Raw genomic sequence first — 42937 nt, 5'->3', positions numbered from 1 at the left:
TGCGGATTGCCCGTGTGAAAGTAGGTAATCGTCAGGCTCCCCAGCAGCAACAGAAACCCCACCCCACAAAGGTGGGGTTTCTGCGTTTACCGCCCCCCAAAAAGCCCGCCACCGACCCGCCATCTGGCCGCTCCCGCTGACCCACCCGCCCGCCATCCGGCCGCTCCCGCAGACTGCGTATTCCACGTGCGCAGACTGCCCGCGTTCAATTTATTCACCTTCCGATTTCATAGGTGGAGCAAATGTCTGGCATTGACGTGATCGCCTTACCGTCTGCGAATGGCCTTCCATTTTTGAGCTCATAGTCAGCGCCATTCAACCTTGGCAATTGTCTTGAGTCGCAGCGCCATCCTTACCCGCGCAATCCTTGGGACCCAAAAAAGTGCCCGTTCGCGATAGCGAAATCCCATGTACGATACTGTATATCCATACAGTTATTTCGTCATTCGATGACATCCGCTGTTTCCGTTCCTGAGGCCATTCATCCGTCGCTCTGGCGTGCGTCGCAGCTCGCGCGCGTGCGCGGCGGCATGCTGGATACGGGTTACGCGGCCTTGTCAGCGGAGTTGCCGGGAGGCGGCTGGCCACTTGGCGCGCTTGTCGATCTGCTGGTCGAGCAGGCCGGGGTGGGGGAGATACGGTTGTTGCGGCCCGCGCTGAGCGCTCTGGGCAACCGACCGATCGTGCTGATGCAACCGCCTCATATCCCTAACGGCTTGGGGCTGGAGTACATCGGGCTTCCCCTGAAGCAGTTGATGCGGATTCGGGCAGCAAAAATCACTGATGCGCTGTGGTCGGCAGAACAGATCCTGCGTGCGGGAAGTTGCGGCGCGCTGCTGTTCTGGGCACAGCACGTCAAGACGTCTTCATTGCGGCGCCTGCATCTGGCGGCGCAGTCGTCGGAAACATTATTCCTTATGGTCCGGCCCCTGGCTGCAGCCCAGGACGCCTCTCCGGCTGTATTGAGGTTGGCCCTACGGCCAGCCGGAGACGGTCTGACCGTCGACATCGTGAAGCGACGAGGTCCAACACGCGCGGAACCCCTGTCCATTCCCCTGCAACCCACGCCCGTTTTGTTTTCCCGTCATGCGCGTCTTTCTCGCCGTCCAGTTATACCGGTTGCAACTCGAGGTCTTTCGGCCGAGGTGGTGGTCTGATGGACGCCAGGAGCAGGCGCATGGCTGTGTCGTGCTGGAGAAGGACAAGGTGCTCATTGCCGATGGCGTGGCAAAAGCGGCGGGTGTACGTGCGGGCATGAAGCGCGGCGGTGTGTTGACGCTCCTGCCCGAGACGGCGATGTTCGAACGCGATCCGGCGCGCGAGCAGGCCGCGCAGGAGGAGGTCGCTGTCGCTTTGATGAAGTTCTCACCCGACGTGACGTTGTGCGAAGAAGCCATTGTCTTGATCGACGTTGGCGCAAGTTTGAGGCTATTCGGAGGCGTGTTGCGTCTGTGCCGGGACGTCAGGGCCGTGCTCGCCACACTGGGTTTCAGCGCAAGGATGAGCGCTGCGCCAACGGGGCAAGGCGCATGGCTGCTGGTGAAATACGGAAACCGGCGCATTCTCAAGTTTCACTCGCTCGAGCGCCAGCTGGCGACGTTGCCGCTGCTGTCGGTGGCGGAAATCCGTCCGTTTGCCGACTGGTTCACGGGCCTCGGTTGCGAAACGATCGCCGACGTAAGGCGTCTGCCGCGCGCCGGGCTGCAGCGTCGTTGCGGCGAGCATCTGCTTGATTCGCTCGATCGCGCGTTCGGTACAGCGCCGGAACTGTTCGACTGGTTCGAATTGCCGCCCACGTTCTCCGCGCGTATCGAGATGTCGGACCGCATCGAGCACGCGGACGGCGCGCTGTTTGCAGCCCACCGGCTTATCGTTCAACTGTGCGGCTGGCTGTGCGCAAAGCAGCTCGCGCTGACTGCGGCCACGCTCTCACTCGAACACGAACGTGGACGGCAGGCGATTCCTCCCACTGTCATCGACATCGCGCTCGGCGAGCCGACCTGGCAGGAAGAACATCTGATCCGCCTCATCAAGGAGCGGTTGGGTCGCATCGAACTGGATGCACCGGTTATCGCGCTGCGGCTCGATGCGTCGAATGTCCAGGCTGCCGAGCCGGCGTCTGACACGCTGTTCCCAGAACCCGGCGGCTCCCCGGAAGATCACGCGCGTCTCATCGAGCTGCTGGTCGCGCGGCTCGGCGTCGAAAACGTGTTGCAGGCCGCACCGACTGCCGACTACCGGCCGGAAGTCGCCAATCGCTGGACGCCGATCGGCCAGGCATCGAAGCGCGCGTTGCTGCCCGCCGGATTACCGCGGCCAACCTGGCTGCTCGAAACGCCCGTGCTTCTGCTGATGAAAAAGCATCGGCCGTTCTACGGCTCGCCGCTCAGGATGGTGTCGCCGGGCGAACGCATCGAAGCGGGCTGGTTCGACGGCGAACTCGTGACACGTGATTACTTCGTCGCGCAGGCCGAAGACCAGAGCTGTTACTGGATCTATCGCGAGCGCATCAGCAGCCGCGACGCGGAGGACCCGCGCTGGTTCCTTCATGGCCTCTTTGGATGACACGCCATGGATCTCTCATTCACCCCGCTGCCGGACTATGCCGAACTGTTCTGCTTTTCGAACTTCACGTTCCTGCACGGCGCATCGCATGCAGAGGAACTGGCCACGCGCGCCGCGCAACTCGGCTACGCAGGACTTGCGATCACCGATGAATGCTCGCTCGCGGGCGTCGTGCGCGCACACGTCGCGGCGAAGGAAGCGAAGCTGCCGCTCGTCATCGGTGCTTACTTCAGGCTGGTGAATGCGGACGGAACGCCTGCCTTCGGCCTGATTCTGCTGGCGCAGAACCGGGAGGGCTACGGCAATCTATCTGAGCTGATCACGCTTGCCCGGATGCGCGCGCCGAAAGGCGAATACCGGCTGACGCCGCAGGACCTGTCCCGTCCAGATGCGGAATACGCGCATCTACGCGGCGTGCCGGACTGTCTTGCGATTCTCGTGCCAGATTTTCCTGCGCAGGAAGACGCGCTGAATGTGCAACTGGAGTGGTTTGACCAGACGTTTTCCGGCCGGGCATGGTGCGGTCTTGTTCTGCATCAGCGGGCCATGGACGACATTCATCGCGGCGCCATCGAATACGTCGCGCAGCATCACGGCGTGCCGGTAGTCGCGCTCGGCAACGTCGTGATGCACGTGCGCTCGCGCAAACCGCTGCAGGACACGATGACGGCGATCCGCGTCGGGCGACCGGTCAACGAGTGCGGGTACGACCTGTCGCCCAATGCCGAGCAGCATCTGCGCTCGCGTCTGCGGCTCGCCAACCTGTATCCGGAGTACGTGCTCAGCGAGACGATGAATATCCTAGCGCACTGCACGTTTTCGCTCGATGAACTGAAATACGAGTATCCCGACGAGCTCGTGCCTGAAGGCTTCACGCCGACCGAATATCTGCGGAAGGAGACGTATATCGGCGCGCACCGGCGCTTTTCGTCCGGCATTCCGCACGACGTGCAGGCGCAGATCGAATACGAACTCGAACTCATTGCCGATCTGAAATACGAGCCGTATTTTCTGACGGTCTACGACATCGTTCGCTATGCGCGAAGCCAGCACATTCTGTGTCAGGGACGCGGTTCGGCGGCCAATTCGGCGGTCTGCTATTGCCTCGGTGTCACCGAAGTCGATCCGGCACGCGGCAACATGCTGTTCGAGCGTTTCATCAGCAAGGAGCGCGGCGAGCCGCCGGATATCGATGTGGACTTCGAGCATCAGCGGCGCGAAGAAGTCATCCAGTACATCTATCGCAAGTACGGGCGTCATCGGGCGGCGATTGCGGCGGCCGTGTCGACGTATCGCGCGCGCGGCACGTTGCGGGAAACCGGCAAGGCGCTTGGCGTCGATCCGCAGATTGTGGATGCGGTCGCGAAGTCGCATCAGTGGTTCGACAGCGGTGCCGATCTGCTCAAGCGTTTCGCAGAATCCGGGCTGAATCCGGAGACGCCGATCATCCGCGCGTGGGCATCGCTCGCGGCGCAACTGCTTGGGTTTCCACGGCATCTGTCGCAGCATTCCGGCGGTTTTGTGATCAGTCGCGGCAAGCTCAGCCGCCTTGTCCCGATCGAGAATGCCGCGATGCCGGATCGTAGCGTCATCCAGTGGGACAAGGACGATCTTGAATCGCTGGGTCTGCTCAAGGTCGACGTGCTCGCGCTTGGCATGCTGTCGGCGATCCGCCGTACGCTCGATCTGGTCTCGGAGCAGCGCGGCGAGCGCTTCGACATGCAGGACATTCCGTCGGAAGATAAAAAGACCTACGACATGATTTCGCGCGCCGATACCGTCGGCGTGTTCCAGATCGAATCGCGCGCGCAGATGAGCATGCTGCCGCGTCTGAAACCAAAAACGTTCTACGACCTCGTGATCGAAGTCGCGATCGTCCGGCCCGGGCCGATTCAGGGTGGCGCTGTGCATCCGTACCTTCAGCGGCGACAGGGCTTCGAGCGGGTCAGCTATCCTAGGGAGGATCTGAAAGTCGCGCTTGAACGCACGCTTGGTGTGCCGATTTTCCAGGAGCAGGTGATGCAGATTGCGATCATCGCGGCCGGTTTCACGGCGGGTGAAGCGGATCAGTTGCGTCGTGCGATGGCGGCATGGAAGCGCAAGGGCGGTCTGCAGAAATATTACGACCGGATCGTCAACGGCATGCGCGAGCGCGGTTATGAGCAGGGTTTTGCCGAGGCGATTTTCGAACAGATCAAGGGCTTCGGCGAATACGGCTTTCCGGAGAGTCATGCGGCCAGTTTCGCGTTGCTCGTCTATGTGAGCAGCTGGCTGAAATGCCATGAACCGGAGGCGTTTCTTGCTGCCATGCTCAACAGTCAGCCGATGGGTTTTTATTCGCCATCGCAACTGGTTCAGGATGCGAAGCGGCACGGCGTCGTGGTGCTACCGGTCGATGTGACGGTCAGTGGCTGGGATTCGTCGCTCGAACCGGTGGGCGCTGAGCGGCCCGCGGTGCGGCTCGGGCTGTCGCTGTTGCTCGGCATGCGTGATGGCGCGGCTGAACGCATCGAGATCACGCGGGCGGTGCGGCCGTTCGGGACCGTCAAGGATCTGGCGCGCCGCGCGCAACTCGATCGGCACGACCTTCAGGTGCTGGCCGCGGCCAACGCGCTGTCGTCGCTGGCGGGGAACCGGCGCGAGGCGTTGTGGCAGTCGGTCGCCGCGGTGCCGGATCGCGACATGCTGGCGGCCGCCGCCGTCGAGGACGGGACGCCGATGCTCGGTGCGCCTTCCGAAGGCGACGATATCGTGAGCGATTACCGGTCGATGGGTCTGACGCTCGGGCGACATCCGCTGGAACTGCTCAGGCCGCAACTGCTTGCCAACCGGCTGCTGCCGGCGAAAACGCTGAATACCTATCGGAACGGCCGGCTCGCGCGGGGCTGCGGCATCGTCACCGTGCGGCAGCGGCCCGATACCGCAAAGGGCGTCATCTTTCTCACGATCGAGGATGAGACCGGCAACGTGAACGTCATCATCTGGCCTTCTCTTCTAGAGAAGCAGCGCAAGGAGGTGCTCGGCGCTTCGTTGCTCGGCGTGCTGGGCGTATGGCAATGCGAAGGCGAAGTGCGCCATCTGGTGGCGCACACGCTTCTGGATATGTCTCATCTGCTGGGCAATCTGCCGTCTGTGAGCCGGAACTTTCATTGAAGGCGGGGGGCCCTTTATTGTATTGAGCCGGCGGGCTTCTTCGTGCGCTTGGTTTGCGTCTCAAGTCGGGCGGCCGTCATCGAGCCATGGAAACTTCGTCAGCACCTGGCGGATGGCAATGTCGAATGGCGTCCGGCGACCGATGCCCAATGCTTCGAGGCGGCTCGAATCCAGATGGCAGTTGTGCGGACGCGGCGTCGCGTCGGTTGGCGTATGTTGCGGCGTGAGTTGCGCGTCGAACCGCAATGCGTCGGCCAGATGGCGCGCGATATCGTGCTTCGTCATCGGTTCGTCGGCGGACCACTGCACGATGCCGCTCACGGCTTTGTCATGCATGTGACGTTCGAGCAACTGCCTGATGACGACCGCGACGTCCGGCGTGAAAGTCGGATAGCGGATCGCCCACGCGTCCATGACGGCAGGTTGCGCGCCCACTGAGGCACGCGCCGATGCAGCGATCGCCGGCACGAGGCTCGTGACCGCCGATTCCCGCCAGTCGACGATCGGCCCGTACAGCAGCGGCAGACGCAGCACGCAACCGCGCTCCGCCGTGTCGAGCAATGCCTGTTCGCCCTCAAGCTTGCTGCGACCATAGGCGTTAAGCGGTGCAGGCGGATCGTCGTGCCGATAGGGCGGGCGGCTGCCGTCGAATACGTAGTCGGTAGAAATCGACAGCACCCAGGCACCGTGCCGGTTGGCCGCGGACGCAAGCGTGCGCACCGCGTCGACATTCAGCGCGCGGGCAAGCGCAGGATCGTTCTCGCAGATATCCGGCCGCCGCTCGGCAGCCGCGACGACGAGCGCATCCGGCTTTTCGCGCGCGACGAACGCGTCGACAGCCAGCGTGTCGCGGACGTCAAGTACATCCATACGCGGGCCGGGCCGCCGGAAAGCCGTCGAAACGATCTGCCAGCCGGCCTGCTGGCCAAGTTCATCGACAATTGCGCGACCGAGCAACCCCGACGCGCCGATGACGGCAACCTTGAACATGCGCCGTCCCTCAGCTGCCACTGACTGGCGCGCCGATGACCGTGTAACCCGCTTCGTCGATCGCGGCTCGCAGGATCTCCGCTGGCCGGCCAGATTCGACCGACACCCGCCCCGCAGCCAGATCGACCTGCACCTGCGCCGATGCGTCCTGCTCACGGATGGCCTGTGTAACGGCTGCGACGCAATGCTGGCAGCTCATGCCCTCTACCTTGAATTCGATCATTGATGCGTTTCCTTCTAACAATGCGGATGTTGAAACAGTTGAATTATGCCTGCCGTGTCGATATGTATCGGGATGGTAGACCTTCCCATAATGGGAAGGTGTAGCATCGAATCAGATTGCGGAGGTTGAACATGAATATTGGTGAAGCGTCGCGGGCGTCTGGCGTCACGGCAAAGATGATTCGTTATTACGAGAGCGTGGGTCTATTGCAGGCGAAAGCACGCACGAGCGCCGGATACCGCGTGTACGGAGTTGAGGAAGTGCACTCGCTGCGATTCATTCGTCAGGCGCGGCGACTGGGTTTTCTGGTCGAAGATATTCGCCGGTTGCTGGCGCTGTGGCACGACCGTTCACGCGCGAGCGCTGAGGTGAAGTCAATCGCGCTCGAACATGTCGCGGATCTCGACCGGCGGATCCAGGAGTTGACGGATATGCGGGACACGCTGGCGCATCTGGCGGCGAATTGTCACGGAGATCATCGCCCTGACTGTCCAATTATCGAGCGGCTGGCGGACCCCGAAGCGACTTCAGCGGCGCATTATCATGCGGAGTAAGGGTTGCGTTGCAACCGTTTGATGGACTCCGGTTGCGCCGCCTTCATTTGTTGCGCTATTTTGGTGCATTTCCGGGTCCAGCATCTGACCATGCAGCGGAAATTTGCTCGCATCTCCCGGTAAATCAGTTATTTAACGTCGAAAAAAACATGCACCATTCCAAAACGGAATGCCCAGTATTCGACCATTTCACTAGCAAGCTTGCACCAGAAGGCTATAATCGGGTTAACCCTGTTAAGGGAAATCCCTGATGCCAACTTCCACCAGGGACTCAATCTGATCCTTGGAGAAACATCATGTTTGCATACCTCGTCGCAACACTGAGCAACTGGTTTGAAACCGCTGAACGCGACCGCCGCGAAGCGTACCTCGCCTCGTCGTCCGATATCGTTCAGCTCGAGCAACGTATTCGTTCGCTCGAAGCCAACGGCTACTCGCTGTAAGTAAGTCTGGCTGGCGGCGGATGTGCCGCGCAGCTGATGTAGCAAGTGGAAAGCCCCGTATTGACGGGGCTTTGTCACATCTACGGCGCGGCAATGGCGCGAAGCCATGACGACCGACTAGCCGGAACGATGCAGTCACGGTAAGGTAAAGTGTTCCTGCCGCGCGCCGATGGGTCCGCTGGCGGCCCAAAAACTAACCAGAACCAGAACAGACCATGCCCCTGCGCCGATCGATTCGTCTCATCTTCATGAGTGTTGCTGCGACGCTGCTGACGTCGGCTGCTTTCGCCGCGTCCGGTGGTCAGCCGCTGATTCTGGATACGCAACGCGGCATCAGTGACGGTCAGAGTGGGACCGTCCTGCAGAACGCGCCGCTATCGCACGCACCGATCGTGCAGGCGCAGCCGATTGCTGCACCGACTGAGCTTCCCACGAATTCGTCGACGCCGATCATCGTCGCACCGTATGTCGATCTTCGGGCCGGCGGAGGCGGATCGCCTTATCCTCGTCCGCAACCTCAGCCGCAGCCCCGTCCACGCCCGCGCCCGGTGCCGCCGCCGCAATAAGGCTGCGTTCCTCGCTTCGAATCCAGCCTGACGCAGGTCCGCACCATTGGGGTTTCGGCGCATGGCGTAGGGAAGGCCGCGCAACGACAATCGTTGCCGCGGCCTTTGTCCTTTGGGCGTCGTCGCTTAAACAAATCGAATAGACCGGATTAGGAGACAACGAATGTCTAACCGCTGGATGCAGCACGCGGCCTGCGTGTGCATTGCACTGCTCGCGCTCACCACGATGCCAGCCGTAGCGAAAGATGCTCCCGAGAAACCGGTGTTGACGATGGCCGTCGGCGGCCTGCCTGGTCTTTACTATCTGCCTGTGCTTGTCGCGAGTCAGCTCGGCTACTTCAAGGACGAAGGGCTTGACGTCACGCTCGAGGATTTCGCGGGCGGGTCGAAGGCGCTGGAAGCCGTTGTCGGCGGGAGCGCGGACGTCGGCGCGGGCGCCTTCGAGCACACGCTCTTCATGCAGGCGAAGGGCCAGCACTATCGGGCCTTCGTACTGATGGGGCGGGCGCCCCAGATCGTCGTGGCTGTGACGAAGTCGAAAGCCGGCTCGATCAAGTCTCTGGCCGATTTCAGGGGTGCGAAAGTCGGTGTCAGTGCACCGGGTTCGTCGACCGATCTCGTACTGACCGTCGCGCTACGCAAGGCCGGCGTGCAGCGCAGCGAGATCTCGGCGATCGGCGTCGGCAGCGGCGCGACCGTTCTGGCGGCCGTGAGCAACGGGCAGATCGACGCGCTTTCGAACGTCGACCCGATGATGACGAAACTGCAGCGCGCTGGCGAGATTACGGTGCTCGTCGATACGCGGACCGTCAAGGGCACGCAGGACGTGTTCGGCGGCACAATGCCGGCCGCGACGCTGTATGCGCCAGAGTCGTTCATCCAGAAAAATCCGAAGACGACGCAGGCACTTGCCAATGCGATCGTCCGCGCGGATCACTGGCTCCAGAAGGCAAGCGATGCCGATCTGGTGAAGATGGTACCGGAGGCGTACCTGCTCAACGACAAGGCACTCTATGTCGACGCGTTTCACAACGTTCGAGACGCGTACTCGCCTGACGGCCTGATGCCCGCCGACGGGCCGGCGACCGCGCTGCGCGCGCTGTCGTCGTTCGATCCCCGGCTCGACCCGACGAAGATCGATCTGAACGCGACCTACACCAATGACTTCGCGCGCAAGGCGGCGACGCTCGTCAAGTGATCAGCCGCGTTGACGGCAGGGTGCGCTGCGCCTTAGCGCTCCATGCTCCGGTGGCGAGTGAGCTAATCGCCGCGATATTCGATCTTGAACTGCGCCGCCTTGTCCTGTCCGAGCACATCGACGAGCCAGGGCAGCGCTTCCTTCAACATCGCCGGCAGCGTGTAGGGTGGATTCAGGATGAACATGCCGCTGCCGAAGAGCCCAAAGCCGTCCGTCGGCGGATTGCTGACCGTCAGCGAGACATGCAGCCAGTTTTTGTCCTGCAGGCGCTTCAACTGATCGGGAAAGCGCTGCGATTCCGGACGCGTGACCTGTGGATACCAGACCACATAAGTGCCAGTCGCAAAGCGCGTCAGGCTCTCTTCGACACACTTGAGCGTACGCGTGTAATCGCGTTTGTCCTCGTAGGACGGATCGATCAGCACGAGTGCGCGGCGCGGCGGCGGCGGCAGCAGTGCCTTGATGCCATCGAAACCGTCGCCTGCATAAAGCATCGCACGCCGGCCCGCGTCGCGAAAGTTATGGCGCAAAACGTCGATTTCGGTGGTGTGCAGTTCGAAGAGACGCATACGGTCCTGCTCGCGCATCAGTCGCCACGCGAGATAGGGCGAACCGGGGTAAAAGCGCAGTTCACCGTCGGCGTTCAGCGCCGACACTTCGTCGACGTATTCAGCCAGCATCGCGGGCAGGTCGTTCCGGGCCCACAGCTTGCCAATGCCGCTGTCGAACTCGCCGGTTTTGGTCGCATAGCCTTCCTTCAACGAATAGACGCCAGCGCCTGCGTGCGTATCGATGTACCAGTAGGCCTTGTCCTTCTGGGCGAGATAGCGCAGCAACTGGATGACGACGGCGTGTTTCAGGACGTCGGCGTGATTGCCTGCGTGAAAGGCGTGGCGGTAACTGAGCATGACGAAGCCGGGCTGGAAAAGGTGCTGGAAAGAGTGGCGCGAGGTTACGCGAGATGCGATTGCTACCGGGTTTCCCTGCAAACGCGAAACCCGAACGTGCCGCGCTGGATGAACGGCCGGCATGTGCCAGGCGTGCCGCAAACGCGGGCCGCACATTGTACGCGACGCCGCGCCGCGGCTAGCCTCGCGGCCGGATGCGTCAACCACCGCACGCGGCCCCTGACGCGACCGTCAGTGACTCACTGATACGCGTCGCCAACGATTTCTTCGATCTTCTGCTTCACTTCGGGTGTGATCCTGCCGACAACTTCCTGCGCCTTCATGTTCTCGGCAATCTGTTCGACGCGTGATGCGCCGGTGATGACCGTGCTCACGTTTGGGTTCGTCAGGATCCACGCGATGGCAAGCTGACCGACGGTACAGCCGAGTTCATCCGCCACACCACCCAGCTTTCCAACGATACTGTTCTTGCCGGAGTCCGTCACCTGCTTGCGCAGCCAGTCGTAGCCCTGCAGTTGCGCGCGGCTGTCGGACGGCACGCCGTCGCGATACTTGCCGGTCAGAAGACCAGAAGCGAGCGGGCTCCACGTCGTGAGGCCAAGACCGATGTCTTCGTACAGGCGCGCATATTCCTGCTCGACCCGCTTGCGATGAAACAGGTTGTACTGCGGCTGTTCCATGACAGGTTTGTGAAGATGATGCCGCTCGGCAATTTCATACGCGGCGCGGATCTCGTCGGCGCTCCACTCGGATGTGCCCCAGTACAGCGCCTTGCCGCGCGTGATCATGTCGCTCATCGCCCAGACCGTTTCCTCGACCGGTGTGTCCGGATCCGGACGATGACAGAACACGAGATCGACATAATCGAGCTGCAGTCTGTGCAGCGATGCATCGATCGCGTTCAGCAGGTACTTGCGGTTGAGTGTGTGGTATTGATTCGGCGCTTCGTGCAGACCCCAGAAGAATTTCGTCGACACCACGTAGCTGACCCGTGGCCACGCCAGTTCTTTCAGCGCCTGCCCCATGATTTCTTCCGACTGCCCGGCCGCGTAGACCTCGGCGTTGTCGAAAAAATTGACTCCAGCATCCCGCGCGGCCGCCAGCGATTCGCGTGCGGCCCGGCGATCGACCTGATTGCCGTACGTCACCCATGAGCCGATAGACAGTTCGCTGACCTGCAGCCCGGAACGTCCGAGTCGTCGATAGTTCATGCATTCCTCCTTCGAGAGTGGTTCAGCCGCAACCGGGCCCGGGAAGAAACCGGGACCGGAGCCAGAACTGCACAGCTTAAACCGATCCGCATTTGTGCGTCAGACCGGTTGATTCATGCACAATAGCGGAGTTGGTCGCAGTGCAGCATTCGGCCGAAAGGCATATGCCTTTCGGCCAGCTTTCCGCTGCCTGCGCGCTATGGTGTCATTGCTCATCAACTGCATGGAGGTTCTTGATGTCGTCATCGAATACGAGTCTGAATGGGAAGGTCGCGGTCGTCACGGGTGCGGCGAGCGGCATCGGAAAACAGATTGCCTTGACGCTGTCGGCAGCGGGCGCGGCAATCGCCATTGCGGATCTGAATCAGGACGGCGCGAACGCCGTTGCCGAGGAAATCAACAAGGCGGGCGGCAAGGCGATCGGCGTGGCGATGGATGTCACGAACGAAGACGCGGTCAATCAGGGCATCGACAAGGTGGCGGCGGAACTGGGCTCGGTCGACATCCTCATTTCGAATGCCGGCATCCAGATCGTCAATCCGATCGAGAACTACGCGTTCTCCGACTGGAAAAAGATGCAGGCCATTCACGTCGATGGTGCGTTCCTGACTACGAAGGCCGCGCTCAAACACATGTACAAGGACGACCGCGGCGGTATCGTGATTTACATGGGTTCAGTGCACTCGCATGAAGCCTCGCCCCTCAAGTCGGCATACGTCACGGCGAAGCATGCGTTGCTCGGTCTCTCGCGCGTCCTTGCCAAGGAAGGCGCGAAACATAACGTCCGTTCGCACGTCGTGTGTCCGGGCTTCGTGCGCACGCCGCTCGTCGACAAGCAGATTCCGGAGCAGGCAAAGGAACTTGGCATCAGCGAAGAAGACGTGATCAAGCGCGTGATGCTGGGCGGCACGGTCGACGGTGTGTTCACCACGGTTGAGGATGTCGCGCAGACCGTGCTGTTCCTGTCGTCGTTCCCGACCGCTGCGCTAACGGGCCAGTCGTTCATCGTCAGTCACGGCTGGTACATGCAATAAGGGGCTTCGTATGGCGCAACGCAATGTGAAGCAGGCTCGCGCCGGTGCCGCGGAAGATGTGGGCGGAGGGCGGGCCGGTTCGGCCGCCGACGCCCGCGTCGGCCAGCGTATCCAGCTGCCGCAATATGAGACGGTCGCCCTCATGCTGCAGGGCGGCGGGGCGCTCGGCGCCTATCAGGCCGGCGTGTATCAGGGGCTCGACGAGGCCGGCATTCATCCGAACTGGGTCGCCGGCATTTCGATCGGAGCACTGAATACGGCGATCATCGCTGGCAATGCGCCAGAGAATCGAGTGGCACGTCTGCTCGAATTCTGGGAGACCATTTGTCGGCCCGCTTTCGGCCCTCCGCTGCCGGCCTTCATCGAGCACGCGTTCTTCAACTCAAGTGATGCAGTGCGCAAGGCGTTCACGGCCATGCAGGCGGTCGGTGCGATGGTGGAAGGGCAGAAGGGCTTTTTCGTACCGCGCTTTCCGCCGCCCATGCCCACCATTTCGGGTGCACCGCAGCAGGCGAGCTACTACGACACCGCGCCGTTGAAGGCCACGCTGGAACGGCTGTGCGATTTCGACCGGATCAACTCGCGCGAGATGCGCGTGTCCGTAGGCGCGGTGAATGTCGGCACGGGCAATTTTGCGTACTTTGACAATACGCATACGAAGCTGCGTCCTGAGCATTTCATTGCGTCGGGTGCGTTGCCACCGGGCTTTGCGGCGGTCGAGATCGATGGCGAGTATTACTGGGACGGCGGATTGATGTCGAACACGCCGCTCCACGAGGTCCTTCAGACCACGCCTCGTCAGGACACGCTCGCGTTTCAGGTCGACTTGTGGAGCGCGCGCGGGCCGGTGCCCGATAGCATCACCGACGTCCAGGGCCGCATGAAGGACATCCAGTATTCAAGCCGTACACGGCTCGTCACCGACATGCTTCAGCGTTCCCAGCGATTCCGGCATGTGCTGCGCGAAGTGCTTGACCGCGTGGCGCCCGAGTATCGGGATGACGCCTGGTGCAAGCTTGCCGAAGACCTGTCCTGCTCGAAGCGCTACAACGTGTTCCATCTGATCTACCGGCATAAGGAGTACGAAGGCCACTACAAGGACTATCAGTTTGGTCTGTCGACGATGCGTGAACACTGGGAGAGCGGGTTAGTCGATATTCGCGGTTCGCTGGCACAACCGGACTGGCTGGCAATGCCCGATAACGACGCCGGCTTCATCACGCACGATATCCATCGCGATACGCGGTGAGATCGGCGGTTGGGTTTCGCGATCGTAGTGATCGTAGCGATCGAAGTGGTTGATCCGATCGATGCGTCTGTCGAAGGCGTAACAAACGCGCAGAGAGCACGTTTGGGGCCGCATCGTCGACGGTTGACGGCCGCATCAAGAGCACGCAGCAGCCGCAAAAAAAGCGCCCCAGAGACACATGGGGCGCTTTTCAAACCATCCGCAATGATGTTAACGCGTCGGCGGCATGCAAACAGTCACACCGCTCGCGCGCATCGACCGCCTTACTTCAAAACATGCGCAACTGCGTTCGCGACCACGTCGAGGTTGCGTGTGTTGAGCGCAGCAACGCAAATTCGGCCGGTGCTCACGGCATAAATGCCGAATTCTTCGCGCAGACGATCCACTTGCGGCGCGGTGAGACCCGAGTACGAGAACATGCCGCGTTGCGCGTTCACAAAGCTGAAATCGCGTGCGACGCCCGCTGCCTGCAGACGTTCGACGAGGCCGTTACGCATCGCGCGAATACGGTCACGCATTTCGCCGAGTTCCGCTTCCCACGTCGCGCGCAGTTCCGGCGAACCGAGCACAGCTGCGACGACGGAACCACCGTGCGTCGGCGGGTTCGAGTAGTTCGTGCGGATCACGCGCTTCAGTTGCGACAGCACGCGGGAGGCTTCTTCCTTGCTCGCCGTGATGATCGACAGCGCGCCGACGCGCTCGCCATACAGCGAGAACGACTTCGAGAACGACGACGACACGAACACGTTCACTTCCAACAGCGCGAAGAGACGCACAGCCGCTGCGTCGGATTCGATGTCGTCGCCAAAGCCTTGATAGGCGATATCGAGGAACGGCACCAGGTTGCGCGCCTTCACCACTTCGACGATCTGCAGCCACTGGGCGGACGTCAGGTCGACGCCAGTCGGGTTGTGGCAGCACGCGTGCAGCACGACGACCGTGCCGGCGGCATAGCTGTTGAGCGCCGTCAGCATGCCTTCGAAGTTCACGCCTTGCGTCGCCGCGTCGTAGTACGGATACGAGACCACCTCGAAGCCCGCGCTTTCGAACAGTGCGCGATGGTTTTCCCAGCTCGGGTCGCTGATCGCGACCTTCGCGTTCGGGTTCACGCGCTTCAGGAAGTCCGCGCCGATTTTCAGTGCACCCGTACCGCCCAGAGCCTGCGCAGTGACAACGCGGCCGGCTGCGATCAGCGGCGAGTCGTTGCCGAGCAGCAGCTTTTGCACGGCTGCGTCATAGGCGGCAATCCCTTCGATCGGCAGGTAGCCGCGCGGCAGGGCTGCTTCGATACGTGCTTTTTCTGCCTCGCGGACGGCCCGCAGCAGCGGAATCTTGCCTTCTTCGTTCGTGTAGACGCCCACGCCCAGATTCACCCTGGTCGTGCGGGTGTCGGCGTTGAAGGCTTCGTTCAGGCCCAGGATCGGGTCGCGGGGAGCAAGTTCGACAGCGGAAAAAAGAGACATGATGGTTCGGCAGTAGTGAAAGGAGGGGCGGGCTTCCAGCCTGGCCGGTCGGAGACACATCGCAGACAGAGGCGGCGGGCGCGCAACTTGCCATTGTATCGAATCCCAAGCCGTTTTTCGGCCCGCGATACGGGTTTCACCCGCATATTTGCCATCGGCGACGCGCAGAACGGCGGGGAAAAGGCCGCAGAAAGGCCACGCGAAGGTCACCCGGAAGGCGTACGAAGACACATGAAGACACATGAAGGACGCACACCCGCTGTTCCGGCAACGCATTCAACCGCTGGACATGCCGATCCCGCTGTCATCGCAGCGCTTCTGCTGTCGCCGCGGGGAATAGCGCCGGAAGCCGCGCCTGATGCCGTCCTGAAGCAGCCCCCGGTCCGCAAATCGACAAGGGGCTAAAATAGTCCTTTGCTTCCGGCTGAGGATGCCGCTCCCATGTCCGAACACCATCTGCGCGAAGTCGATCACACCCTCGACGAATCGAAATTCGTCACGTTCGAGGGTTCACCGTTCCAGCTTTACCAGCCATTCCCGCCCGCCGGCGACCAGCCGACCGCGATCGAAACCCTAGTCGAAGGCGTCAACGACGGCCTGTCGTTCCAGACGCTGCTCGGCGTCACCGGCTCTGGCAAGACATTCACGATGGCGAACACGATCGCGCGGCTTGGCCGTCCGGCTATCGTTTTTGCGCCGAACAAGACGCTTGCGGCCCAGCTTTACTCGGAGTTTCGCGAGTTTTTCCCGCGTAACGCGGTCGAGTACTTCGTCTCGTACTACGACTATTACCAGCCGGAAGCGTACGTGCCGCAGCGCGACCTGTTCATCGAAAAGGACTCGTCGATCAACGAACATATCGAGCAGATGCGTCTGTCGGCGACGAAAAGCCTGATGGAGCGGCGCGATGTGGTGATCGTCGGGACGGTGTCTGCGATCTACGGTATCGGCAATCCGTCCGAATATCACAAGATGATCCTGACGCTGCGCACGGGCGACAAGCTCGGCCAGCGCGACGTCATCGCGCGCCTGATCGCAATGCAGTACAGCCGCAATGAAGCCGACTTCCAGCGCGGCTCGTTCCGTGTGCGTGGCGACACGATCGATATTTTCCCGGCTGAGCATGCCGAGATGGCGGTGCGCGTCGAACTGTTCGACGACGAAGTCGAGACGCTGCAACTGTTCGATCCGCTGACGGGCCGCGTGAAACAGAAGATTCCGCGTTTCACCGTCTATCCGTCGTCGCACTACGTGACGCCGCGCGAGACCGTGATGCGCGCCGTCGAAACGATCAAGACCGAACTGCGTGACCGGCTGGAGTTTTTCTACAAGGACGGCAAGCTTGTCGAAGCGCAGCGGCTCGAACAGCGCACGCGGTTCGACCTGGAAATGCTGCAGGAACTGGGCTTCTGCAAAGGCATCGAGAACTACTCGCGGCACTTTTCGGGCGCCGCGCCCGGCGAGCCGCCGCCGACGCTCGTCGATTACCTGCCCACCGATGCGCTGATGTTGCTCGACGAATCACACGTGCTGATCGGCCAGCTGAACGGCATGTACAACGGCGACCGCGCGCGCAAGGAGAACCTGGTCGACTACGGCTTCCGCCTGCCTTCGGCGCTGGATAACCGGCCGCTCAAGTTCAACGAGTTTGAACGCAAGATGCGTCAGGTGGTGTTCGTCTCGGCGACGCCCGCCGATTACGAGAACCGGACAGCGGGGCAGGTCGCCGAACAGCTGGTGCGTCCGACGGGCCTCGTCGATCCGGAGATCGAAGTGCGTCCGGCGACGAGCCAGGTGGATGACATCCTCGGCGAGATCAACGAACGTGTGAAGTCGGGCGACCGCGTGCTCGTCACGGTGCTGACGAAGCGTATGGCTGAGCAGCTCACTGAGTTCCTGTCGGATCATGGCGTGAAGGTGCGTTATCTGCACAGCGATATCGACACGGTCGAACGCGTCGAAATCATCCGTGATCTGCGGCTCGGCACGTTCGATGTGCTGGTCGGGATCAACCTGCTGCGTGAAGGGCTGGACATCCCGGAAGTGTCGCTGGTCGCGATTCTCGATGCCGACAAGGAAGGCTTCCTGCGCGCCGAGCGCTCGCTGATCCAGACGATCGGTCGCGCGGCGCGGAACGTGAACGGCAAGGCGATTCTGTACGCAGACCGCATCACCGATTCGATGCGTCGCGCGATCGATGAAACCGAGCGGCGGCGCGCGAAGCAGATCGCCTTCAACGAGAAGATGGGCATCGTGCCGCGCGGCGTCGTGAAGCGGATCAAGGACATCATCGACGGCGTCTACAACGTCGACGAAGCGCGCGCCGAACTGAAGGAAATGCAAACGCGCGCGAAGTTCGAGGACATGTCCGAGAAGCAGCTGTCGAAGGAGATCAAGCGGCTCGAGAAGCAGATGATGGAGCACGCGAAGAATCTCGAATTCGAAAAGGCCGCGCAGGCGCGGGACCAGCTTTCGCTTCTGCGTCAACGCGTGTTCGGTGCGAACGTCGGCGATCATCTGACCGGCACGAACTGACGCGGATCGCCGGCGCAAACCGATGCCGTGCGGCGCCATGCCGCACGGCATCGCCCTGTGCGGCTGGCGTTCGCGGTCACAGTGTGCGGCTTCCGGGCCCCATTCCGGAAGGCAGCCGCCAATGCCGGTGCGGCATGGCTTACGCCTGACAGCTGGAACGTCTGTCCCCCGTCCGCAAAACCCGGCTTAAAACCCTGCGCCCATAAGGCTTTCGGCGCGTCGGCATTTGTCGTCCAGATCGAAGGGTGATAAACTCCGCATGTATTGAGAATGGTTCGCATTAGCGTTCTTTATTGGCGTCGTGAGGACGTCTGTGGACAGAAGGCAGATCTTCGCCAGTGCGGCTCTATTCTCGATCCCAGCTCATAAAAACAAAGGAGTTTTAATGCGGATTTCTTCTTTCGTGCGCGGCAGCGCCGCGGTTGTGACGGCTGTGGCCGCGTTGTCGGTGTCAGCCGCCGAGTACCCGATCGGCAAGCAGCACATCGAGGGCGGCATGGAAGTCGGCGCGGTCTACCTGCAGCCGATCACCATGGAACCGGAAGGCATGATGCGCAAGGCATCGGATTCTGACGTCCACCTCGAAGCGGACATCCACGCCGTCAAGAACAACCCGACCGGTTTCGCCGAAGGCGACTGGATGCCGTATCTGCAGGTCAAATACGAGTTGTCGAAAGTGGGCTCGTCCCAGTCGGTGAAGGGCGACATGATGCCGATGGTCGCAAGCGACGGCCCGCACTACGGCGACAACGTCAAGATGTTCGGTCCGGGCAAATACCACCTGAAGCTGATCGTCGAACCGCCGATGCAGATGGCCCATATGTCGTTCGGCCGTCACGTCGACAAGGAAACCGGCGTGGGCCCGTGGTTCAAGCCGTTCTCGATCGAGTACGATTTCACCTTCGCCGGCATCGGCAAGAAGGGCGGCTACTGATCAGCCGCGCATCGCCTGACATGAAACGCGGCCTGAGTGCCGCGTTTCCGTGAAGGTCACGGAAGCCCGAAAGGCCTCAAAAGGGCGCCAGAAGGGCCCGGAAGGCGCAGAAAAGCGCAGGAAAGCGCAGGAAGGCTCAATGAGAATCAACAGGAAGATCGCGATCCTGGCCATGACGACGTCGCTCGTCGGCGTTGCGCATGCCGCGGATCTGCCGACGTTCAAGCTCGAAATGAACGACGGCAAGCTGAATCCGGCGCGCATCGAAGTGCCGGCCGGACAGCGCATCAAGATCGAAGTGCACAACGTGGGCAAGGGCGCTGCGGAATTCGAGAGTGTGCAGTTGCGCAAGGAAAAGGTGCTCGCGCCGGGTGCCGATTCATTCGTCGTGATCGCGCCGCTGTCGCCGGGCGAGTACAAGTTTTTTGACGATTTTCACCAGGAAGCACAGGGCGTAATCGTCGCGAAGTAAGCATGCTTCGATGCGGGCGCGGGGCGACAGCGCAGCGCTGTCGTCCGCTCCATTCGCAAACGGGCGGGAGAATTTCGATGGGTCAGGTGTTGTTCATCGTTTGGCGGGAAAGTGTCGAGGCGCTGCTGGTCGTCGGCATTCTGTATGCGTGGCTGAAGAACGGCGACGAAAGCGCGCGGCGCGGGTTGCCGTATCTGTGGGCGGGTGTCGCGGCCGGCGTGCTGGCGGCGATTGCGCTCGGTGCGGCGCTGGTCGGTTTCACTGAAGTGCTGTCGGGCGACGCGCAGGATTATTTCCAGACGGCGATGGTGCTGATCGCCTGCGTGCTGATCGTGCAGATGGTGCTATGGATGAAGCAGCACGGCCGCACGCTCAAGCGCGACATGGAAAAGTCGCTGCAAAAGAGTACGCAGGACGCGAACTGGTGGGGCGTTGCCGTGCTCGTCGCGCTGGCGATCGCGCGTGAGGGCAGCGAGACGGTCATCTTCCTGTATGGCCTGGGTTTTGGTCAGTCGGGTCATGTCGACGCAAGCCAGTATCTGGCCGTCGTGATCGGCCTCGCGCTGGCGTTTCTCACGTTCTGGCTGCTGCAGATTGGCGGCAGGATCTTTTCGTGGCGGCTCTTTTTCCGCGTCACGGAAATCATGCTGCTGTTTCTCGGCGCGGGTCTGTTCCAGACGGGCATCGACAAGCTGATCGACAAGGAAATCCTGCCGACGCTGCTCGACCAGGTGTGGAATACGTCGGCGATTCTCGATGATTCGAGCACGTTCGGCTCGCTGGTCGCGACGCTCACGGGTTATCGCGCGCATCCGGCGTTGATGAACCTGGTCGCCTACGCGCTGTACTGGGCAGTCGTCTGGCTGCTGGTGCGACGGGCCAGTCGCGGTCCGGCGCAACGGACGGCAGGACGCACGGCATGAGTAGCATCGCGTCCGGTCGCGCTGGCCTGCTCGCGGAAGCCGGACAATGGATGCAGCGCCACGGCGCTGTCGTCCGCGGCATCCAGTGGGTCGTCGTTGCGGTCTACGCGTTTCTGATCCTCGTGCCTGCAGTGATGCCGCTGCCGGGCGACACGGCGCATCTGTGGAACAACCTGACGCTTGCTGCACAGTTCGTGTTCTGGGGCATCTGGTGGCCGTTCGTGCTGCTGTCGATGGTGATGCTCGGGCGCGTGTGGTGCGGCGTGCTGTGCCCCGAAGGCGCACTCGCTGAGTTCGCCAGCAAATACGGACGAGGCCGGGCCATTCCCCGCTGGATGCGATGGGGCGGCTGGCCCTTCGTCGCGTTCGGGCTCACGACGATCTACGGCCAGATGGTCAGCGTCTATCAGTATCCGAAGGCCGTGCTGCTGGTGCTCGGCGGCTCGACGTTCGCCGCAATCATCATCGGCTTGCTGTACGGGCGCGAGAAACGCGTCTGGTGTAAATATCTCTGCCCCGTCAACGGGGTTTTTGCGCTTCTGGCGAGACTCGCGCCGTTCCACTTCAAGGTCGACGAAGAAGCGTGGCGCCGTTCGTATAAGGAAGGCGAGCACGGTCATCGGGTGATTCCGATCAACTGCGCGCCGCTCCTGCCGTTGCGCAACATGAAGGGCGCCGCGGCGTGCCATATGTGCGGCCGTTGCAGCGGACACCGCGACGCGATTGCACTGACGTGGCGCTCGCCGTCGACGGAAGTGGTCGATCTCGGCGACAGGCAGGCGAGCGGGTGGGACACCGCATTGATCCTGTACGGTCTGCTCGGCATCGCGATCGGCGCGTTCCACTGGACCGGATCACCGTGGTTCGTCGACCTGAAGACGTTCCTCGCGACGTGGCTCATCGATCGGGACATCACGTGGCCGCTCGAGACCGACGCACCCTGGTTCCTCTTCACGCACTATCCGGAGCAGAACGACGTCTTCTCGTGGCTCGACGGGTCGATGGTGATCGGCTACATCGTCGCGACCGGCCTCGTGTACGGTACCGCGCTGCTGGCGCTCCTGATGATCGGCACGCGCATGCTTGGCCGCTTCAGCTGGGTGCGGCTGCATCACTTCACGCAAGGGCTGATTCCCATCGCGGGCACCGGTGTGTTCCTCGGCCTCTCCGCGACCACGCTTTCGCTGCTGCGCGCGGAACACGTGCCGCTGTGGTGGGCCTCGGAAGTGCGGATCGGGATTCTCGTCATTGCCAACGCCGGGAGCGCGTGGCTCGCGTGGCTCGTGACGCGTCGCTACAGCGCGCGGCTTTTCCAGCGCGGCCTTGCGATGGTATGGTTCATGGCCGCGCTAGCGGTCGTCGACAGTGCGTGGTGGCTGATGTTCTGGGGCTGGACGCGCTGACGGCATTTTCAGTCAAGAACGAGGCCCGACCGTGAGAACCAAACCCGCATTAACCGATGAAGACGTCAGGAAAATGGCCGCCGCAGCCGAAGCGCATGCGGCCGCCAATCAATGGAATGTGACCGTCGCGATTTTCGACGACGGCGGTCATCTGCTCTATCTCCACCGCGGCGACAACGTCGCGCCCAGCACGGTCGAAATGGCGATCGGCAAGGGCCGCACAGCCGTTCTCGGCCGGCGCGAAACGAAAGTCTACGAAGAGATCATCAAGCAGGGCCGCACGGCCTTCCTGAGCGCGCCGCTGGTCGCGATGGTGGAGGGCGGCGTGCCGATCGTCGTGGAGGGCGAAGTGGTCGGCTCGTTTGGCGTGTCCGGCGTCAAGTCGGAGCAGGATGCGGCGATTGCGCGTGCCGGGATTGCAGCGCTCGGACTCGGCTGAGGGGTCTTTTCCGGCGTCGGCTTCGGCTTCGGCCCGACGAGTCGATCGACGCAACCCGCAGAGACGCTTGCCAGAAGCATAAGAAAAAGCCGTATGGATGTTCATCCATACGGCTTTTTCAACTTCCTTCAGTCGCGATGCGCGCGCTCGTTGCGCATGCGCACTGCAGTGAGAACCAAAAAAAGCGGCCTGGCTGGCTGCGACGGCTGGCCTGGTGTCTGCACGAAGGGGTCTAGATCTCGCGTGCAAGCCGTCGATGGCTGGCTACTGCCCAACACCTCCCGGAGAGGTGGTCCCCACAATACCCGGTACGTACTGCCTGATCTGCCTGTTTGATCGCGTTACTTCGTCAGGATCAGCTTGCCGAGGCGCGTGGCCCGAAGCTGATATGTTTCGCCGTTATACGTGATGCTGACGTGACTGCGTCCCTGCAGCAGTGAATCGCTCGACACGGTGCGCTCGACTGATTCCGGCTGGCTCTGGGCTGGGCCCTCGCTCCGGCTGCGGCTCCTGCTGCCGTCGAGGTCGCGCGCCGGCATGGCGGGCTTCGGACGGCTGGTCAGCGCGGCGGTCGGCGAACGGCGCAGGCTGAGCGTGGAAGAGCGCGTGAAGTCTGTCATTCGTGGCATCGGTTGGTTGATTCGATGGATTTATTCTAAATGATAACAATTCCCATTTACAAGGTTGAGTAATTCATCGGAATTGCGTTTCGATAGGGATGATCGTTGAATGCAGCTGGAGCGTTGCGGAAGGAGGAAGAGCGGAACAACGCGACGGCGCAACCACGCCGTCACGCGCATACACGTCAACACTGATTTAGTGCAACTGTGCCGGAACCTGACCGCCGCCCTGCACAAACTGGCGGATGAGCCGCACCGTATCGATGTCCGACTCGCGATACGCCGATTTCACGATCTCGCTTGTCGTGCGCTCGTCTTCGGAGTCGGCGGTCGGCAGGGTGGTTTCGTATTTGAAGCGCAGAAACAGTTGCAGCTCATCAGGCTGCTCGATCGTCATCGTCAGCGATCCGCCGACGTACGACTCCGTCGCGAGGATGTCATAGCGCACGCTCTCACTGGCGAGCAGCGTAACGCGGTCGCGCACGGTGGCCTGTCCGTAATGCAGTTCACGCTCGAGTGTGCTGTCGGTACGCGACAGGATCGTGCAGCTGTCGAGACCCAGCACGAACAGCTGTGGCTGCTCGGCACGCAAGACGAGACCTTCCCACAACTGCTCGCGAGTCATGGTTTCGACGAACGGATTCAACGGATCGTTGATCTGGATCAGATGTTCGAAATTCAAGACGACAACTTCCTCTTAAGACGCTGCGCGAACGGCATCGATGGCACGGGCGCCGGTCGCGCATGCTGTATCAGGCCGCGGTAAGCCCGGTGCGGACCGAGATCGGATTCGTCAGGATCTTGTGCACCGGACATGCATTGGCAATCTGCAAAAGTCGTTCCCGCTGCTCGTCGGACAGGTCGCCTTCGAGCGTGACCTTGCGATCGATCGTCGTGCCTGCGTCGCCGGTTTCGATCGACAGCATCACGCGCACGTCCGCGAGCGGCCAGCCTTTGCGCTGCGCGTACATTTTCAGCGTGATCGACGTGCATGCGCCGAGGCCCGATAGCAGTAGTGAAACGGGTCCAGGACCGCGATCGCCGCCGCCTAGCGATTCGGGCTCGTCGGCGAGCCACGTGTGCGCGCCGTCGTCCAGCAGAACCTGGAAATTCGTCGAACCGATGTGGGCGATGACTGCGGGCTCTACCATGCGATCTCCTGCGAGGGAACGGGCGGAGCCGCGCGCTGCGAATGCGGCGCGCGGCATGAGCCGATATTGTGAACGAATTTGCGAAGCTTCGGGCCGCGCTGCCTCAGCACGCTGTCGAACGGCGCCGGGGGCGGCGCGCAGGAGCGCGAAACGTGAGCGATGCCGCGGAGATCAGTGCGTGATCTGTCCCATCCGGCCGGCCTGGTAATCGATGACTGCCTGACGGATCTCGTCCTCGGTGTTCATCACGAACGGACCATAACGCACGACGGGTTCATTGAGCGGTACGCCGCCGAGGAGCAGTACGTCGAGTGGTGTGTCGCCGGCGGCGAGCGTCACGGTGTCGCCGTCGTCGCTGAAGACGACCATCGTCCGCGCGTCGACCTCGCGGCGATCCTCGCCGTAAAAGCCCTTGCCCGACAGTCCGTACGCGAACACGCGAAACTCGCGCGGCACCGGATGCACGACGCGCGCGCCCGGTTGCAGCGTGAAATGCTGATACAGGATGGGCGTGCGGGTTTCGATCGGCGCCTTCACGCCGAGCGCTTCGCCGGCGATCACTTTCACGCGCACCTTGCCGTCCGCCGATGTCGCGACCGGAATGCCCGCCGACGGCATCTCCTGATAACGCGGCGCGATCATCTTGTCGCGGCGCGGCAGGTTCACCCAAAGCTGCAGGCCGTGCACGCGGCCGCCCGTCGCGACGAACGACGGATCCGGCATCTCGCTGTGCACGACGCCGGCGCCCGCCGTCATCCATTGCACGTCGCCTTGCCGCAATGTGCCCGAGTGGCCCGCCGAATCCTTGTGACCGAATTCGCCTTCGAGCACATAGGTGACCGTCTCGAAGCCGCGATGCGGATGATCCGGCGCGCCTTTTGCCTCGCCGGGCGCGTAGTCGACAGGACCCATCTCGTCGAGCAGCAGGAACGGATCGAAATCCATCAGCATGCGCGTCGGAAACGGCCGGTGGACGGTGAAGCCGCCGCCCTCGGTCGTGCGAAGTGCGGGATACGTGCGCTCGATCGTGCGTGTCGTGCTCATCAAAGTCACCTCGGAAAATGGGGAATAGCATCATTTTTGGAACATAGCGCTATTATAGGGACGCATTTTCGTGGTGCCAGCCGCTATCTAGCAATGGATTGTTCTATGAGTGGAACGATGAAATGAAGATCGATTCGCATAACCTGAACGACCTGATGTACTTTTCGCAGGTTGTCGAGCACGGCGGTTTCTCGGCGGCGGAGCGGGTGCTCGGCATTTCAAAGTCGCGCCTGTCGCGGCGCCTGACCGAACTCGAAGCGTCGCTCGGCGTGCGTCTCTTGCAGCGCTCCACGCGCAAGCTCGCGTTGACGGAAGCCGGCCAGCTTTTTTACCAGCACTGTCAGGCGATGCTTTCGGAGGCGCAGGCGGCTGTCAACGTGGTGCAGCAGTTGCGCTCGTCGCCGCGCGGCACGGTTCGCGTGAGCGTGCCGGTCACGATCTCGCAGACGATCCTGTCGGAGATCATGCCGGAGTTCATGCATCGCTATCCGGAAGTGCGGGTTGTATTTCGTGTGACGAACCGCGTTGTCGATCTGTACGAAGACTCCATCGATGTCGCGTTGCGTGTGCGCTCGGAGCCTCCGCAAAGCGCCAACATCGTTGTGCGGCCGCTGTGGCGCACGCAGCAGATGCTGGTCGGCGCGCCGAGCCTCCTGAACCAGAATGCGCCTCCGCTGGAACCAGCCGACCTCGCGCGCTTCGAAACGCTCGACACGCCGACCACCGACGGACGTCACGTGTTCACCCTGATCGCGCCCGATGGCACGCGTCATCTGCATGAGCACGAGCCGCGTCTCGTGACCGCCGATCTGATGATGGTGCTCGAAGCAGTGATGGCGGGCGTCGGCATCGCTGCATTGCCGGAGATGATGTACGGCGCCGCGTTGCGTTCAGGAAAACTGTCGCCGGTCATGCCGGGATGGACGCTGCCGACGCCGCAACTCTATGCGGTGTTCGTCTCGCGCCAGGGCATGGTGCCGGCCGTGCGGGCGTTCGTCGATTACCTGGTCGAGATGCTCGACGAGCAGAGCGGCACGTATGTCACGAAAGAATGCCCCGATAGTCGCCCAGAGACGCGCGCGTTGAAAAAAACAGACGAGCGGAAAACGGCCGACATCGCTTTTGGCATTTAAGCGCGGGCAGTGATCGGTACTTTCAATGGCTGTTTTCTTGAATGCGCGCGCTGCCGGGCGTATATTGAAATCCCTTCGCTAAGGAGTTCTCTTATGCGAAAACTCATGGCCGCTATCATAGCGAGCCTGACAGGGCTGAGCGCGCTGTCCGTGTCGACCACGGCTGTCGCATGCGGTGACTCCGGCTACTCCAATGGCAAGTGATCCCGCCGCCCGAAGGCGCCGAGTGCGCACAAAAAAAGGCCTTCATCTGACGATGAGGGCCTTTTACTTTGTCCGCCGCGTTTAGCCTGCAAATACAGGGGCTTTCTGCTTTTAAAGACCGCAACGCAGCAGCGTATTACTTCTTCGGTTCAGTGACGAAACCGATCTTCGTCAGACCACCGGCCTGCGCTGCGGACATCACTTCGGCGACCTTTTCATACGCGACCTTGCGGTCCGCGTTCAGATGCAGCTCAGGTTGCGGATTCGCCTGCGCGGCTTCCGCGATCTTCACGCGCAATACATCGTCGGTGACGGGCCTGTTGTCCCACAGAACGGTGCCGTCGGCCTGCACGTTGACGGTGACCTGCGCGGGCTTCGTCTCTTCTTTCTGGCTGCTCGCATGCGGCAGATCGATTTTCACCGCGTGGCGGATCACCGGAATCGTGACCATGAAAACGATCAGGAGAACCAGCATGACGTCGACGAGCGGCGTCATGTTGATTTCGTTCATCAGACCGTCGTCATCGTCGCCGGCAAAGGGGCTCATTGCCATTGGAGTGCCTCGCTCAGTGAGTACGCGTTGCGAGGCGCAGGCCGTCGCCGCGCTTGCTTGACGACAGGCGCGCGCCGGTCACGAAGAACGCGTGCAGGCCGTGCGCGAAGCGGCTCAGCTTGCTGACGACTGCCTTGTTCGCGCGCGTCAGCGCGTTGTAGCCGAGCACCGCCGGAATGGCGACGAAGAGGCCGAACGCGGTCATGATCAGCGCTTCACCCACCGGGCCCGCAACCTGATCGATCGACGACTGGCCGGCCGCGCCGATTGCGAGCAGCGCGTGATAAATGCCCCACACCGTGCCGAAAAGGCCCACGAACGGCGCCGTGCTGCCGATCGAGGCGAGCACCGCAAGGCCGCTTTGCATGCGCGCGACGCTTTCGTCCATCGTGTCCTTCAGGCAGCGCGTGACCCAGTCCGACACGTCCATGCGATCGTGCAGATGCGGTTGCGTCTGGTGATGGTGATCGGCGGCTTCCTGGCCCGACAGCGCGAGCGCGAGGAACGGATTGTCGAGCGGTGTCGACGCATGCGCGCCGAGCTTCTTCACGCCGTCAGCGAGGTCGTCGGAATGCCAGAATGCCTGCTCGGCGTTCTTCGTCAGACGCTTGAGGCGCATGACGTTCCAGCTCTTCACGACGATCACCGTCCACGACAGCACCGACATGATCACGAGCGTGAGCGCGATGCCGCGCGTCACAAAATCCCCTTGCGCCCATACGTGGGCGATACCGTAGTTTTGCATTGCAATTCCTTTGTGAAAATCGGGATCAGTCAGTCAGGCTGAAAGAGAAAGGCTGGGTATAGGTCGCGCGGATCGCTTCGCCATTCTCGATGTACGGCTTGCACGAACTGCTGTGCATCGCAGAGACGGCGGCGTCGTCGAGCCGGCTGAAGCCGCTGCTCTTCTTCAACTCGATGCTTTCGATCTTGCCGGTCAGCCCGACGACGAACTTCACCATCGCCGTGCCGCTTTCATTGCGGCGTTTTGACAGCACGGGGTAATCCGGCTGCGCAATGCTGCAGTCGAGATGGGCGACGTTCTTCGGTGCAAAGAGCGCCATCGTCGGCTTGCCGATCGCGGGCGCGGCTGCTTCAGCAGGTGCGGGTGCCGGCGCAGCAGGCGCGGGGGGCGCCGGCGGCGCGGGTTGTGGCGCGGCGATTTCGTGCTGCGACGGTGCAGCGGCTTCTGGAAGCGGCGTCGGCGTCGGTCTGGACACCGGACGCGGCTGCACCTTCGGCTTCACTTGCGGCACAGGCGGCGTGGGTTTGGGAGGCGTCGGCGTCGACTGGATCGCGACGGGCGCGGCCACGGGGGCGGGGCTCAGCAGTTCGGCCGTGATCGTGCGCGACTCGATGACGCGCGACACCGGTTCGTCGCGTGCGAGCAGGACGGCCGCGAGCAGCACGGCATGCAGCCCGACGACCGCAGCGATGGCCGTGACGACGCGAGGATTGAAGCGGGCGGACTGCGCCGGAGAGAAGCGGGCGGGGACGGTATTCGAAGCCTGCATGTTAGCGGAGCCGGACGGCAGCAGACGTGCCGCCGATGCAATGCTTCAGGCGACACAGCGTCATTTTCGGAAGATCAGCAATGAGATGCACAGGGTAGTCAGAAAACCGATCAGCAATTCCATCTCGAACTCCTTTTAAAGGATGAGCGGTAGCTGGCTGGTGACAGGACTGGCTTGCTGACGGCGGGTGGATCGAAACAGCGGATAACAGTGGGGCGCGGCGAGAATCAGCCCGGCAACGATGCCAGCAGCGAGGCCAAAAAACGCGGCCTGGAGGACGCCCCCGGGATCAGGCAGATCAGGCGGCCTTGCGCTCGTAGAACGTCAGCGGCACCGGTTGCGCATGATGTTCGACACCGCAGCGGCTTGCGCAGACGCCGCTTTGCGCCATCACATCGCGCACGGCTTCTTCGCATTTGCCGCAGCAGCTCGCGACGCCCAGCTCGAACTGAAGCTCATCAAACGAATCGATGCCTTCCGCGATGGACGCGCGGATCTTCCGGTCGGAAACAGACTTGCATACGCAGACGATCATGGTGTGGTGCGATAGCTAACGTTAATGCGAATTATTATCATTATGTTTCGGACGTTTGGCAAGCGGGATATCCGGATTTTTGTAACAAAACCAGCCTGTTGGGAGGGTTTCCCGGGACGGCGCTGGGGTGTGAGCGGGCGGGAAGGGCGCAGGCGGCGCGGAGAAGACCGACATCGGGCGGGCCGTGGGAAGACGTTGGGCGGCGCTTTTTGGCCCGCTCGCCGCCGCTGCCGGCACGGAATTGCCGCTTCAGAGGCCTGGAAGCGCCTTGTGCAGCGCCCGGAGGCACTTCAGAGCCAGCGCGGCGGCAGAAAGAGCAGGCTCAGGCGACCTGAGCGTCGGGCTCGGCGGTACGGCGGGACGGAATGTGGACGCGTTCAACCGGCGCGGCGAGCTTGAGGAGCGTTTCTGCGAGCTGCTGCAGATGCGCGCCGTCGCTGGTCGAGAAAAAACGGGGAGGAGCAGTGGCTTCGGGGCCGCCAGCGGCGCGCAGACCGTGCTGGTCGAGCACGCGCTCCAGTTGCCGCGCGATTGCGACGCTGGTATCGATCAAGGTCAGCCGGTCACCGACAAGATCGCGGATCGCCGCGTCGAGAAACGGGTAGTGGGTGCAGCCGAGCACCAGCGTATCGGCGCTGGCATCGAGCATCGGCTGCAGATAGCTTTGCAGCAGGGCGCGCAGTTCGGCCGAACCGACGTCGCAGCGCTCCACGGCCTGCACCAGCCCGTGGCCCGGCTGGCACAGAAAGCGGCAGTCGGCCGCATAGCGTTGCAGCAGATCCTGGAAACGGGCGCTGCGCAGCGTCACCTGCGTCGCGAGCACGCCCGCAACGCGCGTCTTCGATTGCAGCGCCGCCGGCTTCACGCCCGGCTCGACGCCGATGAGCGGAATCGACAGCCGCTCCCGAACCAGCGCGATCGATTGCGCCGTCGCCGTATTGCAGGCGACGACAAGTACCTTCGCGCCCTGTTTGACGAGCCATTGTCCGATCGCGAGCGTGCGGTCGGCGATGAAATCGTCGTCGCGCTCGCCGTACGGCGCGTACAGCGAATCCGCCACGTAGACGAGCGATTCGTCTGGCAATTGCGCGCGCACCGCGCGCAGCACGGAAAGGCCGCCTAGTCCCGAGTCGAAGATGCCAATGGGCGAGCGTGCCGAAGACAACAGCGTCGAAGTGTCGGAAGAAGCGGAAACAGTACGCGAACCGGATGTCGTGCCGTTGATCGCCGGATCGGCGGTCATGCGCGAAGAAGCGTCCTGCGGTGCGGTCATATGCGAGCGGAAGAAACGGGCGAAGGGCAGAGGGGACGCCGTTCGCGCCGGTGCGAGTGCATGTCGCGCGAACGGATTTCCGTCACTCTATCAGGACTCGATCGAGCCCATGCCGGACTGCTGGTAGTTCTGGATACCGACCTTGTCGATGAGATCCAGTTGCGTTTCCAGCCAGTCGATATGTTCTTCGGTGTCGTCGAGAATCTTCGTGAAGATTTCACGCGAAATGAAATCGCGAACCGATTCGCAATACACAATGGCTTCCTTGCACGTGCCCTGCGAAATCTGTTCGAGCTTCAGATCGCATTCGAGAATCTCTTTTGTTTCCTCGCCGATCAGCAGCTTGTGCAGGTCCTGCAGATTCGGCAGGCCATCGAGCATGAAAATACGTTCGATCAGCAGATCGGCATGCTTCATTTCGCCGATCGACTCGTCGTATTCATGCTTGCCGAGCTTGTCGAGACCCCAATGCTTGTACATCCGTGCGTGCAGGAAGTACTGGTTGATCGCGGTCAGCTCATTCTTTAGCTGCGAATTCAGATATTCGATGACCTTCTTGTCGCCTTGCATGATTTTTTCCTTTTGGGGCTCGGGATTCTGATTCTTTCAACAATAAGCGCCATGGCCGAAAAAGCCAAGAGCGCACATATTCGCGCAGTTCTCTCAAGCCGCTATGAGCGCTTCGTCGAATGAAAAAGCCGGGGTGCAGTTCACAGGACCCCGGCCTTGATCAACGCATCATGACGCTTAAACCGTGGCGACCGGAATCTTGCCGATTTTCGCCTGCCATTCCTTCGGGCCGGTCTGGTGCACCGACGTACCCGACGAATCGACCGCGACCGTCACCGGCATGTCCTGCACGTCGAACTCGTAGATGGCTTCCATGCCGAGGTCTTCGAATGCGAGCACCTTCGCGCTGCGAATGGCCTTCGATACGAGGTAAGCCGCGCCACCGACAGCCATCAGATACGCTGCCTTGTGCTTCCTGATCGCCTCGATTGCAACCGGGCCGCGCTCGGCCTTGCCGATCATCGAAATGAGGCCTGTTTGCGACAGCATCGTCTCGGTGAACTTGTCCATGCGCGTGGCGGTCGTCGGGCCAGCCGGGCCGACTGCTTCGTCGCGTACCGGATCGACCGGGCCGACGTAGTAAATCACGCGGTTCGTGAAGTCCACCGGCAGCTTTTCGCCCTTCGCGAGCATGTCGGCGATGCGCTTGTGCGCCGCGTCGCGGCCCGTCAACATCTTGCCCGACAAGAGGAGCGTCTGGCCCGGCTTCCACGAAGCGACTTCTGCCGGCGTCAGCGTGTTCAGGTCGACGCGCTGGCTCTTCTCCGTGTCCGGTTCCCACTGAACTTTCGGCCATGCATCGAGCGAGGGTGCTTCGAGCTTCGCGACGCCCGAGCCATCCAGCGTGAAGTGTGCGTGACGCGTGGCCGCGCAGTTCGGGATGATCGCGACCGGCTTGCTCGCAGCGTGCGTCGGTGCAGTCATGATCTTCACGTCGAGCACGGTGGCGAGACCGCCAAGACCCTGCGCACCGATGCCGAGCGCGTTGACCTTCTCGTGCAGTTCGATACGCAGTTCTTCGATCCAGTCCTTCGGGCCGCGCGCGATGATGTCCTGGATGTCGATCGGATCCATCAGCGATTCCTTCGCCATCACCATCGCTTTCTCAGCGGTGCCGCCGATGCCGATGCCGAGCATGCCCGGCGGGCACCAGCCGGCGCCCATCGTCGGCACGGTCTTCAGGATCCAGTCGACAATCGAGTCCGACGGATTCAGCATCGCGAACTTCGACTTGTTCTCCGAGCCGCCGCCCTTGGCTGCAACCTGCACGTCGACCTTGTCGCCCGGGACGATCTCGTAGTGGATCACGGCCGGCGTGTTGTCCTTCGTGTTCTTGCGCGCGCCTTCCGGCGGGCTCACGATCGACGCACGCAGCACGTTGTCCGGATTCAGGTAACCGCGGCGCACGCCTTCGTTGATCATGTCGGTGACGCCCATCGTGGCACCGTCCCAACGCACATCCATGCCGACCTTCACGAACACCGTGACGATGCCGGTGTCCTGGCAGATCGGGCGGCGGCCTTCGGCGCACATGCGGCTGTTGGTCAGGATCTGCGCGATGGCGTCCTTCGCGGCCGGGCTCTCTTCGAGTTCGTACGCGCGGCCGAGGGCCTGGATGTAGTCGAGCGGATGGTAGTAGCTGATGTACTGAAGCGAATCAGCGATGCTCTGAATCAGGTCTTCCTGTTTGATGACGGTCATGGCTAGCTCAGTGGGGACAGTGGCGCTTGTTTTCTGGTCGCGGGCCTATGCGGTCAGTCGTGCGCCTTCAGGGGAGTGGAACCGTGTGAAACCACGGCATGCAGGGCCGTGGGTTCCTGAAAATGTTTGGGGTGCGTGTGTGTGGTCAGCCGGTCGACCAGCGCCATCACAACAGCCGACAGCAGGAACGCGACGTGGATAATCACCTGCCACATGACCGTATGCGTCGAATTCTGGTCGGGGCTGATGAAGGTCTTCAGCAGATGGATCGACGAGATGCTGATGAGCGCCATCGAAAGCTTCACTTTCAGCACGCCCGCGTTCACGTGATCGAGCCACTCCGGTTCATCGGGATGACCTTCGACGCCGAGTCGCGACACGAACGTTTCATACCCGCCGACGATCACCATGATCAGCAGGTTCGAGATCATCACCACGTCGATCAGGCCGAGCACGACGAGCATGATGCTGGTTTCATCGAGCGACAGTGCTGCGGTAACGAGGTGCCACACTTCCTTGAGGAACAGCACGACATAGACGCCCTGCGCGACGATCAGGCCGAGATAGAGCGGCACCTGCAGCCAGCGGCTCATGAAGATGACGGCGGGCAGCGGACGCATGGGGCGGCGTGGCGGATGGGCGGAATCGTGGCGCGGTGCGGACATGGGCGATAGCGGTGGCGTAAGCGAACGGACGCATCAGAAAGCGGGAACACGGGCCGGTTAATGCGTGGCCGTGGCCGTGGCCGTGTCAGGCGCGCTATTGTACAGCGTCCTCCCGGTTTACCCGGATGAGGCGGGCAGTCAGGATGCGACGGGTGGCACGCGCTTCACCTTCAGGCTCGCGAGCGCGATGCCCACGACGACGCACGCCAGCGCGAAACCGTGTGCGAGCTTCGGCCGCTCGCCGAGGAAGACGATGCCGTACGTCGCGGCCGCGACGGGCAGCACGGCGCTGAACACGCCGGCAAGCGAGCCAGGCACGTGCCGGATGCCTTTCATCCAGAGCCAGAACGAGAAGATGCTGGCCGAGAGCCCGTACCAGAGCACGAGCGACCAGATGGGGAGCGGCACGCTTGCGTAATCGAAGTGCGCGAGCGCGGTGACGCCGAGCGGCAGCATCAGCAGCAAGCCGAACAGATGCGTGTACGCACAGATATCGATGGGCGCGAGCGTCTGCGTCAGCCGGCGCGACAGGATCACGTAAAGCGATTCGCAGCAGACCGCGCCGAGCACCATCAGGTTGCCGGCGAACGAGCCTTCCGTGGCGGCGTCAGCAGTTTGATCCGCATGCGCGAGATTGATCACGACGACGCCGATAATCGCCAGCGCGATCGAAGCCAGCGCACGGCCATCCGGTCGCTCTTTCAGAAAGAGCCATGAAAAAAGCGCGACGACAGCGGGAATCGTGCTGGTGATCACGCCTGCCGCGACGGCGCTTGTCCGGTGCACGCCGTTAAGCATCAGCAGCGTGAAGCCGAACGTGCCGAACAATGCCTGCAGAAAAAGATTGAGCCATTCGCCCGATTTCACCCGACGCAGTTTCGATATGCGCAGGAGCGGCCACAAGACAGCCATCGCGATGGCGAAGCGCAGCAACGCAAAAAGAGGAACGGGAATGAACGCGACGATCGACTTGCCGATACCAACGTTGCTGCCGACGAGCAGCATCGCGACGATAAGAAGCACGGAATAGCGGTTCAAGCTGAAATCCGGAAAGCCTGGGTATGACGCGGGACACGCGAGGTTGTAACGCGGCGTGTGCAAGGCGATCGCAAGCCGGGGTCGCGGGTTTTGAGTTGCGGGCGTAAGTTTACCCGACCGGTCGGACGGATGCCTGTTCGTCATAACGCGGACACCCGGGGCGATGCTTGTCGCCCGGGTGACAGTCGACATTGTCACACCAGGTTGAACCCTGGTATCGATCGTTCTCAATTGCCTGACCAATGCAGCAAACCCATGCCAACACACGGCAGCTTCAGTTAACATTGAAGTCAGTGCCCAGATGCATGAGCGCCGCAACGCGGATCTTCGCGCCTGCGTAAGTGCCCGGTAAGTTGCGGCCTTTATCGTGACTGGCAAATGGCCGGTCATGGCAACGGGTCGAAAGCATGATGCAGTGCGCCATGTTTTAAAGCGGGTGCACTGGCAGGAGACATTGCGATGCGCGGCACAACGAGCATGTGCGCTAAACACGCGTTCGCATTTTCAGGTTTCATCTTCATGAAGGGGTAGTCGATGTCAGCGATTGAATCGGTTCTTCAGGAACACCGCGTCTTCCCGCCATCCGCCGACATGTCGGCGCAGGCTTCAGTGTCCGGCATGGATGCGTACCGCGCGCTCGCCACCGAAGCGGAACGCGATTACGAAGGCTTCTGGGGACGTCTCGCGCGCGAAACGCTCAGCTGGAAGAAGCCCTTCACGAAGGTGCTCGATGAATCGAAGGCGCCGTTCTACACATGGTTCGAGGACGGCGAACTGAACGCGTCGTACAACAGCCTCGACCGTCACGTCGAAGCCGGCAACGGCGAACGTGTCGCGGTGATCTTCGAAGCCGATGACGGCACCGTCACCAACGTCACTTACGCTGATCTGCTGCAGCGCGTGTCGCGCTTCGCGAATGCGCTGAAGAAGCGTGGCGTGAAGAAAGGCGATCGCGTTGTCATTTACATGCCGATGTCGGTTGAAGGCATCGTCGCGATGCAGGCGTGCGCGCGTATCGGCGCCACGCATTCGGTCGTGTTCGGCGGCTTCTCGTCGAAATCGCTGAACGAACGGCTCGTCGACGTCGGCGCAGTCGCACTCGTCACATCCGACGAACAGATGCGCGGCGGCAAGGCACTTCCGCTCAAGAACATTGCCGACGAAGCCATCGCAATGGGCGGCTGCGAAGCCGTGAAGAGCGTGATCGTCTATCAGCGTACCGGCGGCAAGATCGCGTGGAATGAAAGCCGCGACCTGTGGATGCATGAACTCACGCAGGCCGAATCCGATCAGTGCGCACCAGAATGGGTCGGCGCCGAGCATCCGCTTTTCATCCTCTACACGTCGGGTTCCACCGGCAAGCCGAAGGGCGTGCAGCACAGCACCGGTGGCTATCTTCTGTGGGCCGCGCAGACCATGAAGTGGACCTTCGACTGGAAGCCCACCGACGTGTTCTGGTGTACCGCCGACATCGGCTGGATCACGGGTCACAGCTACATCGCGTACGGGCCGCTCGCGCTCGGCGGCACGCAGGTCGTGTTCGAAGGCGTGCCGACGTATCCGAACGCCGGCCGCTTCTGGGACATGATCGCGAAGCACAAGGTCAGCGTGTTCTACACGGCGCCGACGGCCATCCGCTCGCTGATCAAGGCCGCCGACGCCGACGTGAAAGTGCATCCGAAGAGCTATGACCTGTCGTCGCTGCGTATCATCGGTACGGTGGGCGAGCCGATCAATCCGGAAGCGTGGATGTGGTATCACGACAACGTCGGCGGCAAGCGTTGCCCGATCGTCGACACGTGGTGGCAAACCGAAACCGGCGGTCACATGATCAGCCCGCTGCCGGGCGCGACGCCGCTCGTGCCGGGTTCGTGCACGCTGCCGCTGCCGGGCATCATGGCCGCGGTCGTCGATGAAACCGGTCAGGACGTGCCGAACGGGCAGGGCGGGATTCTTGTCGTGAAGCGTCCGTGGCCGGCGATGTTGCGCAATGTCTGGGGCGATCCGGACCGCTACAAAAAGAGCTACTTCCCCGAAGAACTCGGCGGCAAGCTGTACCTCGCCGGCGACGGCGCGGTGCGCGACAGGGAAACGGCCTACTTCACGATCATGGGCCGCATCGACGACGTGCTCAACGTGTCGGGCCACCGTCTCGGCACGATGGAAATCGAGTCGGCACTGGTGGCGAATCCGCTCGTCGCGGAAGCCGCGGTTGTCGGCCGCCCAGACGACACGACGGGCGAAGCCGTGTGCGCGTTTGTCGTGCTGAAACGCGCGCGTCCGGAAGGCGCGGAAGCCGTGAAGATCGCCAACGAACTGCGTGCATGGGTCGGCAAGGAGATCGGTCCGATCGCAAAGCCGAAGGACATCCGTTTCGGCGAAAACCTGCCGAAGACGCGCTCCGGCAAGATCATGCGGCGTCTGTTGCGTTCGCTCGCGAAGGGCGAAGCGATCACGCAGGATGTGTCGACGCTGGAGAACCCGGCGATCCTCGACCAGCTTGGCGAGTCGCTTTAAGCGTTGCGTGTTTGTGGTCAGCGGCGCGGTTGCCGCTCTGCGGGTTGCCGCTGCGAGTTGAGCTGATCCACAGGCCGCATCGAACGTTGAATGAAGCCACTGCGATGACAATCCTTATTGCCTGAGCAGTGGCTTTTTGATACATAGGCGCATGGCTGCGCCAAACCACACCGCTCATCAAACAATCAATCCGCTGCCCGAACCGCCTCCGGTTTCGGAAGCGATGGCGCGCGCGCATCGGCGTTACTGGCGCTTTAACCTCTGTCTGATCGCGACGCTGATGACGATCGGCTTCGTCGTTTCGTTCGTCGTGCCACTGGCCGCGGGCCGGCTGGCCAGTGTGCGCTTCGCCGGGTTCCGGCTGCCGTTCTACATGGGCGCGCAGGGCGCGATTCTCGTGTATCTCGTGCTGATCGTCGTCTATATCGTGCTGATGCAACGCGCCGATCGCGTCTTGCAGCGCGCTTTCGAAGCGGACGCTGCTGAGCGGAACAACTGAGCCGATGAAGCTGACCCATCGACTCATTCAGTCATACGCGCTCTATACGCTGGGCTTTCTGTTTTTCATCTACGTGCTGTGGCGCATCGAGCGTGCGAAGGGTGCGGGCACGTGGATCGGCTACGTGTTCCTGTTCGTGCCGATCGCTGTCTATGCGGTGATCGGGTTGTTATCGCGCACGTCAGATCTCGTCGAGTATTACGTGGCGGGGCGGCGCGTGCCGTCTGCGTTCAACGGCATGGCGACGGCCGCCGACTGGTTGTCGGCGGCGTCGTTCATTGGCCTTGCGGGTTCGCTGTACGCAACCGGCTACGATGGCCTTGCGTACATGATGGGCTGGACGGGCGGCTACTGCCTCGTCGCGTTCCTGCTTGCCCCGTATGTGCGCAAGCTGGCCCGCTATACGATTCCCGATTTTCTCGGCACGCGCTTTTCGAGCAATGCGGTGCGCGGGCTCGCCGCGCTTGCCGCGATCCTGTGTTCGTTCGTGTATCTCGTCGCGCAGATCCAGGGCGTCGGGCTGATCGCGACGCGGTTTATCGGCGTCGATTTCGCCATCGGCATTTTCTGCGGACTGGCGGGCATTCTCGTGTGCTCGTTTCTTGGCGGCATGCGGGCGGTGACGTGGACGCAGGTCGCGCAGTACATCATCCTGATCGTCGCGATCCTGATTCCGGTGTCGATGATTGCGCATAAGGACGGCCTCGGCTGGGTGCCGCAGTTCAACTACGGCCGGTTGATGGCGCGCGTTGAAACGCTGGAGCGCCAGGTGCGTGACGCTCCGCCCGAACAGACTGTTCGCGACAACTACCGGCGGCGCGCGGCCGCGATGCAGACGCGGCTCGAAGCGTTGCCGCAATCGTTCGTCGACGAGAAGAACCGGCTCACGCAGGAAATCGCCGATCTGCGCCGGCACAACGGTCCACTTCGCGACATCAACGAACGCGAGCGGGCGCTTGCGGCGTTTCCGCGCGACGCAGCGGCGGCGCATATCGTGTGGACGCAACAGCGCGACGAGATGCTGATGCGCGCGTCGGCGCCGGTCCCGATGCACGACGCGTTTCCGGCTGCAAGCGAAGAGGAGCGAAGCATTCATCGACGCAATTTTCTGTCGCTGCTGCTGTGTCTTTCGCTGGGTACCGCGAGCCTGCCGCACATCCTGACGCGCTATAACACGACGACATCGGTGGCGTCGGCGCGCAGGTCGGTCGGCTGGACACTGTTTTTTGTCGCGCTGTTTTACCTGACCGTGCCGGTGCTCGCGGTGCTGATCAAGTACGAGATTCTTTCGAGTCTGGTCGGACACCGTTTCGCCGATCTGCCGCAGTGGGTGATGCAATGGCGGCGGATCGAGCCGTATCTGATCGGGATTTCGGATATGAACGGAGACGGCATCGTGCGCTGGAGCGAGATCCAGATGCAGCCGGATATGGTCGTGCTGGCCGCGCCGGAAATCGCGGGGTTGCCGTATGTGATGTCTGGGCTGATTGCGGCGGGCGCACTGGCGGCGGCGCTTTCCACCGCCGACGGCCTGCTGCTGACGATCGCCAACGCGTTATCGCACGACGTCTACTATCACATGGTCGATCCGTTGGCATCGAGCCAGCGGCGGGTGACCATTTCGAAGATCCTGTTGCTGGGCGTCGCGCTGTTTGCTTCGTATGTCGCTTCGCTGAATACCGGGAATATCCTGTTTCTGGTGGGCGCCGCGTTTTCGCTGGCGGCGTCGAGTCTCTTTCCGGTGCTGGTGCTGGGCGTGTTCTGGAAGCGCACGACGCGCCTCGGCGCCGTGGCGGGGATGCTGGCGGGGCTCGTCGTCTGCATCTACTACATCGTCTCGACGTACCCGTTTTTCACGCAGCTCACGGGCTTCACGGGTGCGCGCTGGTTTGGCATCGAGCCGATCAGTTCCGGTGTGTTCGGCGTGCCGGCGGGGTTTCTGGTGGCGATCGGCGTGAGTCTGGTGGATCGCAGGCCGGATGCGTATACGCGGGCACTGGTGGACTATATCCGGCATCCGTAGGGCGCCGATCCGGCTGCCGCGCAAGAGGGCATGGCGAACGCCCCAGAGTTTGCTATAATGCGCGTCCCGCCGGAGAGATGGATGAGCGGTTTAAGTCGCACGCCTGGAAAGCGTGTATAGGTTAATAACCTATCCGGGGTTCGAATCCCCGTCTCTCCGCCAGGAACAAATTTAAGCCCATGATTTCATGGGCTTTTTTGTGGGCGCGTGATTCTTGCCCACACTTCTCCTCCCATTTGCACAGCAGGCTCTGGCGGCGCGTTTCAGAGTCGCGCGCGCATCGTGCGCGCATCGTTTCAGCCTGAACCCGCTATCTACCAGCAACCCGATAACTCGCTGGAGCTTTGGCAGTTCAGCCGCTCTACCCCCGGGGAACGAGGTTACGCAATCTGTTACGGCGCTCGGCAGTGACGGACGATGCGGCGAGCAATCTGTCTACCTCAGCGCGCTGCTGGGGTGAAGCGGTATAGCACCGCTGGATGAAGCGTTCGAGAAATAGCATCGCACTTTCGTCAATGCGACGGAGTCGGAACTGCGTGTTGTAGTAAGCCCGGTATTCCTTGTTCGCTCTCAAGTCCTGGATATAGCGTGCCCGGAGGGCAGGGTCGGGGATATCTGCGGGATCGATCTCGCCCGTCCCGTAGACCCTGACCCCCGAGACCGGCGACGGGACACCTCTCACCGGATCCTTCGCCTGATCCCAGGCAGGGTCGATATGCTGATCCAGTTCGACAAGAAACGTCAGCGACGCCGATAGCGCGTCCCGGCAGGATGCTGCATGAGAAGGTTCCGCATCGCGTTGGGCGGCTTCCACCAGATCGAGTGCCTGGTGAATGAGTCCCGGGTCCTGCTGCTTGCTGAACTCAGAAAATTTCTGCTGGATCTCTTTCTCGAGCGCTTCCATATCAGTCTGCCTTTCATTCCCTTCTCTGCGCAGGCACGGACAGACACGTACAGACACGTACAGGCTCCGCCGATCGAACGAAGCGCAGAGCTCATCCAGATGAGTTTCAGCATCCGTTCGAGCTTGACGTTGCGTTCACGCTGGTCTTTCCTTTCGCCTCGCCTTTGACGGTCGTCAGGGTATCGGCGTCGGCTTCCAGAGTATGGACCTGGGAAACCGGCGCAAAAGGATGTACACCTCCGCTGCCGACCTTGTACTCGTGCGGAATGTTCAGAGACACACTGCCCGGTGCGTAGGGGGGGCCCGTTGTTGTGCAGTACCCGGAGTAGGCACAGTCATCGTTCAGTGTCTGTGTACCCCGACCCGCTACTACCGTATTGGTGACTGGAAGATCGGGACATGGCACGCCACCACCACCGGCACCACAGTGTCCGGTCTTGAACGGGTTGCACGAGTACTCACCCGCAGTGGGAACGCCGTTGACATCCATCTCGTGATAAACGACGTTGTAGAAGTTTACGTTGTCTGGCAGAAGATACGGCCGCATCCGTATGCCGACATTGGGATAGCCCTTGTCGTGCTGCATGGCGCCCGTGCGCGCCATGAACACACGCGAGGGCGCTATGATCTGGAACGTTATGGCGGCAGTTCCCGCAGTCACGATAACTGCCTGCGCCGTGTCCGGGGCCTTGAGGACTACCGAGGGACCCGTAACCGCAGACAGGCTGCCGCCCGTCGTCGTCCATGTTGTGCTACCGCCGGTGTAAGTGAGGTCTACCTCTTCACCCACACCGATGTCGGTACGCGTCCGCGCACCGGGAGAGGTTTGCACTGTTTCGCTAATGATCTTTTCCGAAGGTTGCGGGCGCTTCTTCAAAATGCGGTAGAGCACGTAGATCAGCAACAATAGCAACAGCAGCGCGACGACAACAGCGACGATGATGACAACGGTGGTGCTGACGAAGAAAACGCTGCCGCCAATGATGATGATGACGGTTCCGCCCACGACGATCACCGAACCGCCTACCAGCGCAACGAGCGCGGCCAGCAGGGCAAACAGGGCTGGCAAAGCCGGGCCGAGATACGCCGGGGTGGGTGCGAGGGTGGGCGTGGGATTGAATGTGCCCGTCTCGTGCGCGGGTGTTCCGCCGGTGACGAAGCTGACAATATTGCTGACGATGCGACTGACGAAACTGTTGATTCCGTCCAGAACGCCCTGACCAAACCGAACCAGCTGGTCTACGGGGTTATCGATGAGTGCATGGACGTGCGTGATCACCTGATCCAGCGCGCTGGTCAGCGCATCGACGGCGGACTGGACGAAGCTGCGCACGACCTGCACCGCCTGCGTCAGGGCCTGAGTCACTTCGCGAACCTTGCCCGTGATCAGTTGGGTAACCTGCGCCACGGAGCGGCTGACGTGATCCACGATCTGCGATGCCGTGGCGGAAATGCGCTCGAGAACGGAAGCGAGAATCGCTGAAGACCGCTCCTGAAAGATCTGGATGATGGTCTTGTTGTTTTGAACGGCTTCGTCGGCTGGTCCCCCGGGCGCTGGATTGCCGGCGCCGGCGGGTGCGGGCGCAGCACCTCCCTTTGCCTGACTCTGCGGGACAAGCGACTGAAGGTGCTGGTCGCGATTGGAATGGATGGCGGAGATCGCATGCTGCTGCGCCTGGCCAATCGCCTGGTGAGTCATTCGCTCCAGACGGGCGATCGTCGGCAGTACGGAGCCATTGAAGATCTTTTGCAGCGCCGAGATAACCTGCGTAGCCACTCGCTGCAGGGTTTGCGCGATAACGCGGATGACTCGCTGAATGGCGTTGCCGACTTGTGCCAGCGCGGCATCGGCAAGCCTCTCGAAGACGCCGATCATGGAGGTGACCAGCTGCTGCCCAAGACTCAGCGCGGAGCTGATGAGGGACTGAAGGCGCGGTAACCCGGAAGTGACAACGTCCGCACCGCGCCGCAAGACACCGCCAATTGCTGAACGAATCTGCGCCACGCCTGGAATGTCAGGAAGCGGGAACCGATTCACCACACCGGTGATCCCGTCGGCAATGCCGCGCACGCGCTCTTGCACAGAACCGATGGTGGTTTTGACGGCACCCTCGATTGTCCCTCGTACGCGATCGGCCTGCGTTCGGGCCGTGCGGGCCGCATTCATCACCACGACCTGAGCGGACTGCATGACGCCGGCAGCGGCGGCGGAAATCTCTGCCTGTGTGCCCGAGATCAAGCTCCGAACGCCGGCGGAAGACTGCCCAAAGAAACTGGCAAATCGACCGCGGAGGCCGCCGAGCACCGCGCTAACGTTCTTGCGGTTCGTGTCCGCGATCTTGAGTATTTGCGCTTCACTGCGGACTGAGTCCGCTTTGATCAGATTGGCCTGATCCACCGCGTTTCCATTGATGAGCGCGTTCGCCGCAGGCGCGCTCGCTGCCGCTTTCGCTGCGGCGGGTCCGACTACCGCATCGGCCGGGGCCCTTCCTCCACCATCGGAACCGTTGTTGTTTTCGGAGGAGTCGGGGAAGCCCGATGGGGTGAACGAGGGAACAGGATGGCGCTCGACGGTTGCCAAAGCAGTTGCTTCTTCCTCCTGGTGGCGTTCGCGTGTGTGCGGCTGGGCCTCGCTGCTGGCTCGCGGCAGATCAGAAGGCAGCGCGGGAGTTGCATGCGCGACTGCTGGGCGGCTAGCGGGGGGCGCGGTCTCCGACGTACCGTCGGCGT

General features: G+C 62.0%; 39 protein-coding genes and 1 tRNA gene (1 of these 40 running past the window's edge). 20 read left to right on the top strand and 20 right to left on the bottom strand.

From position 1 onward, the window contains the following. Positions 1-449 precede the first annotated feature (449 nt). Genes imuA through P3T21_RS17630 form a run of 3 tightly spaced genes read left to right on the top strand, consistent with a single transcriptional unit; the run spans position 450 to position 5718 of the window. Positions 450-1157, top strand: a complete 708-nt coding sequence (gene imuA, locus P3T21_RS17640; protein WP_429257214.1) for a translesion DNA synthesis-associated protein ImuA — start codon at positions 450-452, stop codon at positions 1155-1157. Then, positions 1087-2565 (top strand): Y-family DNA polymerase, encoded by a 1479-nt coding sequence (locus tag P3T21_RS17635; RefSeq protein WP_429257213.1) that lies wholly within the window; start codon positions 1087-1089, stop codon positions 2563-2565. The genes imuA and P3T21_RS17635 overlap by 71 nt, the downstream gene beginning before the upstream one ends. Positions 2566-2571: 6 nt before the next feature. Then, a complete protein-coding gene (locus P3T21_RS17630; protein WP_429257212.1) occupies positions 2572-5718 on the top strand; it encodes an error-prone DNA polymerase in 3147 nt (1048 codons plus the stop codon). Between the two features lie 60 nt (positions 5719-5778). Here P3T21_RS17630 and P3T21_RS17625 read toward each other — a convergent pair whose 3' ends face one another. Next, positions 5779-6708, bottom strand: coding sequence for a dTDP-4-dehydrorhamnose reductase family protein (locus tag P3T21_RS17625; protein ID WP_429257211.1), 930 nt, complete (start codon positions 6706-6708; stop codon positions 5779-5781). Between the two features lie 10 nt (positions 6709-6718). Beyond that, a complete protein-coding gene (locus P3T21_RS17620) occupies positions 6719-6931 on the bottom strand; it encodes a heavy-metal-associated domain-containing protein (RefSeq protein WP_429257210.1) in 213 nt (70 codons plus the stop codon). A gap of 131 nt (positions 6932-7062) precedes the next feature. Here P3T21_RS17620 and cueR point away from each other — a divergent pair, with 131 nt between their 5' ends. The 4 genes from cueR to P3T21_RS17600 all read left to right on the top strand — a co-directional run bounded on the left by cueR (position 7063) and on the right by P3T21_RS17600 (position 9692). After that, positions 7063-7485 (top strand): Cu(I)-responsive transcriptional regulator, encoded by a 423-nt coding sequence (gene cueR / locus P3T21_RS17615; RefSeq protein WP_429257209.1) that lies wholly within the window; start codon positions 7063-7065, stop codon positions 7483-7485. Between the two features lie 296 nt (positions 7486-7781). Beyond that, the gene (locus P3T21_RS17610; protein WP_429257208.1) at positions 7782-7928 is read left to right on the top strand and encodes a DUF3563 family protein; all 147 of its coding nucleotides are present in this window, start codon (positions 7782-7784) and stop codon (positions 7926-7928) included. Between the two features lie 215 nt (positions 7929-8143). Then, positions 8144-8494, top strand: a complete 351-nt coding sequence (locus P3T21_RS17605; RefSeq protein ID WP_429257207.1) for a hypothetical protein — start codon at positions 8144-8146, stop codon at positions 8492-8494. A 163-nt stretch (positions 8495-8657) separates the two neighbouring features. Continuing rightward, positions 8658-9692, top strand: coding sequence for an ABC transporter substrate-binding protein (locus P3T21_RS17600; RefSeq protein WP_429257206.1), 1035 nt, complete (start codon positions 8658-8660; stop codon positions 9690-9692). A 62-nt stretch (positions 9693-9754) separates the two neighbouring features. Here the strand turns inward: P3T21_RS17600 and P3T21_RS17595 are convergent, their stop codons facing one another. Next, on the bottom strand, positions 9755-10600 hold the full coding sequence (locus P3T21_RS17595; RefSeq protein WP_429257205.1) for a 23S rRNA (adenine(2030)-N(6))-methyltransferase RlmJ: 846 nt from the start codon (positions 10598-10600) through the stop codon (positions 9755-9757). 239 nt (positions 10601-10839) lie between these two features. After that, complete coding sequence (locus P3T21_RS17590; protein WP_429257204.1) at positions 10840-11811, bottom strand: potassium channel beta subunit family protein; 972 nt, start codon at positions 11809-11811, stop codon at positions 10840-10842. 236 nt (positions 11812-12047) lie between these two features. Here P3T21_RS17590 and P3T21_RS17585 point away from each other — a divergent pair, with 236 nt between their 5' ends. Further along, entirely contained in the window at positions 12048-12845 is a 798-nt protein-coding gene (locus P3T21_RS17585; protein WP_429257203.1) for a 3-hydroxybutyrate dehydrogenase, read from the top strand. A gap of 10 nt (positions 12846-12855) precedes the next feature. After that, on the top strand, positions 12856-14094 hold the full coding sequence (locus P3T21_RS17580; RefSeq protein WP_429257202.1) for a DUF3734 domain-containing protein: 1239 nt from the start codon (positions 12856-12858) through the stop codon (positions 14092-14094). A gap of 263 nt (positions 14095-14357) precedes the next feature. Here P3T21_RS17580 and P3T21_RS17575 read toward each other — a convergent pair whose 3' ends face one another. Then, the gene (locus tag P3T21_RS17575; protein ID WP_429257201.1) at positions 14358-15557 is read right to left on the bottom strand and encodes an amino acid aminotransferase; all 1200 of its coding nucleotides are present in this window, start codon (positions 15555-15557) and stop codon (positions 14358-14360) included. A 441-nt stretch (positions 15558-15998) separates the two neighbouring features. On the opposite strand from P3T21_RS17575, the gene uvrB reads away from it, so the two are divergent. The 6 genes from uvrB to P3T21_RS17545 all read left to right on the top strand — a co-directional run bounded on the left by uvrB (position 15999) and on the right by P3T21_RS17545 (position 22263). Beyond that, positions 15999-18092: an excinuclease ABC subunit UvrB gene (gene uvrB / locus P3T21_RS17570; RefSeq protein ID WP_429257200.1), complete on the top strand. Its 2094-nt coding sequence runs from the start codon at positions 15999-16001 to the stop codon at positions 18090-18092. Positions 18093-18477: 385 nt separating this feature from the next. After that, entirely contained in the window at positions 18478-19026 is a 549-nt protein-coding gene (locus P3T21_RS17565; protein WP_429257199.1) for an iron transporter, read from the top strand. A gap of 139 nt (positions 19027-19165) precedes the next feature. Further along, on the top strand, positions 19166-19498 hold the full coding sequence (locus P3T21_RS17560; protein WP_429257198.1) for a cupredoxin domain-containing protein: 333 nt from the start codon (positions 19166-19168) through the stop codon (positions 19496-19498). 77 nt (positions 19499-19575) lie between these two features. Next, positions 19576-20421, top strand: coding sequence for an FTR1 family iron permease (locus tag P3T21_RS17555; protein ID WP_429257197.1), 846 nt, complete (start codon positions 19576-19578; stop codon positions 20419-20421). After that, positions 20418-21824 (top strand): 4Fe-4S binding protein, encoded by a 1407-nt coding sequence (locus P3T21_RS17550; RefSeq protein WP_429257196.1) that lies wholly within the window; start codon positions 20418-20420, stop codon positions 21822-21824. Before P3T21_RS17555 ends, P3T21_RS17550 begins: the two co-directional genes overlap by 4 nt. Positions 21825-21855: 31 nt before the next feature. After that, the gene (locus tag P3T21_RS17545) at positions 21856-22263 is read left to right on the top strand and encodes a GlcG/HbpS family heme-binding protein (protein WP_429257195.1); all 408 of its coding nucleotides are present in this window, start codon (positions 21856-21858) and stop codon (positions 22261-22263) included. A gap of 341 nt (positions 22264-22604) precedes the next feature. On the opposite strand, the gene hemP is transcribed toward P3T21_RS17545, so the two are convergent. The 4 genes from hemP to P3T21_RS17525 form a co-directional block, all read right to left on the bottom strand. After that, the gene (gene hemP / locus P3T21_RS17540) at positions 22605-22883 is read right to left on the bottom strand and encodes a hemin uptake protein HemP (protein WP_429257194.1); all 279 of its coding nucleotides are present in this window, start codon (positions 22881-22883) and stop codon (positions 22605-22607) included. A 196-nt stretch (positions 22884-23079) separates the two neighbouring features. After that, a complete protein-coding gene (locus tag P3T21_RS17535; protein ID WP_429257193.1) occupies positions 23080-23565 on the bottom strand; it encodes an SRPBCC family protein in 486 nt (161 codons plus the stop codon). 70 nt (positions 23566-23635) lie between these two features. Continuing rightward, positions 23636-24034 (bottom strand): OsmC family protein, encoded by a 399-nt coding sequence (locus tag P3T21_RS17530; protein ID WP_429257192.1) that lies wholly within the window; start codon positions 24032-24034, stop codon positions 23636-23638. Positions 24035-24205: 171 nt separating this feature from the next. After that, positions 24206-25078, bottom strand: coding sequence for a pirin family protein (locus P3T21_RS17525; protein WP_429257191.1), 873 nt, complete (start codon positions 25076-25078; stop codon positions 24206-24208). Positions 25079-25200: 122 nt separating this feature from the next. On the opposite strand from P3T21_RS17525, the gene P3T21_RS17520 reads away from it, so the two are divergent. Then, a complete protein-coding gene (locus P3T21_RS17520; protein WP_429257190.1) occupies positions 25201-26211 on the top strand; it encodes a LysR family transcriptional regulator in 1011 nt (336 codons plus the stop codon). 340 nt (positions 26212-26551) lie between these two features. Here P3T21_RS17520 and P3T21_RS17515 read toward each other — a convergent pair whose 3' ends face one another. The 9 genes from P3T21_RS17515 to P3T21_RS17475 form a co-directional block, all read right to left on the bottom strand. Beyond that, the gene (locus P3T21_RS17515) at positions 26552-26968 is read right to left on the bottom strand and encodes an ExbD/TolR family protein (protein ID WP_429257189.1); all 417 of its coding nucleotides are present in this window, start codon (positions 26966-26968) and stop codon (positions 26552-26554) included. 13 nt (positions 26969-26981) lie between these two features. Beyond that, on the bottom strand, positions 26982-27713 hold the full coding sequence (locus tag P3T21_RS17510; RefSeq protein ID WP_429257188.1) for a MotA/TolQ/ExbB proton channel family protein: 732 nt from the start codon (positions 27711-27713) through the stop codon (positions 26982-26984). A gap of 25 nt (positions 27714-27738) precedes the next feature. Then, on the bottom strand, positions 27739-28482 hold the full coding sequence (locus P3T21_RS17505) for an energy transducer TonB (RefSeq protein WP_429257187.1): 744 nt from the start codon (positions 28480-28482) through the stop codon (positions 27739-27741). Positions 28483-28780: 298 nt separating this feature from the next. Further along, on the bottom strand, positions 28781-29017 hold the full coding sequence (locus tag P3T21_RS17500; protein ID WP_429257186.1) for a (2Fe-2S)-binding protein: 237 nt from the start codon (positions 29015-29017) through the stop codon (positions 28781-28783). 322 nt (positions 29018-29339) lie between these two features. Next, entirely contained in the window at positions 29340-30260 is a 921-nt protein-coding gene (murI, locus tag P3T21_RS17495; protein WP_429257185.1) for a glutamate racemase, read from the bottom strand. A 120-nt stretch (positions 30261-30380) separates the two neighbouring features. Beyond that, a complete protein-coding gene (bfr, locus tag P3T21_RS17490; RefSeq protein ID WP_429257184.1) occupies positions 30381-30860 on the bottom strand; it encodes a bacterioferritin in 480 nt (159 codons plus the stop codon). Between the two features lie 177 nt (positions 30861-31037). Then, positions 31038-32561, bottom strand: a complete 1524-nt coding sequence (locus P3T21_RS17485) for a fumarate hydratase (RefSeq protein ID WP_429257183.1) — start codon at positions 32559-32561, stop codon at positions 31038-31040. A gap of 53 nt (positions 32562-32614) precedes the next feature. Further along, complete coding sequence (locus P3T21_RS17480) at positions 32615-33226, bottom strand: TIGR00645 family protein (RefSeq protein ID WP_429257182.1); 612 nt, start codon at positions 33224-33226, stop codon at positions 32615-32617. A gap of 138 nt (positions 33227-33364) precedes the next feature. Then, positions 33365-34264: a DMT family transporter gene (locus P3T21_RS17475; protein WP_429257181.1), complete on the bottom strand. Its 900-nt coding sequence runs from the start codon at positions 34262-34264 to the stop codon at positions 33365-33367. A gap of 534 nt (positions 34265-34798) precedes the next feature. Here P3T21_RS17475 and acs point away from each other — a divergent pair. The 4 genes from acs (at position 34799) to P3T21_RS17455 (ending at position 39465) form a co-directional block, all read left to right on the top strand. Then, a complete protein-coding gene (acs, locus tag P3T21_RS17470) occupies positions 34799-36781 on the top strand; it encodes an acetate--CoA ligase (RefSeq protein ID WP_429257180.1) in 1983 nt (660 codons plus the stop codon). Between the two features lie 151 nt (positions 36782-36932). Beyond that, positions 36933-37280: a DUF4212 domain-containing protein gene (locus P3T21_RS17465; protein WP_429257179.1), complete on the top strand. Its 348-nt coding sequence runs from the start codon at positions 36933-36935 to the stop codon at positions 37278-37280. Positions 37281-37284: 4 nt separating this feature from the next. After that, on the top strand, positions 37285-39303 hold the full coding sequence (locus P3T21_RS17460; protein ID WP_429257178.1) for a sodium:solute symporter family protein: 2019 nt from the start codon (positions 37285-37287) through the stop codon (positions 39301-39303). 71 nt (positions 39304-39374) lie between these two features. After that, positions 39375-39465: transfer RNA gene (locus tag P3T21_RS17455), tRNA-Ser, on the top strand. A gap of 199 nt (positions 39466-39664) precedes the next feature. Here the strand turns inward: P3T21_RS17455 and P3T21_RS17450 are convergent. Together P3T21_RS17450 and P3T21_RS17445 are read right to left on the bottom strand one after the other, a co-directional pair. Beyond that, entirely contained in the window at positions 39665-40207 is a 543-nt protein-coding gene (locus P3T21_RS17450; protein WP_429257177.1) for a hypothetical protein, read from the bottom strand. A 106-nt stretch (positions 40208-40313) separates the two neighbouring features. After that, positions 40314-42937, bottom strand: the 3' portion of a protein-coding gene (locus P3T21_RS17445; protein ID WP_429257176.1) for a phage tail protein. It continues 271 nt past the right edge of the window; the window shows 2624 of its 2895 coding nt (coding positions 272-2895); its start codon lies beyond the right edge, outside the window — the gene reads right to left on this strand; it ends in the stop codon at positions 40314-40316.

The sequence above is a fragment of the Paraburkholderia sp. GAS334 genome, assembly GCF_050436625.1.
Lineage (GTDB): Bacteria > Pseudomonadota > Gammaproteobacteria > Burkholderiales > Burkholderiaceae > Paraburkholderia.
This window is presented reverse-complemented; position numbering and strand designations above follow the sequence as displayed.

Excerpts from the sequence above, each read along its gene's own strand:
- imuA (WP_429257214.1), top strand. The coding sequence starts at position 450 with ATGACATCCGCTGTTTCCGTTCCTGAGGCCATTCATCCGTCGCTCTGG.
- P3T21_RS17635 (WP_429257213.1), top strand. The coding sequence starts at position 1,087 with ATGCGCGTCTTTCTCGCCGTCCAGTTATACCGGTTGCAACTCGAGGTC.
- P3T21_RS17630 (WP_429257212.1), top strand. The coding sequence starts at position 2,572 with ATGGATCTCTCATTCACCCCGCTGCCGGACTATGCCGAACTGTTCTGC.
- P3T21_RS17625 (WP_429257211.1), bottom strand. The coding sequence starts at position 6,708 with ATGTTCAAGGTTGCCGTCATCGGCGCGTCGGGGTTGCTCGGTCGCGCA.
- P3T21_RS17620 (WP_429257210.1), bottom strand. The coding sequence starts at position 6,931 with ATGATCGAATTCAAGGTAGAGGGCATGAGCTGCCAGCATTGCGTCGCA.
- cueR (WP_429257209.1), top strand. The coding sequence starts at position 7,063 with ATGAATATTGGTGAAGCGTCGCGGGCGTCTGGCGTCACGGCAAAGATG.
- P3T21_RS17610 (WP_429257208.1), top strand. The coding sequence starts at position 7,782 with ATGTTTGCATACCTCGTCGCAACACTGAGCAACTGGTTTGAAACCGCT.
- P3T21_RS17605 (WP_429257207.1), top strand. The coding sequence starts at position 8,144 with ATGCCCCTGCGCCGATCGATTCGTCTCATCTTCATGAGTGTTGCTGCG.
- P3T21_RS17600 (WP_429257206.1), top strand. The coding sequence starts at position 8,658 with ATGTCTAACCGCTGGATGCAGCACGCGGCCTGCGTGTGCATTGCACTG.
- P3T21_RS17595 (WP_429257205.1), bottom strand. The coding sequence starts at position 10,600 with ATGCTCAGTTACCGCCACGCCTTTCACGCAGGCAATCACGCCGACGTC.
- P3T21_RS17590 (WP_429257204.1), bottom strand. The coding sequence starts at position 11,811 with ATGAACTATCGACGACTCGGACGTTCCGGGCTGCAGGTCAGCGAACTG.
- P3T21_RS17585 (WP_429257203.1), top strand. The coding sequence starts at position 12,048 with ATGTCGTCATCGAATACGAGTCTGAATGGGAAGGTCGCGGTCGTCACG.
- P3T21_RS17580 (WP_429257202.1), top strand. The coding sequence starts at position 12,856 with ATGGCGCAACGCAATGTGAAGCAGGCTCGCGCCGGTGCCGCGGAAGAT.
- P3T21_RS17575 (WP_429257201.1), bottom strand. The coding sequence starts at position 15,557 with ATGTCTCTTTTTTCCGCTGTCGAACTTGCTCCCCGCGACCCGATCCTG.
- uvrB (WP_429257200.1), top strand. The coding sequence starts at position 15,999 with ATGTCCGAACACCATCTGCGCGAAGTCGATCACACCCTCGACGAATCG.
- P3T21_RS17565 (WP_429257199.1), top strand. The coding sequence starts at position 18,478 with ATGCGGATTTCTTCTTTCGTGCGCGGCAGCGCCGCGGTTGTGACGGCT.
- P3T21_RS17560 (WP_429257198.1), top strand. The coding sequence starts at position 19,166 with ATGAGAATCAACAGGAAGATCGCGATCCTGGCCATGACGACGTCGCTC.
- P3T21_RS17555 (WP_429257197.1), top strand. The coding sequence starts at position 19,576 with ATGGGTCAGGTGTTGTTCATCGTTTGGCGGGAAAGTGTCGAGGCGCTG.
- P3T21_RS17550 (WP_429257196.1), top strand. The coding sequence starts at position 20,418 with ATGAGTAGCATCGCGTCCGGTCGCGCTGGCCTGCTCGCGGAAGCCGGA.
- hemP (WP_429257194.1), bottom strand. The coding sequence starts at position 22,883 with ATGACAGACTTCACGCGCTCTTCCACGCTCAGCCTGCGCCGTTCGCCG.
- P3T21_RS17530 (WP_429257192.1), bottom strand. The coding sequence starts at position 24,034 with ATGGTAGAGCCCGCAGTCATCGCCCACATCGGTTCGACGAATTTCCAG.
- P3T21_RS17525 (WP_429257191.1), bottom strand. The coding sequence starts at position 25,078 with ATGAGCACGACACGCACGATCGAGCGCACGTATCCCGCACTTCGCACG.
- P3T21_RS17520 (WP_429257190.1), top strand. The coding sequence starts at position 25,201 with ATGAAGATCGATTCGCATAACCTGAACGACCTGATGTACTTTTCGCAG.
- P3T21_RS17515 (WP_429257189.1), bottom strand. The coding sequence starts at position 26,968 with ATGGCAATGAGCCCCTTTGCCGGCGACGATGACGACGGTCTGATGAAC.
- P3T21_RS17510 (WP_429257188.1), bottom strand. The coding sequence starts at position 27,713 with ATGCAAAACTACGGTATCGCCCACGTATGGGCGCAAGGGGATTTTGTG.
- P3T21_RS17505 (WP_429257187.1), bottom strand. The coding sequence starts at position 28,482 with ATGCAGGCTTCGAATACCGTCCCCGCCCGCTTCTCTCCGGCGCAGTCC.
- P3T21_RS17500 (WP_429257186.1), bottom strand. The coding sequence starts at position 29,017 with ATGATCGTCTGCGTATGCAAGTCTGTTTCCGACCGGAAGATCCGCGCG.
- murI (WP_429257185.1), bottom strand. The coding sequence starts at position 30,260 with ATGACCGCCGATCCGGCGATCAACGGCACGACATCCGGTTCGCGTACT.
- bfr (WP_429257184.1), bottom strand. The coding sequence starts at position 30,860 with ATGCAAGGCGACAAGAAGGTCATCGAATATCTGAATTCGCAGCTAAAG.
- P3T21_RS17485 (WP_429257183.1), bottom strand. The coding sequence starts at position 32,561 with ATGACCGTCATCAAACAGGAAGACCTGATTCAGAGCATCGCTGATTCG.
- P3T21_RS17480 (WP_429257182.1), bottom strand. The coding sequence starts at position 33,226 with ATGTCCGCACCGCGCCACGATTCCGCCCATCCGCCACGCCGCCCCATG.
- acs (WP_429257180.1), top strand. The coding sequence starts at position 34,799 with ATGTCAGCGATTGAATCGGTTCTTCAGGAACACCGCGTCTTCCCGCCA.
- P3T21_RS17465 (WP_429257179.1), top strand. The coding sequence starts at position 36,933 with ATGGCTGCGCCAAACCACACCGCTCATCAAACAATCAATCCGCTGCCC.
- P3T21_RS17460 (WP_429257178.1), top strand. The coding sequence starts at position 37,285 with ATGAAGCTGACCCATCGACTCATTCAGTCATACGCGCTCTATACGCTG.
- P3T21_RS17450 (WP_429257177.1), bottom strand. The coding sequence starts at position 40,207 with ATGGAAGCGCTCGAGAAAGAGATCCAGCAGAAATTTTCTGAGTTCAGC.